The sequence below is a fragment of the Comamonas sp. C24C genome (assembly GCF_053345995.1).
The window spans coordinates 392,402-448,519 of the sequence record NZ_JBKFBC010000002.1; the positions used below are offsets into that span (position 1 = coordinate 392,402).

Annotated in this window: 48 protein-coding genes and 2 tRNA genes (1 of these 50 running past the window's edge); 33 read left to right on the forward strand and 17 right to left on the reverse strand. The window is 63.4% G+C overall.

Annotation, left to right across the window (positions count from 1 at the left end):
- Both ACLBXN_RS05480 and ACLBXN_RS05485 read right to left on the reverse strand, forming a co-directional pair.
- Window positions 1-1,941: peptidase U32 family protein (locus ACLBXN_RS05480; protein WP_447611418.1), on the reverse strand; the 1,941-nt coding region annotated here is incomplete at its 3' end.
- Window positions 1,942-2,000: 59 nt separating this feature from the next.
- Entirely contained in the window at window positions 2,001-2,735 is a 735-nt protein-coding gene (locus ACLBXN_RS05485) for an NUDIX hydrolase (protein ID WP_447611419.1), read from the reverse strand.
- Window positions 2,736-2,904: 169 nt separating this feature from the next.
- Here ACLBXN_RS05485 and ACLBXN_RS05490 point away from each other — a divergent pair, with 169 nt between their 5' ends.
- The 10 genes from ACLBXN_RS05490 (at window position 2,905) to ACLBXN_RS05535 (ending at window position 12,851) form a co-directional block, all read left to right on the forward strand.
- Entirely contained in the window at window positions 2,905-3,456 is a 552-nt protein-coding gene (locus tag ACLBXN_RS05490) for an RNA 2'-phosphotransferase (protein ID WP_447611420.1), read from the forward strand.
- Window positions 3,453-4,076 carry a 5' nucleotidase, NT5C type gene (locus ACLBXN_RS05495; protein ID WP_447611421.1) on the forward strand — a complete coding sequence of 208 codons (624 nt, stop codon included), beginning with the start codon at window positions 3,453-3,455 and terminating at the stop codon, window positions 4,074-4,076. The genes ACLBXN_RS05490 and ACLBXN_RS05495 overlap by 4 nt, the downstream gene beginning before the upstream one ends.
- A complete protein-coding gene (locus tag ACLBXN_RS05500; RefSeq protein ID WP_447611422.1) occupies window positions 4,073-4,642 on the forward strand; it encodes an NADAR family protein in 570 nt (189 codons plus the stop codon). The genes ACLBXN_RS05495 and ACLBXN_RS05500 overlap by 4 nt, the downstream gene beginning before the upstream one ends.
- Entirely contained in the window at window positions 4,639-5,550 is a 912-nt protein-coding gene (locus ACLBXN_RS05505; RefSeq protein ID WP_447611423.1) for an ADP-ribosylglycohydrolase family protein, read from the forward strand. The genes ACLBXN_RS05500 and ACLBXN_RS05505 overlap by 4 nt, the downstream gene beginning before the upstream one ends.
- 464 nt (window positions 5,551-6,014) lie before the next feature.
- On the forward strand, window positions 6,015-7,202 hold the full coding sequence (locus tag ACLBXN_RS05510; RefSeq protein WP_211455865.1) for a branched-chain amino acid ABC transporter substrate-binding protein: 1,188 nt from the start codon (window positions 6,015-6,017) through the stop codon (window positions 7,200-7,202).
- 60 nt (window positions 7,203-7,262) lie between these two features.
- On the forward strand, window positions 7,263-8,654 hold the full coding sequence (tadA, locus tag ACLBXN_RS05515) for a tRNA adenosine(34) deaminase TadA (RefSeq protein WP_447611424.1): 1,392 nt from the start codon (window positions 7,263-7,265) through the stop codon (window positions 8,652-8,654).
- A gap of 278 nt (window positions 8,655-8,932) precedes the next feature.
- Window positions 8,933-9,982, forward strand: a complete 1,050-nt coding sequence (locus ACLBXN_RS05520) for an LD-carboxypeptidase (RefSeq protein WP_447611613.1) — start codon at window positions 8,933-8,935, stop codon at window positions 9,980-9,982.
- A 156-nt stretch (window positions 9,983-10,138) separates the two neighbouring features.
- Complete coding sequence (locus tag ACLBXN_RS05525; protein ID WP_447611425.1) at window positions 10,139-10,594, forward strand: hypothetical protein; 456 nt, start codon at window positions 10,139-10,141, stop codon at window positions 10,592-10,594.
- Window positions 10,591-12,363: a hypothetical protein gene (locus ACLBXN_RS05530; protein ID WP_447611426.1), complete on the forward strand. Its 1,773-nt coding sequence runs from the start codon at window positions 10,591-10,593 to the stop codon at window positions 12,361-12,363. The genes ACLBXN_RS05525 and ACLBXN_RS05530 overlap by 4 nt, the downstream gene beginning before the upstream one ends.
- 122 nt (window positions 12,364-12,485) lie before the next feature.
- On the forward strand, window positions 12,486-12,851 hold the full coding sequence (locus ACLBXN_RS05535; protein ID WP_114862272.1) for a SpoIIAA family protein: 366 nt from the start codon (window positions 12,486-12,488) through the stop codon (window positions 12,849-12,851).
- Between the two features lie 64 nt (window positions 12,852-12,915).
- Here ACLBXN_RS05535 and fusA read toward each other — a convergent pair whose 3' ends face one another.
- A complete protein-coding gene (fusA, locus tag ACLBXN_RS05540; protein ID WP_447611427.1) occupies window positions 12,916-15,048 on the reverse strand; it encodes an elongation factor G in 2,133 nt (710 codons plus the stop codon).
- Between the two features lie 255 nt (window positions 15,049-15,303).
- On the opposite strand from fusA, the gene ACLBXN_RS05545 reads away from it, so the two are divergent.
- Complete coding sequence (locus tag ACLBXN_RS05545) at window positions 15,304-15,552, forward strand: hypothetical protein (protein WP_043004447.1); 249 nt, start codon at window positions 15,304-15,306, stop codon at window positions 15,550-15,552.
- A 35-nt stretch (window positions 15,553-15,587) separates the two neighbouring features.
- On the opposite strand, the gene ACLBXN_RS05550 is transcribed toward ACLBXN_RS05545, so the two are convergent.
- On the reverse strand, window positions 15,588-15,980 hold the full coding sequence (locus ACLBXN_RS05550) for a hypothetical protein (RefSeq protein WP_447611428.1): 393 nt from the start codon (window positions 15,978-15,980) through the stop codon (window positions 15,588-15,590).
- A gap of 184 nt (window positions 15,981-16,164) precedes the next feature.
- On the opposite strand from ACLBXN_RS05550, the gene ACLBXN_RS05555 reads away from it, so the two are divergent.
- On the forward strand, window positions 16,165-18,723 hold the full coding sequence (locus ACLBXN_RS05555; RefSeq protein WP_447611429.1) for a penicillin acylase family protein: 2,559 nt from the start codon (window positions 16,165-16,167) through the stop codon (window positions 18,721-18,723).
- A gap of 127 nt (window positions 18,724-18,850) precedes the next feature.
- Here the strand turns inward: ACLBXN_RS05555 and ACLBXN_RS05560 are convergent, their stop codons facing one another.
- The gene (locus tag ACLBXN_RS05560; RefSeq protein ID WP_447611430.1) at window positions 18,851-19,831 is read right to left on the reverse strand and encodes an alpha/beta fold hydrolase; all 981 of its coding nucleotides are present in this window, start codon (window positions 19,829-19,831) and stop codon (window positions 18,851-18,853) included.
- A 157-nt stretch (window positions 19,832-19,988) separates the two neighbouring features.
- On the opposite strand from ACLBXN_RS05560, the gene ACLBXN_RS05565 reads away from it, so the two are divergent.
- From ACLBXN_RS05565 to ACLBXN_RS05595, 7 genes are all read left to right on the forward strand, one after another.
- A complete protein-coding gene (locus ACLBXN_RS05565; RefSeq protein ID WP_447611431.1) occupies window positions 19,989-21,050 on the forward strand; it encodes an aldo/keto reductase in 1,062 nt (353 codons plus the stop codon).
- Window positions 21,051-21,119: 69 nt separating this feature from the next.
- Window positions 21,120-21,620, forward strand: coding sequence for a Cys-tRNA(Pro) deacylase (gene ybaK / locus ACLBXN_RS05570; RefSeq protein WP_407715847.1), 501 nt, complete (start codon window positions 21,120-21,122; stop codon window positions 21,618-21,620).
- Between the two features lie 197 nt (window positions 21,621-21,817).
- Window positions 21,818-22,504, forward strand: coding sequence for a glycerol-3-phosphate 1-O-acyltransferase PlsY (plsY, locus tag ACLBXN_RS05575; RefSeq protein WP_447611432.1), 687 nt, complete (start codon window positions 21,818-21,820; stop codon window positions 22,502-22,504).
- A gap of 85 nt (window positions 22,505-22,589) precedes the next feature.
- Entirely contained in the window at window positions 22,590-24,116 is a 1,527-nt protein-coding gene (locus ACLBXN_RS05580; protein ID WP_447611433.1) for a DUF4178 domain-containing protein, read from the forward strand.
- A 29-nt stretch (window positions 24,117-24,145) separates the two neighbouring features.
- Window positions 24,146-24,361, forward strand: a complete 216-nt coding sequence (locus ACLBXN_RS05585) for a DUF350 domain-containing protein (RefSeq protein WP_003056416.1) — start codon at window positions 24,146-24,148, stop codon at window positions 24,359-24,361.
- 146 nt (window positions 24,362-24,507) lie between these two features.
- Entirely contained in the window at window positions 24,508-26,058 is a 1,551-nt protein-coding gene (locus ACLBXN_RS05590) for a polyamine aminopropyltransferase (protein ID WP_447611434.1), read from the forward strand.
- Window positions 26,058-27,794, forward strand: a complete 1,737-nt coding sequence (locus tag ACLBXN_RS05595; RefSeq protein WP_447611435.1) for an NAD(P)-binding protein — start codon at window positions 26,058-26,060, stop codon at window positions 27,792-27,794. Before ACLBXN_RS05590 ends, ACLBXN_RS05595 begins: the two co-directional genes overlap by 1 nt.
- Before the next feature lie 11 nt (window positions 27,795-27,805).
- On the opposite strand, the gene ACLBXN_RS05600 is transcribed toward ACLBXN_RS05595, so the two are convergent.
- The 3 genes from ACLBXN_RS05600 to ACLBXN_RS05610 all read right to left on the reverse strand — a co-directional run bounded on the left by ACLBXN_RS05600 (window position 27,806) and on the right by ACLBXN_RS05610 (window position 30,034).
- Window positions 27,806-28,798, reverse strand: a complete 993-nt coding sequence (locus ACLBXN_RS05600) for an HD-GYP domain-containing protein (RefSeq protein ID WP_447611436.1) — start codon at window positions 28,796-28,798, stop codon at window positions 27,806-27,808.
- Between the two features lie 15 nt (window positions 28,799-28,813).
- On the reverse strand, window positions 28,814-29,452 hold the full coding sequence (locus tag ACLBXN_RS05605) for a retropepsin-like aspartic protease family protein (RefSeq protein ID WP_419095601.1): 639 nt from the start codon (window positions 29,450-29,452) through the stop codon (window positions 28,814-28,816).
- Window positions 29,453-29,548: 96 nt separating this feature from the next.
- A complete protein-coding gene (locus ACLBXN_RS05610) occupies window positions 29,549-30,034 on the reverse strand; it encodes a YajQ family cyclic di-GMP-binding protein (protein ID WP_003056407.1) in 486 nt (161 codons plus the stop codon).
- Between the two features lie 103 nt (window positions 30,035-30,137).
- On the opposite strand from ACLBXN_RS05610, the gene murB reads away from it, so the two are divergent.
- Window positions 30,138-31,235, forward strand: coding sequence for a UDP-N-acetylmuramate dehydrogenase (murB, locus tag ACLBXN_RS05615; protein ID WP_447611437.1), 1,098 nt, complete (start codon window positions 30,138-30,140; stop codon window positions 31,233-31,235).
- A 60-nt stretch (window positions 31,236-31,295) separates the two neighbouring features.
- On the opposite strand, the gene ACLBXN_RS05620 is transcribed toward murB, so the two are convergent.
- Window positions 31,296-31,787: a hypothetical protein gene (locus ACLBXN_RS05620; protein WP_019043344.1), complete on the reverse strand. Its 492-nt coding sequence runs from the start codon at window positions 31,785-31,787 to the stop codon at window positions 31,296-31,298.
- A 262-nt stretch (window positions 31,788-32,049) separates the two neighbouring features.
- Between ACLBXN_RS05620 and phaR the strand changes: the two genes are divergently transcribed.
- The 5 genes from phaR to ACLBXN_RS05645 all read left to right on the forward strand — a co-directional run bounded on the left by phaR (window position 32,050) and on the right by ACLBXN_RS05645 (window position 37,161).
- On the forward strand, window positions 32,050-32,595 hold the full coding sequence (gene phaR, locus ACLBXN_RS05625) for a polyhydroxyalkanoate synthesis repressor PhaR (RefSeq protein WP_447611438.1): 546 nt from the start codon (window positions 32,050-32,052) through the stop codon (window positions 32,593-32,595).
- 216 nt (window positions 32,596-32,811) lie between these two features.
- Window positions 32,812-34,194: a DUF1329 domain-containing protein gene (locus tag ACLBXN_RS05630; protein ID WP_447611439.1), complete on the forward strand. Its 1,383-nt coding sequence runs from the start codon at window positions 32,812-32,814 to the stop codon at window positions 34,192-34,194.
- Window positions 34,195-34,345: 151 nt separating this feature from the next.
- Window positions 34,346-35,110: an SDR family oxidoreductase gene (locus ACLBXN_RS05635; protein WP_447611440.1), complete on the forward strand. Its 765-nt coding sequence runs from the start codon at window positions 34,346-34,348 to the stop codon at window positions 35,108-35,110.
- 146 nt (window positions 35,111-35,256) lie between these two features.
- A complete protein-coding gene (locus ACLBXN_RS05640) occupies window positions 35,257-35,649 on the forward strand; it encodes a VOC family protein (protein ID WP_447611441.1) in 393 nt (130 codons plus the stop codon).
- A gap of 174 nt (window positions 35,650-35,823) precedes the next feature.
- Window positions 35,824-37,161, forward strand: a complete 1,338-nt coding sequence (locus ACLBXN_RS05645) for a tetratricopeptide repeat protein (protein WP_447611442.1) — start codon at window positions 35,824-35,826, stop codon at window positions 37,159-37,161.
- Window positions 37,162-37,212: 51 nt separating this feature from the next.
- Here the strand turns inward: ACLBXN_RS05645 and ACLBXN_RS05650 are convergent, their stop codons facing one another.
- Together ACLBXN_RS05650 and ACLBXN_RS05655 are read right to left on the reverse strand one after the other, a co-directional pair.
- Window positions 37,213-37,605, reverse strand: coding sequence for a VOC family protein (locus ACLBXN_RS05650; RefSeq protein ID WP_447611443.1), 393 nt, complete (start codon window positions 37,603-37,605; stop codon window positions 37,213-37,215).
- A 102-nt stretch (window positions 37,606-37,707) separates the two neighbouring features.
- Window positions 37,708-38,271, reverse strand: a complete 564-nt coding sequence (locus ACLBXN_RS05655) for a TetR/AcrR family transcriptional regulator (RefSeq protein WP_343677885.1) — start codon at window positions 38,269-38,271, stop codon at window positions 37,708-37,710.
- 193 nt (window positions 38,272-38,464) lie between these two features.
- On the opposite strand from ACLBXN_RS05655, the gene ACLBXN_RS05660 reads away from it, so the two are divergent.
- The 6 genes from ACLBXN_RS05660 to ACLBXN_RS05685 all read left to right on the forward strand — a co-directional run bounded on the left by ACLBXN_RS05660 (window position 38,465) and on the right by ACLBXN_RS05685 (window position 48,551).
- Entirely contained in the window at window positions 38,465-39,643 is a 1,179-nt protein-coding gene (locus ACLBXN_RS05660) for an efflux RND transporter periplasmic adaptor subunit (RefSeq protein WP_447611444.1), read from the forward strand.
- A 65-nt stretch (window positions 39,644-39,708) separates the two neighbouring features.
- Window positions 39,709-42,855 carry a multidrug efflux RND transporter permease subunit gene (locus tag ACLBXN_RS05665; RefSeq protein ID WP_447611445.1) on the forward strand — a complete coding sequence of 1,049 codons (3,147 nt, stop codon included), beginning with the start codon at window positions 39,709-39,711 and terminating at the stop codon, window positions 42,853-42,855.
- Window positions 42,852-44,267 (forward strand): efflux transporter outer membrane subunit, encoded by a 1,416-nt coding sequence (locus tag ACLBXN_RS05670; protein ID WP_447611446.1) that lies wholly within the window; start codon window positions 42,852-42,854, stop codon window positions 44,265-44,267. The genes ACLBXN_RS05665 and ACLBXN_RS05670 overlap by 4 nt, the downstream gene beginning before the upstream one ends.
- A gap of 202 nt (window positions 44,268-44,469) precedes the next feature.
- Entirely contained in the window at window positions 44,470-44,952 is a 483-nt protein-coding gene (locus ACLBXN_RS05675; RefSeq protein WP_034369408.1) for a sigma-70 family RNA polymerase sigma factor, read from the forward strand.
- Window positions 44,953-44,954: 2 nt separating this feature from the next.
- On the forward strand, window positions 44,955-45,953 hold the full coding sequence (locus ACLBXN_RS05680) for a FecR domain-containing protein (protein WP_447611447.1): 999 nt from the start codon (window positions 44,955-44,957) through the stop codon (window positions 45,951-45,953).
- Between the two features lie 105 nt (window positions 45,954-46,058).
- Window positions 46,059-48,551: a TonB-dependent siderophore receptor gene (locus ACLBXN_RS05685; RefSeq protein ID WP_447611448.1), complete on the forward strand. Its 2,493-nt coding sequence runs from the start codon at window positions 46,059-46,061 to the stop codon at window positions 48,549-48,551.
- 292 nt (window positions 48,552-48,843) lie between these two features.
- Here the strand turns inward: ACLBXN_RS05685 and ACLBXN_RS05690 are convergent.
- The 4 genes from ACLBXN_RS05690 to ACLBXN_RS05705 form a co-directional block, all read right to left on the reverse strand.
- Window positions 48,844-48,934, reverse strand: a tRNA-Ser gene (locus tag ACLBXN_RS05690).
- A 68-nt stretch (window positions 48,935-49,002) separates the two neighbouring features.
- Window positions 49,003-49,093, reverse strand: a tRNA-Ser gene (locus ACLBXN_RS05695).
- A 91-nt stretch (window positions 49,094-49,184) separates the two neighbouring features.
- Window positions 49,185-50,105 (reverse strand): SPFH domain-containing protein, encoded by a 921-nt coding sequence (locus ACLBXN_RS05700; protein WP_003080523.1) that lies wholly within the window; start codon window positions 50,103-50,105, stop codon window positions 49,185-49,187.
- A 90-nt stretch (window positions 50,106-50,195) separates the two neighbouring features.
- On the reverse strand, window positions 50,196-50,621 hold the full coding sequence (locus ACLBXN_RS05705) for an NfeD family protein (protein ID WP_167010338.1): 426 nt from the start codon (window positions 50,619-50,621) through the stop codon (window positions 50,196-50,198).
- Between the two features lie 139 nt (window positions 50,622-50,760).
- Here ACLBXN_RS05705 and ACLBXN_RS05710 point away from each other — a divergent pair, with 139 nt between their 5' ends.
- Together ACLBXN_RS05710 and ACLBXN_RS05715 are read left to right on the forward strand one after the other, a co-directional pair.
- Window positions 50,761-53,346, forward strand: coding sequence for an Orn/Lys/Arg family decarboxylase (locus ACLBXN_RS05710; protein WP_447611449.1), 2,586 nt, complete (start codon window positions 50,761-50,763; stop codon window positions 53,344-53,346).
- 95 nt (window positions 53,347-53,441) lie between these two features.
- Window positions 53,442-53,900, forward strand: a complete 459-nt coding sequence (locus tag ACLBXN_RS05715) for a VanZ family protein (RefSeq protein ID WP_447611450.1) — start codon at window positions 53,442-53,444, stop codon at window positions 53,898-53,900.
- A gap of 89 nt (window positions 53,901-53,989) precedes the next feature.
- On the opposite strand, the gene ACLBXN_RS05720 is transcribed toward ACLBXN_RS05715, so the two are convergent.
- Together ACLBXN_RS05720 and ACLBXN_RS05725 are read right to left on the reverse strand one after the other, a co-directional pair.
- Complete coding sequence (locus ACLBXN_RS05720; protein ID WP_447611614.1) at window positions 53,990-54,934, reverse strand: Bug family tripartite tricarboxylate transporter substrate binding protein; 945 nt, start codon at window positions 54,932-54,934, stop codon at window positions 53,990-53,992.
- A gap of 189 nt (window positions 54,935-55,123) precedes the next feature.
- Window positions 55,124-56,118, reverse strand: partial view of a CaiB/BaiF CoA transferase family protein gene (locus ACLBXN_RS05725; RefSeq protein ID WP_447611451.1) — the 3' portion only. 223 nt of this gene lie beyond the right edge of the window; only the last 995 of its 1,218 coding nucleotides appear in the window; the start codon falls outside the window, past its right edge; its stop codon occupies window positions 55,124-55,126.

Below are 56,118 nucleotides of genomic sequence, written 5' to 3' on the forward strand. Positions count from 1 at the left end.
GGCATGCTGGTTGAGCACCGATTTCTTCATCTTGCCCACCACATGCATTTCGCAGGGCTTGCAGTCAAAACGTAGCGTGAGCTTTTCCTTGCCGTTGATCAGCTGCAGCGGCTCGGCCTTGATGGTGCCCTTGACGCCGATCACGCCCTTGGCCTGCTTGGGGCACAGGCTCATCGAGAAGCGCACGCAGTGCTTGGTGATCATCAGCGAGACTTCGCCTTCCTCTTCCTTGCTCTCGTAGGCAGCGTCGATGATCTTCACGCCATGTTTGACATAGAAGTCATGGGCCTTCTGGTTGTAGACATTGGCCAGATAGGTCAGCGTGTCTTCAGGGAAAGGCACGGGTGGCTCCACGGGCTTGGCGCGGGGCAGGCGCACAAAGCCGTCGGCGCGGGCCTGCTCCAATGCGGCAACGGCATCGCGGCGCAGCTGGTTGAGCACCGATGCCGGGACAAACCAGGGCTGGCTCAGGCTCAGCGAAATATCGTTCACCTCGAAAACCGTGGCGCCAAAGCGTCCCAGCTGCTCGCGCAGCGAGGCCTGGGCCTTTGCGGCATCGGTAGCGCTCTGGTGTTCCTGGGCAATGACGGCCGTGCCGACAAAGCCGTCCTCATCGGTCAGCGTCAGCGCGAAGCCTGAAGCGGTCTCCTTGAACTCGGCCCACAGACCGATGCGGCGTTCGCTGGACTTCTTCTCCAGTGTGCGCACCCAGTCCATATCGCGGTTGCGGTTGATTTCCAGGCCCTTGCGCAGGTCCTTGAACTCGGCAATCTCGTTCTTGGGGAAGACACGCCAGATGCCTTTTTTGGCACTCACGCATTCGGCACGGTTGATGTGCACGCCCACCAGTTCCTTTTGCAGATCGTAGTAGCACAGGCCGTCGCCGTTGTGCAGCTCGGCGGCCTTGTCGCTGGTCTCGATCTCGAACCATTTGTCGCCGACCTGGGTCACCCAGCCGATGGCACGACCCGGCGTCTTGGGCGTGTCGAAGGCGCCGATGTCATCCTTGCGGCCGTTGACGAAGTAGTCGGTGAACTCGCGGTTGAAATTCTGGTCCGGATCGGGTTCGAACGAGAAAGTGGTGCGGCCTGACGACGAGCGCGCCAGCGGCTGATCGGAGAACTCGCGCTCTTCGATGATTTCGTCGAGCAGCTTGCGGTAATGGGCCGTGATGTTCTTCACATAGCCCATGTCCTTGTAGCGGCCCTCGATCTTGAAGCTGCGCACGCCGGCATCGATCAGCGCACGCAGGTTGTCGCTCTGGTTGTTGTCCTTCATGGACAGCACATGCTTTTCATGCGCGATGATGCGGCCGCTGGCGTCCGTCACCTCATAGGGCAGACGGCAGGCCTGGTTGCAGTCGCCGCGATTGGCGCTGCGTCCCGTATGGGCATGGCTGATGAAGCACTGGCCCGAGTAGGCCACGCACAGTGCGCCATGCACAAAGTATTCGATGGTGGTGCGACTGGGGTCTGTCGCGGCGCGCACGGCGGCAATCTGCTTGAGGTCCAGCTCGCGTGCCAGCACGATCTGCGACAGACCGGCGTCCTGCAGAAAGCGGCCCTTTTCGGGCGTGCGGATATCGGTCTGGGTGGACGCGTGCAGCTGAATGGGTGGCAGGTCCAGCTCCAGCAGACCCATGTCCTGGATGATCAGTGCATCGGCGCCGGCGTTGTAGATCTGCCAGGCCATATCGCGCGCGCCTTGCAGCTCATCGTCGCGCAAGATGGTGTTGAGCGTGATGAAGATGCGGCTGCCGAAGCGGTGGGCATGCTTGATGAGCCGCTCCAGGTCGCGGATGTCATTGCCTGCCGTCGCGCGCGCGCCAAAGGCCGGGCCGCCGATATAGACGGCGTCTGCGCCATGATTGACGGCTTCGATGCCGATATCGGCATCACGCGCCGGGGACAGGAGTTCGAGCTGGTGGGGCAGGAGAGACATAGGGGCAGGATTATCTCAGCAAGCCCCGGTTTCGGCACAGCGGTGGGTAATCGCCTGGTTCAGTGGCCGCGTGGGCTGAAGGTTCGGGGGAAAACCACGGGGCCGCTGCGGTCCGCCAGCCGGTAGCCCATGGCGGGACGGTTCGATGTGCCTTCCACATGTCCGGTCTCGAGCAGAAAGTTCGCTGCCAGCATGCGGGTGCGAAAGCCGCTCTTGTCCACGCTGCGTCCCAGCACGGTTTCATAGACTTGCTGCAACTGGGGCAGGGTAAAAGGCTCGCTCAGCAAAAAAGCGGGCAGCGAGGTGTATTCGACCTTGCTGCGCAGACGTTCAACCGCCGTCTGCAGGATGCAGCCATGGTCGAAGGCCAGTGCGGGTCGGTGCAGCAGCTCGTCCACTTCGAACCATGCCACATCGGCCGCATTGGCGCCTTTGGTCAGCTGCAGCTCGTGGGCGGGAATCAGCGCGAAGTACACATGGGTGGCCGACCAGCCACGGGGATCGCGCAGGGCGCTGCCCCAGCTGCCGAGCTGCTCCAGATAGGGGCTGTCCACACCCGTCTTCTCCTTGAGCTTGCGCGCGGCGCAGGCCTGCAGATCGGGATCCAGATCCACATTCACAAATCCGCCGGGCAAGGCCCAGAGGCCGGGAAATGGATCATCGTCGTGACCTGGGCGTTGCACCAGCAATACATTCAAGCAGCCTTGCGCAATCGTGAAGATCACCACATCCACCGTGGTGTAGGGACGAGGAAAGTCCGGCGCTGGCTTGGAGTGACGCGGTGTAACGCTCATGAATCAGGCTTGACGGGATGAAGGATGGGTTGTATTGTACAACTTGCTTAAGTTGTTCAATGCAACTTAGGCGGAGAGAACTAGGCAGGGCCTGGCTGCCCAGGTAGCGATAACACCTGTCGAGCGCCAGGCAGGCCGCCTGGAACAAAGAGAAAAAGAGAACAAGAAAATGAAAGACCAAAACACCACCGCGCGCAGCAAATTCCTCAGCCTGGTGCTCAGGCACAGTCCCGAGACCATAGGGCTCAAGCTCGACGAGGCGGGCTGGGCCCGGACGGATGAGCTGCTGGCCTGCCTGGCGCGCTCTGGGCGGCCGACCCGTCTGGAGGAACTGCAGCGCATCGTGGCGGACAACAACAAGCAGCGCTATTCCTTCAGCGCGGATGGCAAGCGCATACGCGCCAATCAGGGCCACTCCATCAAGGTCGAACTGGGCCTTGAACCCAGCAGCCCTCCAGCAGTGCTCTACCACGGCACGGCCACGCGTTTTCTGGATGCGATTTTTCATGAGGGCCTTAACCGGCAGTCACGTCACCATGTCCATCTGTCCGAAAGCGTGGAAGTGGCCTCTCAGGTCGGCAGTCGCCATGGCAAGCTGGCCCTGCTGCAGGTGGACGCCGCGCGCATGCAGGGCGAGGGCCATGTGTTCTATCGTTCCGATAACGGTGTCTGGCTGACCGATGTCGTCCCGGTCCGGTATCTGCTGAAGCTCACGCCATGAATGCCTCGGGAATCATTGCCGTTGACGCAGACGGCGTATTGCTGGACTACAACCTGGCATATGCATCAGCCTGGGAGCGGGCATTTGGCGAGCGGCCCGCGCTGAAGCGGCCTGACGCCTACTGGGCCATGGACCGCTGGGGTGTCGCCAGCCTGCAGGGCGAAGCCTTGAGCCGCTTTCGTGCCAGCCTTGATGCGCAGTTCTGGTCAAGCATTCCCGCGATTGCAGGTGCGCTCCAGGCTTGCGAGCAGCTGTGCGCTGCCGGTTATGAGCTGGTCTGCGTGTCGGCAATCCAGCCGCAGTTCGCCGAGGCAAGGCAAGTCAATCTGCGGCGGCTGGGTTTTCCGATCTCGCGTGTGATCGCCACCAGCGGCAGTGCCGCTCCAGGTCCCAGCCCCAAGGCACAAGCCCTGGCGCAGTTGCAGCCTCTGGCATTTGTCGATGACTTTCTGCCCTATTTCGACGGCGTGGATGCCCGGATTCACAAGGCGCTGGTGCTGCGCGAGCAAGGCGGCTCACCCAATACGGGGCCGGGTCTGCAGGCTATTGACTCCACTCACGCCACTTTGGCGGACTTTTCCCGTTGGTGGCTCAACCAATATCAAGAAGAACAGACATGAACCGAGATTACGAAATTCGATCCGTAGCCGATCTGGTGGCCCAGCTCGACCAGGGATACCGTCCCAAATACCTTTGTTTCTGGGGCCATCAGGCCGAAAGGAATGGCTCGGTGGGCAAAGGCTGCCTGAGCCAGTGGTTTTCTGCTCCATTCACCGTCGAGGGGGATCGCTTTGCCACGGCGGAGCATTTCATGATGGCAGGCAAGGCGCGGCTGTTTGGGGATGAAGAGGCGCGCGCGCAGGTGCTGGCTGCGCCGTCTCCGGCCAGTGCCAAGCAGATTGGGCGCAGCGTGCGCAATTTCGACGAGGCACGCTGGAAGGCGGAGTGCTTCGACATCGTGGTGAGCGCCAATGTCGCCAAATTCACCCAGAACCCGGCCATGGGGGAATTTCTGCTGAGAACCGGCGAGCGTGTGCTGGTCGAGGCCAGTCCGCGCGACCGCATCTGGGGCATCGGCCTGGGCGCTACCCATCCCGACGCCGAGCAGCCGCGCAAATGGCATGGGCAGAACCTGCTGGGTTTTGCGCTGATGGCCGCGCGCGCGCAGTTGAGAGCCGGGCAATGAGCACGCTGAACCGTTTTGAAGGTGCTCTGCTGGGGCTGGCTTGCGGCGATGCCGTGGGCACGACACTGGAGTTCCGGGCGCGCGGCAGCTTCGCACCGCTGACCGATATGGTGGGGGGCGGGCCGTTTTCGCTGAGGGCCGGACAATGGACGGATGACACGTCCATGGCTTTGTGCCTGGCCGAGAGCCTGGTGCTCAAAAGCGATTGCGATCCCAGGGACCAGATGACGCGCTATGCCAACTGGTACCAGTGGGGCTACTGGAGTTCCACCGGTCAATGCTTTGATATCGGCATCGCAACGCGCGAGGCGATACAGCAGTACCTGCGTACCGGCAATGCGCTCGCGGGCAGTGAGGATGCACGCAGCGCCGGCAATGGCTCGCTGATGCGGCTGGCGCCGGTAGCCATGGTGTATGCCCATGATGAACAAAGAGTGCAGGAGATGGCGGCGCTGAGTTCTCGCGCCACGCATGCCGCTGCGGAGTGCCTGGATGCCTGTCGTCTGTTTGCCGTGGCATTGAGCCGCGCCCTGCAGGGCGCCAGCAAGGCGCAGGTGCTGGATCTGGCCGCGCTGCCGTTTAGCAGCCCTCGCATCGCCGAGATTGCGCAAGGCAGCTGGCGCAGCAAAAGTCGCGAGCAGATCCAGAGCACGGGCTATGTGGTGCACAGTCTGGAGGCCGCTTTGTGGTGTTTCGACCGGCACGAGAGCTTTGAGGCCGCCGTGCTGGAGGCGGCCAATCTGGGCGATGACGCCGACACCACAGCGGCCATTGGCGGCCAGATTGCGGGAGCGTTCTGGGGCCGCAGCGGCATTCCTGCGCACTGGCTGGAAAGACTGCATCAGCAGACCGAGATTCGCGCGCTGGCGCAGTCTGTTCATGCGCTGAATCAGGTGCTGGCTGGCTGAAGGCCCCTGGTGGCAAGCGCTGCGGGGCCTGGTTGACGCATGCGGATCGCGAGATTTGGCAAACAGGCCCAGGCCGCCTCGGCGCAGATCGCGAAAGCGGTTTGCGGTCAGCGCGCTTTGGTGCTGCTGCAAGTCTTGGGAGGGGGATGAAAAGCTTGTTCTGCGGCCAGGAAAATCCGGTGCGGCAGGCGCCATCCCGTTCAACGGGGCACAATCACAGCGCTGACAGAGTGGCGGTGCGCGAGCGAAGCCGCCAGGTTCAGCAGCCCTATCGTCAGCAACCGGAGTCTGTGCCCAGCGCCAGCAGACCCGAGCCAGATCCAGCTCTGCAGCCTTCCCTTCCACTCCAGGGACTGCCCTTCGGTTGCACATTGACGTGGTATGCAAGGTTTGCCGACACGCATGAGGTTCCGGTCTGGCGTAGGCTTGCATGCCACAGCCTTCCGCTTCATCAAGGAGAAAGCATGTCCATGACTGATCGCTCGGCCCAGAGCCGCCGTGTTCGCACCTCGTCTGCCCTGAGCCTGGCGCTGGCCGCCGTGTCCCTGTCGTCCGTTCATGCGGCGGAATTGGAAAAGCCTCTGGTGGTGCGCATCGCCCACGGCGGCCCGGTTTCGGGTCCCATCGCAGCCCTGGGCAAGGATGAGGAGAACGGCGTGCGCATGGCGATTGATGAGCTCAATGCCCGCAAGCTGCAGCTGGGTGGTCGCCCGGTGCAGTGGAAGCTGGAGGCCGGCGACGATGCGGGCGATCCCGGCCAGGCCACGGCGTTGGCACGCCGCTTCTGCGACAAGAAGGTGGCGGCCGTGGTGGGGCATCTTCAGTCGGGCACGACCTTGCCGGCGGCCAAGATCTACAACGACTGCGGTATTCCCAATATCACCCCTGCTGCCACCAATCCTGCGATTACCGAGGCCGGCTATGACGACACCTTCCGCGTCATCGCCAATGACCGTGCCATGGTCAATGCCTTGCTGGACTATGCCGTCAAGCATCAGGGCGTCAAACGCATCGCGATCGTGGACGATCGCACGGCCTATGGGCAAGGCATCGTCAAGCTGTTTGAAGCCGCAGCAGCCGAGCGCGATGTGCAGATCGTCGACAAGCAGTACACCAGCGACAAGGCCACTCAGTTCTCGTCCATCCTGACCGCCATCAAAGGCCGCAAACCCGATGCGATCTTCTTCGGCGGGCTCGATGCACAGGCCGGGCTCATGCTGCGCCAGATGTCACAGCTGGCCATGAATCAGGTGAAGTTCCTGGGCGGCGATGCGCAGTGTTCGGAGCGCCTGCCTGCCATGGCCGACAAGGTGCCGGCGCTCAAGAACGTGGTTTGCGTGATGAGCGGCAGCTCCCTGGGCAATATGCCTGGCGGTCTGCACTGGAAGCAGAAGTACGACCAGCATTTTCCCGGCCAGTATCAGGTCTACAGCCCTTACGCGTATGACGCGACCATGGTGCTGGCCAAGGCCATGCTGAGTGCCGATTCGGCCCAGGCCGAGGCGTATCTGCCGCGCCTGCGCCAGACCCGCCACGACGGGGTGACGGGCACGATTGCCTTTGATTCGCAGGGCGAGCTGCAGAATCCGCGCGTCACGCTCTACGGCTATGACTCCGGCGAACGCAAGGAACTGGTGATCAGCGGCCATTGAGCGGCGCTGATCTTTTCGAGCAACTGTCATTCGGGCCTTGTCTGTCAGGCGCATAGAGCTATGAATCTTGATGCTTCCGTGCACGAACACTTCATGCGCCAGGCGCTGGAGCAGGCGCGCTGCGCCGCCGCCTGCGGCGAGGTGCCGGTGGGGGCCGTAGTCGTCAAGGACGGGCAGGTCATAGGCCGCGGCCATAACAGCCCGCTTTCGGCCCAGGACCCTACGGCCCATGCCGAGGTGCTGGCCCTGCGCGAGGCGGCACGGGCCCTCGGCAATTACCGGCTCGAGGGCTGCACGCTGTATGTGACGCTGGAGCCTTGCACCATGTGCAGCGGCGCCATGCTGCATGCGCGTGTGGACGCCGTGGTCTATGGTGCGGCCGAGCCCAGGACCGGTGCGGCGGGATCGGTGCTCGATGTCTTCGGTTACTCCGCCATCAATCATCAGACGCGGGTGCTGCGCGGCGTGTTGGCTGCGGAATGCTCGGCACTGATGGCGGAGTTCTTCCAGCTGCGACGCCAGGAAAAAAAGGCTCAGCAGCCGCATCCGCTCAGGGACTGGGCGCTGCGCAACGCCGATGAGGCGTTTGCCGACCTGCCGGAGTGGCCCTGGCAGCCGCAGTGGCGCAGCGACCTGCCGGCGCTGCAGGGACTGCGTCTGGCCGTGGTCGATGAAGGGCCCGAGGACGCCGCGCTGACCTGGCTGTGTCTGCATGGCAGCCCGGGCTGGGGCTATGGCTTCCGGCATCTGCTGCCTGATCTGCTGGCCGCCGGTCATCGTGTGGTAGTGCCCGATCTGCCGGGTTTCGGCCGCAGCGATCAGCCCAAGAAAGACAAGCAGCACAGCGCGCCATGGCATTTGCAGATCATCACCGAGCTGATTGAGGCGCTCGACCTGCGGCGGCTGGTGCTGGTCGGGCAGGGCGATGGCGGCCGCCTGGGTCTGGCCGCCGCGCAAGCCCTGCCTGAGCGCTTTGCCGGCGCGTGGCTGATCGATACCTGGCCGCTGAACACGCAGCCGCAGCAGCGCCAGCAATGGTTTGAACAGGCAGCGCGCAAGCCGGCCTGGGATGTGGCCAAGGCCATGGCAGGACTGGAAGGGCTGCATACAGCTGTGGATGCCCAAGGGCCTGAAGAGGCCCGCGCCTGGAATGCCCCGTTTGCGCAGCCCGGCCATCGGGCTGCACTCAAGGCCTGGCCGCGCCTGCAGACCGAGCTGACGGCGCCGCCCGCCGATCTGCTGCGGCAATGGGCGCAGGCCGGCAAGTTGTGGTTGCAGCCCGCCGCCACCCCGCAGCCCGTGTCTGCCGCGCAATGGCAGGCAGCCTGGCTGCAGGCCGTGCCGCAACTGGCGGCACAGTCCGGGGTGTGGCGGCAAACCCGGCCTGGCGCTCCGGTTCCTGCAGCGTGGCAGGGCGGCGGTGCAGCGGCTGTGGAATACTTTGCGCCGTAGCCCGATCGGCCAGACCGGCGGAGCAAGCATCTGAACCAGGACTTATGCAAACAAGAATGCAACAAGGGCTCGCCTTCCGAGGCGGTCGCCCGGCCTGAACCTGTTTTGCGTAAGTCGTATGAACTTCTGAATCTGCGGATTCACCCACTTTTCACGGAGCATGCGGCCGGTGGCCGCATGAAAAGGCTTTGGCAACCTCGCGCAAATCCCCTGCATCCACTACAACGGCCCAGCACCACGCCCATTCGCACGGGCAGGAGCCTGCCCAACAGGCACATGTGCATGACGAGCACTGCAGCCATGAGCACGGCCACCACGATCATCACGACCATGTGCACAGCGCCGATGGCAGCTGCTGCGGTCATGATCACAGCCATGGTGGCAAGCATGTCTATATCTACTCGCCTTCGGGGGCGGTGCGCGACAAGGCGGCCTTCAAGCGTGGCATCAAGCAGCTGGAGGCCCTGGGCCATGAGGTGGAGGTCGACACCGATGCGCTGGCCAGCAGCCAGCGCTTTGCGGGTGACGACGCCACCCGTCTGGCCGCCATCCATCGCGCAGCCGCCAGCGGGGCCGATGTGGCGCTGATTTCGCGCGGCGGCTACGGTCTCACGCGCATCCTGCCGGGCATCAGGTACAAGACCGTGGCCAAGGCGATTGCGGGCGGCACCAAGTTTGTCGGTCTCAGCGATTTCACGGCTTTTCAGCTGGCCATGCTGGCGCAGACCGGCTCGATCACCTGGGCCGGTCCCGCGCTCAACGCCGACTTTGGAGTGGACAGCAAAAAGACGGGCGAGCCCGTGGACGACATCATGCTGGACTGCTTCGAGGACCTGCTCAGCGGCCAGGGCGAAGGCGCGGGCTGGCAGATGCCCAGGATTGGCGAGCTGCCCAATGGCAAGCCCCAGCTCAAGGACTTCTATGTTCCCGGCGGAGCCACCTTGTGGGGCGGCAATCTGGCGGTGCTGGTGTCCCTGCTGGGCACGCCTTACTTCCCCCAGGTCGATGGCGGCATTCTGTTCATCGAAGACGTGGGCGAGCACCCCTACCGGATCGAGCGCATGTTGACGCAGCTGCTGCTGGCGGGCGTGCTGCAAAAGCAAAAAGCCATCGTCTTTGGCCAGTTCACCGAATTCAAGCTCACCACGCATGACAAGGGCTTCAAGCTGCAGACCGTGATCGACTGGCTGCGCATGCAGCTCAAGCGCCCCGTGCTGCAAGGTCTGCCCTTCGGCCATGTGCCCACCAAGGTGCTGCTGCCCGTGGGGGCGCAGGTGTCGCTGTCTGTGGAAGGACGGGATGCGCTGATCTATTGGGGACATGTCTGAGGCCAGACTGCCGCTGAGGCTGCCCGGGCGTAGCGAACATGGCCTGCGCCTTCTGCTGTGCCTAAGCGATCTCTGTTTTGATAGCTTTGAACGCAGGCTGTATATAGGATAAGTGGCGATCTGGCTTGTATTTTTGAAATCGGGAAGGACGCACGCATGGGCAAGGCTGCACTGCAGTGGACCGAGGAAATGCTGGCCCGCCTGGGCCAGGAAAAAGACTCGGTGCTGGCCGAGCGCTGGGGCACATCGGCCAAGACGGTCAACCTCAAGCGCAATGCGCTGGGCATTCCGGCTTACGGGCATTTCCAGTGGACCCCGCAAGCGCTTGCTCTGCTGGGCCAGGAGGCTGATGCCGAGGTGGCAAGGCAGCTGGGCATCAGCAAGGCCAGCGTGGTGGCCAGGCGTACCGAGCTGGGTATTGCCTCGGTGACGGGCGCTGTTGCCAGCAGTGCTTTTGACTGGTGCGACGAGGCTGTGGCTTTGCTAGGCACCGCATCCGATGCCAGGATTGCCGAGCAACTGGGCCTGAGCCGCCTGACGGTCTACAACGCTCGCATCGCCAGAGGGATTGCCGCAGCGGGGCGGGGAGCGGGCAAGAGCCGCGAGCCATGAACAGCGTTGGTGCGCCAGTGAACGCGCCGGGGTTGCCCCGGCCGCAGACCCTGCTGCGCGCGGTATTGCTGGGCTGGCTGTGGCTGGCGGCCCTGGCCGGCTTTTCCCATCTGCTGACGCGCTTGCCGCCCTGGGGCTGGCTGCTCGCCGTCCTGCTGCTGGTGCTGTTGCCAGCCTGGGGGCATTGGCTGCTCCTGATGATGCGCAAAAAGCTGCTGCGCCTGCAGTTCGCGCCGCAGGGGCATATCGGCCGCTGGCTCGGCGGCGGCTGGTGGCCGGCCTGCAAGGCATTGGCACTGGCCTTGCTGCTGTGCACCAGCTCGCTCTGGCAGGCATGGTTTCTTGCTCCCTGGGAATGGGCTCTGCTGGCGCTGGCTCCCTTGCTCCATGTCTTGCTTGCTTGTGGCATGCAGCTGGGATTGAAGCGAGAGTTTTCATCCACGGCCTTTGCCTGGGCCTTCACCCAGCGCGCTGCTAGCTGGCTGCTGCTGGTGCTTCTGGGCGGCGGCTGGCTCTATGGCATGGCCATTCAACAGGATATGGGGCGGGCGCTGGCGACCGGCATGGAGCCTGACGCGCTGAATCTCGCTCTGGCCCAGATTCACGCAGCGCCCTCGGGGCTGGTGCGCTGGGGGCTGGATGCCCTGCTGGCCGTGCAGCTGGCGAGCGGGGCCATGGCCGACTTGCCTCAGTTGCCCTTGCTGCGCCTGTTGCTGCTGGCACTGTTTGGCCCGGTAGGCGTGCTGCTGTGCCTGGGGCGCGCCATGCAAGGGGCATCGACTTCCTCGGCCCTTCTGCTGCAGGCCAGGCCTTTGGCGGCCGCGCCTTTGCTGGCCCTGATTGCGGTGCTGGTGCTGGGCATTCTCGTGCAGTCCACGGCCGCCCTTGACGGCCTGGCCCGTGCCCAGGAGAGCCCGCTGGCGCTCAAGCGCCTGCCCGAGTGCGAGCGCATCGGGCAGCAACTCTACAGTCTCGGCACGCTGGACGCCACCCGCCAGCAGGTTCTGCAGCTGCTGGGCCGGGCCCAGGCCGGACAGGCCCTGTGCCAGAGCATCCCGGAGATGGGCCGGCAGCTGGATGCCGCCGTCGAGCGCTATCTGGACTGGTATTTCAGCCTGGGTGCGGAGTGGGGCCGCATCCTCAGTCTGCTTACGGGCGACGTGAGCCAGTTTCTGCAGAACAAGCTCAGCGAAACCCTGGGAGCCACGCCGGGGCTGGAGGGCTGGGTGCAGACTCTGCAAAAGCAGGCATTGAGCAGCGGCGCTGCTCTGGCCGAGGGCCAGCAGCGCATCGAGGAAACCCTGGCGCGCCATCATCTGGCCCTGAGTCCCGAGCAATGTCTGGTGCGTGCCGAGGTGGCCCGCCTGCCTGCGCTGGAGCTGCTGGGCGATGCACGCCAGCGGCTGACGGCCAGCGCCCTGGTGGGCACGGGGGGCGGTGCTTTTGCCGCAGCCGTTGCAGGCAAAGCCATGGCCAAGGCATCGATGAAGGCCGCCGGCAAGGTGCTGGCCAAGGCCGCTGCCAAGCAGGGTCTGGGCAAGGCCGGGGCAGCGGTAGCCGGTGCGGCGGTGGGTTCCGTCGTTCCTGGTGTCGGCACGGCCGTGGGGGCGGTGGCGGGAGCGGTTGCCGGTGTGGTGCTGGGCGTGGGTATCGACTGGGCGGCACTGTATGCCGAAGAGCTGCTCACGCGCGAAGCCATGCGCACCGATCTGCGTGCCGCGCTGGGCGAGCAGCTGCAGGGCCTGAGCCGGGCCATGGGCTGTCCCTAGTCGACTTCGCAGGCGGCCCGATGCGGGGTCAGGAGCCGCGAAAACCTGTGCTGCGGGTGCTGTCTAGGGCTGCATTCCCGTGAGCTCAGGCGTACAGTGAAGTTTCGCTGCAGGAGTTGCATATGCTCAATTACTCCCTCATGAAACCCGAAGGCATCTTGCTGCTGGAGCCCCATGGGCCTCTGACCGAGCAGGATTTCGACGGCGTCAGTCAGGACGTGGACGATTTCCTGGCCGAGCATCCCAAACTACATGGGGTGATGATCCAGTCCAAGGACTTTCCCGGCTGGGAAAACTGGGCCGGCTTCAGCGCCCATATGGGCTTTGTCAGAGACCATCGCCATCAGGTGGAGCAGATCGCCCTGGTGACCGACAGTCATCTGGCGGGCATGGCCGAATTCGTCGGCAGGCATCTCACGCATGCCGAGGTCAGGCATTTCCCGTTTACCGAAGATGCCATGGCCATGCAGTGGCTGCATGCAGCCTGAGCTGCCTGTCTGAACCAGTCCGGCAACTCTGCCGCCGAGCTGCGGCCGAGTTGCCTGGATCAGCCTAGCCCTGTTTTCGGTGGCCGGTTGTCGCGCTCGAAGCAGTCGCACCGGCGGCTACCTGCTGCGGGGCCTGTGCGTAACGCTTGAACTCCATGGTGTAGGTGGCGCGGCCCTGAGTCATGGAGCGAAGGTGCGTGGCATAGCCAAACATTTCCGATAGCGGCACCTCGGCCCTGATGGTCTTGCCGTCGCCCGCCATATCGTCCATGCCCTGCACGGCGCCGCGGCGCGAGGACAGATTGCCCATCACGGCGCCTGCGTATTCCTCGGGAGTTTCCACCTCGACGGCCATGATGGGCTCCAGAATCACCGGATCGGCTTTTCTGCAGGCCTCCTTGAAGCCCAGGATGGCGGCCATGCGGAAGGCCTGCTCCGAAGAGTCCACCTCGTGGTAGGAACCGAAGGTCAGCCGCACCCGCACATCGACCACCGGGTAGCCGGCCAGAACGCCCGAGTTCATGGCTTCGCGCAAGCCTTTTTCCACGGCGGGGATGAATTCGCGTGGGATCACGCCGCCCTTGATTTCGTCGACGAACTCAAAGCCCTTGCCCGATTCCAGCGGCTCAACGGTCAGCACCACATGGCCGTACTGGCCCTTGCCGCCGGACTGGCGCACGAACTTGCCGTCCACATCGCTGACTGTCTTGCGAATGGTCTCGCGGTAGGCAACCTGTGGCTTGCCCACATTGGCGGCCACATTGAATTCGCGCCTCATGCGGTCGACGATGATTTCCAGGTGCAGCTCGCCCATGCCGGCAATGATGGTCTGGCCCGACTCCTCGTCGCTGCTGACCCTGAAGGAAGGGTCCTCGGCGGCAAGGCGTGCCAGCGCCAGTCCCATTTTTTCCTGGTCGGCCTTGCTCCTGGGCTCCACGGCCTGGGCGATCACGGGTTCGGGAAAGGAGATCTTTTCCAGCACGATGGGCGCTTGCGGATCGCACAGCGTCTCGCCCGTGCTCACGTCCTTGAGACCCACGCAGGCCGCGATGTCGCCGGCGCGGATTTCGTCGATCTCCTGGCGCGCGTTGGCATGCATCTGCACGATGCGTCCGATACGCTCCTTTTTACCGCGGGTCGGGTTGTAGACCAGATCGCCCTTGGCCAGCACGCCAGAGTACACGCGTACAAAGGTCAGCTGGCCCACGAAGGGGTCGGTCATGAGCTTGAAGGCCAGGGCGGCGAATTTCTCGTCATCACTGGCATGGCGTATCAGCGTGGTGCTGGCGCTGTCGTCTTCGCTATGACCTTCGACGGCAGGGACATCAAGCGGCGAAGGCATGAGCTCGATGATCGCGTCGAGCAGACGCTGAACGCCGCGGTTCTTGAAGGCCGAGCCGCAGAGCATGGGCTGAATTTCGGTGGCAATGGTGCGCAGGCGCAGGCCGGTGATGATGTCATCGGCATCAAGATCGCCGCTGTCCAGGTATTTCTCGGTCAGTGCTTCATTGGCCTCGGCTGCAGCCTCCACCATCTTCTGGCGCCATTCCTGGGCGCTGGCCAGAAGTGCAGCGGGGATCTCCTGGTACTCGAACTTCACGCCCTGCGACTCGTCATCCCAGAAGATGGCTTTCATCCTGATGAGGTCGACGAGGCCGTGAAAATCGGCCTCGGTGCCGATGGGAATGACGATGGGCACGGGGTGGGCCTTGAGGCGGTCCACCATCATCTGGCGTACACGAAAGAAGTCGGCCCCCACGCGATCCATCTTGTTGACGAAGGCCAGGCGCGGCACCTTGTACTTGTTGGCCTGGCGCCAGACGGTCTCCGACTGCGGCTGCACGCCGCCCACGGAGTCATAGACCATGACCGCACCATCGAGCACGCGCATGGAACGCTCGACCTCGATGGTGAAGTCCACGTGTCCGGGGGTGTCGATGATGTTGATGCGGTGGGCCGGGAAGTTGTGCTCCATGCCCGACCAGAAGGCCGTGGTGGCCGCCGAGGTGATGGTGATGCCGCGTTCCTGCTCCTGCTCCATCCAGTCCATAGTGGCAGCGCCGTCATGGACTTCGCCCAGCTTGTGGTTGACCCCGGTATAGAACAGTATGCGCTCGGTCGTGGTGGTCTTGCCGGCATCGATATGCGCGGAGATGCCGATGTTGCGATAGCGTTCTATGGGCGTGTGGCGAGCCATGATGACCTCCCTGAAACACAGTTCTGAAACTGAAGTGCCGGCACCACGGCTGCGGTGCCGGCAGGCAGAGGAAACGCATCGGAAATACTAGAGAGATGGCTACAAACTCACTGCCAGAGTGGGTATGACTGGCGGCTTACAAACAGCGGTGGCAAGACCAGGCCCCGGGCAAAGCGCAAGGCTTTCGGACCGGCCGTGTCTGGCTTTTTCTCGCATCTCGCATTCAAAGGCCTTGCGGCCAAAGGACTCCTGGACATGACAGAGCAGAGCATTCAGACAGCCGCCCACAAGATGGTCTACATCCTGGTGGTGGAGCAAAGCTTGCGTGCCGGCGAAGGCATGAGCGAGCAAGTGCTTGCCGCCGACCTGCAAAAGCATGGCATCGGTGAAGGCGAGCGCCAGTCTGCGTTGGACTGGGCCGTCGGCAAGGGCTGGCTGGAAAAAGCCGAAGGCGGCGAGGTACGCCTGACCGAAGCCGGCTTCGACATGAATTTCACGCAGTAGCGGCAGGCGTCGGGCAGCGGCCGCCGCCCCGGCGTCTATTCCAGATAGACGCCTTTTTCCTTTTTGCGTGCCCGCATGCCGGTGCGCAGGAACAGCTCGCTGCCGCCTTGCACGGCCAGGGGCTGGCCGGGCTTGCCGCCGTCCTGGGCCAGGTGGGCATCGGCGCGCGCATTCCAGTGCTCCAGCAGGTCCTGCAGGGCAAGGCGCTCCGCTTCGTTCAGCTGCGGATGCCGCTCCAGGAACTCCTGCAGATACTGGCGCGCATCCTGCTCCAGCTGCTCGCGCGTGGTCGCCAGCGAGATATAGCTGATGTCATCGTCGCGCCCGCTGGTATGCGTGCCCAGCAGATAGCAGCCGATATAGTCGCCCCGGGGCTGACCCACGGCCGGGTCCTGGCTGAGTTTCTTGAACAGACTGAAGGGCCACATGCGTTGAATTCCTTGGGACTGACGCAAACAGGGAAGCACGACAGGCATGGAGCGCCATGCCTGATCCGAATCCGCGTAAGTCGTTTTCCTAACACCGGGCCGTGGCCCAAACAGGTATTGTCGCCCATGGCTGGACGCGATCAGCATGTGGATGTTGCGCACCGGACGCATTACAAGAGGCGATATGGGAGACATCACTTCGGCGGCAGAACCTTCCGCCCACCCCTGGCTCAGGCGCACATGGCATCTGGCGGCTGCGGCCTGCGGACTGGTTTTGCTGGCAGGGGCCGCGCTGGCGGTCTATGGCGTGCGGGCCCAGCCGCGCCTGGACGGCAAGCTGGTTCTCTCCGGGCTTGAGCGCAGCGTGTGGGTCAGGCGCGACGACTCCGATGTCACGCATATCAGCGCCGACTCGCCGCAGGATGCCTGGCGGGCCCTGGGCTTTGTCCATGCGCAGGAGCGTGGCTGGCAGCTGGAGTTCAACCGCCGTCTGATGCAGGGGCGGCTGTCGGAGACTCTGGGCCCGGCCACGCTGGAGCTGGACAAGCTGATGCGTGCTCTCGACATTCATGGCGCGGCGCGTCGCCAGTATGCGGCGCTGCCGCCTGCCGTGCAGGAAGCCTTGCAGGCCTATAGCCAGGGTATCGCCGCCTTTTACGCCAGGCCCTCGCAGGCTGCAGCGCCGGAGTTCCTGCTGCTGGGCACCCGGGCCGGCAACTGGGAGCCGGAAGATACCGTGGGCTGGGCGCTGATGATGGCGCTGGACCTGGGCGGCAACTGGGGCAACGAGTTTGCGCGGCTGAATCTGCTGCAGGTCCTGAGCACCGAGCAGCTGTGGCAGCTGATGCCGGCCTATCCGGGCGAGCCGCCCGCGACGGCGGTGGATCTCGCCAGCCTGTACCGCCAGCTTGGTGTCTACCGGGAGGCGGATGCTCAGCCCAGGGTGTCGGCGCCGGCCGGGCAGATTCAATCGGCCTTGCAGCAATGGGCGGCCTCCATGGCCAGGGATATGGGCACGAATGACGGGCTGGGCAGCAATAACTGGGTGGTGGCCGGAAGCAAGACCCGAAGCGGCAAGCCCTTGCTGGCCAACGATCCGCATCTGGGGCTGAGCGCTCCGGCCATCTGGTATTTCGCGCGTCTTCAGTCGCCCCAGGGCCGGGCCGGCGACGGCAGCGTCCTGAGCGCGCTGGATGTAACGGGTGCCACCTTGCCCGGCATGCCCTTCGTGGTGCTGGGCCGCACGGCGCAGGTGGCCTGGGGCTTCACCAACACCAACCCCGATGTGCAGGATCTGTACCTGGAGCAGATCAACCCGGCCGATCCCGGCCAATACCGCACGCCCACGGGCTGGGAAAATTTTGCCGTGCGCGAGGAGGTCTTCAAAGTCAAGGGCCAGAGCGATGTGAGGGTGACGCTGCGCAGCACGCGCCACGGCCCCGTGATCAGCGATGCGCAGCGGCAATACGGCAAGGTCATCAACACCGACCGCTATGCGCTGGCCCTGCGCTGGGCGGCGCTGGACACCGACAACCGCACGGTGGAGGCCGGCCTCAGAGCCAACGGCGCGCAGACCGTGGCCGAACTGTTCGAGGCGTTTTCCATCTACCACTCGCCCATGCAAAGCATTGTGGCGGCCGATGTGCAGGGCCATATCGGCTTCAAGGCCGCGGGCAGGGTGCCGGTGCGTGCGCCTGACAATGACTTGCGCGGCGTGGCGCCGGCGCCCGGCTGGGATGCGCGCTATGACTGGCAGGGCTGGCTGAGCTACGAGCAGACGCCGCAGGACGATGGCGCTGCGCGTGGCTTTGTGGCCACGGCCAACCAGCGCGTGACGGAAGCCGGCTATGCGCATTTCCTGACCCAGGACTGGAGCCTGCCCTACCGCCATCAGCGCATAGAGCAGTTGCTGGCGGCCGGCAGCCAGCATGATGCGGCCAGCATGGCGGCGATCCAGAACGATGTGCAGTCCCTGGCCACCCGGGCCTTGCTGCCCGTGCTGCGCAAGGCCCGATCGAGCCACGCCCTGGCAGCGCAGGCACAGCAACTGCTGGCGGACTTCGACGGGCAGATGGAGCGGGACAGGCCCGAGCCGCTGATCTTCTCGGTCTGGGCCGACGAGCTGACGCGCGCCCTGGTGATTGCGCGCATTGGCGAGCAGCGCTTTGCCATGAGCTACGGCAAGCGGGACTTCCGCGCCGGGCTGGAAGGAATCCTCGCGCGCAATGACGCCTGGTGGTGCGCGCCGCTGAGCTGCGAGCAACAGGCCGGGCAGGCGCTGACCCGCACGCTGGACAAGTTGCAGGCGGCCTACGGCAGTGATCCGCGCCAATGGCGCTGGGGCGCTGCACATGCGGCGCTCAGCGCGCACAAGCCTCTGGGCTCGGTGGCGGCACTGGCGGGGGTCTTCAATGTGAGCGTGGCCTCGGGCGGCGACACCTATAGCGTCAATGTCGGGCAGTACAACGCCAACCCGCCGCCCTCCGATGCCAAGGGACCGCTGGCTGGACGTTTTGTCAGCCGCCATGCGCCCTCGCTGCGCGCCATCTACGACCTGGGCGATCCGGAGTCCTCGCAGTTCATCTACCAGACCGGGCAGAGCGGGCTGGCGCTGTCGGCCCGCTATGCTGACATGAGTGCGGAGTGGGCCGACGGCCGCTACCGAAAGCTGCAAATGCAGCCGAGGCGCTGGCGCCATGTGCTGGAACTGCAGACCGGACAGGGCGTGGATGGCTATAAATAAGTGAGCTTATAGTGCATGTTGCACATTGATTTCAGATATAAATAATGCTGAAAATCAATGATTACATGCGATACAAGCTCCTGTAGAGATAGCAAGCAGCAGTCGCAGTCTCAGCAGTCGCAGTCCTTCAGCGCAGAAAGTCCTCGATCAGCCTGGCCACGGCCTCTGGCTGGTCGTGGTGCAGCATATGGCCAGCGTCCTGCACATGGGCGATCTCGCATTGCGGGATGTGGCGAATGCGCTCGTGGTATTGCTCCAGCGTGTAGCGGCCCTGGTGCCACTGGCCCAGGCTGTCGTCCGACGCCTCGACCGACAGCGTAGGCGCGCTGATGGCGGCCAGGCAGGCCAGCGCTTCGTCCACGCGGTAGAGATAGGGGTTGGCGATCTTGTGCGCGGCGTCGCCCAGAATATGCCAGCGGCCCTGGGCATCGGGGGCCGACCAATGGTGAGCCAGCCATAGCGCCTTGTCGCGGGGCAGGCGGCGATTGGTTTTCTGCAGGCGGTTGGCAACGGCCTCCACGCTGTCGTAGGACGCGAGGCCCAGGCCGCCGGCACGCTGTTCGCGCAACTGGTCCATCCACTGAGCCAGACGCCCGGGGGCCTGGTCGGCCGTGGTCGGCGCCATGCCGAAGCCCTCGAGATTGACAAAGCGGCGAATGCGCTGCGGCCGCGCGCCCGCATACATGCAGGAGATATTGCCCCCCATGCTGTGGCCGACCAGGTCGATGGGCTGATCGGGCGAGATCTGCTCCAGCAGCATGTCCAGATCGGCCAGGTAGTCGGTGAAGTAGTAGCTGTCGCAGGGTTCGGCGCCGCGGCTCAGGCCGAAGCCGCGCCAGTCGTGGGCCACGATGCGGCGACCCTGTACAAAGGCGTCGCTGAAGGCGTCGACCACAAACTGGTAGGAGGCGGCCACATCCATCCAGCCATGGGCCAGCACGAGAACCGGCAGATCCGGATCGAGCCGGGAGCTGGCCTCGGGCTCCCAGCTGCGCAGGTGGCACTGCATATTGCGCACGGGCAGCATCTGCGACTGCCATTGGCGGCGCGGCTGATAGGGCGGGATATCGGTGATCGGGCTGGTCTGCGTGGGGTGATGCGTTGTCATAGGGTCTCCGTTGATTTGATTATTGCTGCGCTTGCAGCATGGCCCGTCGTGCGCGGGACAGCCGGGTGCGCAAAAACAGGGAGCCCGCCGTAGTCTTGGGCTCTCAGGCCCTAAACTCGGGAGCATGACTTTTGCTGCATCCAACTCACGTCTTTCCATGAATCCCGTCGCTCTGGGGCAGAGCGATTTGCGCGTCAGCCCCATCTGTCTGGGCACCATGACGTTTGGTGAGCAGGTCGACGAAGCCGAAGCCTGGCGCATCATGGACCGCGCCGTGGAACGCGGCGTGGATTTCTTCGATACGGCCGAAATGTATGCCGTGCCGGCCCGTGAGGCCACCTGTGGCGCGACGGAGTCCATCATCGGCCGCTGGCTCAAGGCCCGCCCCGGCATGCGCGAGCGGATCACGCTGGCCAGCAAGGTGGCCGGCCCCTCGCGCGGCATGCCCTGGATCCGCGAAGGCTCGGGCCTGTCGGCGCAGGACATCGTGCGCTCCTGCGACGCCAGTCTCGAGCGCCTGCAGACCGAGGTGATCGACCTCTACCAGATCCACTGGCCCGAGCGCCATGTGCCGGCCTTCGGCGGCATGTACTACGACCCCGCCAAGGAAAGCTCGCTCACGCCCATCCACGAGCAGCTGCAGGCGCTCGCCGGTCTGGTCAGGCAGGGCAAGATCCGCCACATCGGCCTGTCCAACGAGACGCCTTATGGCGTGCACGAGTTCGTGCGCCTGGCCGAGCAGCACGGACTGCCGCGCGTGGCCTCGATTCAGAACCCCTATTGCCTGGTCAACCGCAGCTATGAAAACGGGCTGGACGAAACCTGCCACCGCCTCGAGGTGTCGCTGCTGGCCTATTCGCCGCTGGCGTTCGGCCTGCTGACGGGCAAGTTCGACCAGTTTGCGCCGACCGAGGAGGGCGCGCCCAAGCAGGCGCGCATCGCCAGGTATGAATCGGTGCAGAGACAGCGCTGGGGCCGCCCCGATGCGCTGGCTGCCGCACGCCGCTACAACGCGCTGGCTCAGCAGCATGGCCTGACGCCGGTGCAACTGGCGCTGGCCTTCTGCTACACCAAGTGGCAGGTGGCCAGCACCATCATCGGTGTGACTTCGGTGGCCCAGCTCGACGAGGATCTGAATGCCTGGGGCACGCAGCTGCCAGCCGAGCTGCTGGCCGCAATCGATGCCATCCGCTGGCAGATGCGCGACCCCGCTGTCTGAGGGTTTTATTGAGGGAAAATGGCCGCTGGCCCATGTGGAGCATGTGCCAGCAGCTATCAAGATTGAATCATGGCAAAAAAAGACAAGAACGCCCATGTGAGCGAAACGCCGGCCACGCAGATGCTCAAGGCCCACAAGGTGGAGTTCACCGAGCACCCTTATGACTATGTGGAGCATGGCGGCACCGAAGAGTCGGCGCGTCAGCTGGGGCTTAACGAGCATGCGGTCGTCAAGACCCTGGTGATGCAGGATCAGGATGCCAGGCCGCTGATCGTGCTCATGCATGGCGACTGCAAGGTATCGACCAAGAACCTGGCGCGCCAGATCGGGGCCAAGAGCGTGGAGCCCTGCAAGCCCGAGGTGGCCAACCGCCACAGCGGCTATCTGGTGGGCGGCACCTCGCCGTTTGGCACCAGGCGCGAAATGCCGGTCTATATCGAGGAAACCATACTCGCGCTGCCACGCATTGCCATCAATGGCGGGCGGCGCGGCTATCTGGTGCAACTGGCCCCTGAGGTTTGTACCCGTCTGCTCGATGCCCGGCCGGTGCACTGCGCGCTGGCAGAATAGGGGGCTAGCCAGCCGGGGGCAGACGCCGGCTGGCAAAAAACGCAAACAACAAGGACTTACGCCAATCAGGATGCACAACGGGCATGACGGTCTACAAACCGCCGTCCCTGATCCGGGTTGCGCAAGTCGTGACAACAATCGGTGCCGTCGACCTTGGTTGGCGAGCCTTAGGGCCAGTCTCTGGCCGAGGAATTCCTTTGAACGCCCTCTATCCCGTTATCGCCGTCATCGCGGCCTATCTGATTGGTTCGCTGTCCTTTGCCGTCATCGTCAGCCGCGTCATGGGCTTGAACGACCCGCGCACCTATGGCAGCGGCAACCCCGGGGCCACCAATGTGCTGCGCTCGGGCAGCAAGGCGGCTGCGGCCGTCACGCTGCTGCTGGATGCACTCAAGGGTCTGGTGCCCGTGGTCCTGGTCAAGGCCTTCGGCGAGCCGTTCGGTCTGGGCGACAACACGGTGGCACTGGCCGGCCTGGCGGCTTTCCTGGGCCATCTGTATCCGGTGTTCTTCGGCTTCAAGGGTGGTAAGGGCGTGGCCACGGCGCTGGGCGTGCTGCTGGGCATCAGCGGCTGGCTGGGTCTGGCGACGGCGCTGACCTGGGTCATCGTGGCCGTGTTCTTCCGTTACTCCTCCCTGGCCGCGCTGGTGGCCTCGGTGTTCGCGCCCGTGTACTACGTGCTGTGCAGCGGCATCGTCTGGGATGCGGAAACGCCCATCACTGCCGCGATTGTGGTGATGGCGATCCTGCTGGTCTGGCGTCATCGCGAAAACATCCAGCGCCTGATCGCCGGCAAGGAGTCCAGGCTGGGCCAGAAAAAGACCGAGGGCGCCAAGCCTGCAGAGGGCGCGGCCCGCAAGAGCGGCAAGAGCAAGCATCGCTAGGGCGCGGCTGCTACATTTCGCCGAGGCCGCCTTCAGGCCTCTTCCATTCAAGCGCAAGAAGCTCCTGATTAAATAGCAAAAAGATATGGCTTCCAGCCCGTCGCAGCGCGACTACAGCGCCCCCTGTCCTGGTTGTGGCGCGCCGGTCCACTTCGCGAGTGCGCAATCGAGTTTTGCCGTCTGCGAGTTCTGCCGCAGCACCGTGCTGCGCGATTGCGAGACGCTCAAGCGCATTGGCTCCATGGCCGAAGTGTTCGAGGACTACAGCCCGCTGCAGCTGGGGGCCTCGGGCATGGTCAAGCGCAACGGCAAGCCCGAGCCCTTCAGCATCGTGGGCCGCGCGCAATACAAAAGTGCGGCCGGCAGCTGGTCGGAATGGGTGGCTGCGCTCAGCAACGGCGAGCTGGCCTGGCTGAGCGAGGACAACGGCAGCTTTGTCTTTGCCGTGAACTGGCAGCCGCCGGGCTGGAAGGTGACCGAGTTCCAGCAGCGCGAATGGCGCATGGGCCGTGAGCTCAAGGCCGGCACGGAATCCTTCACCGTCACCAGCATTCAGGATGCACAGCTGATGGCGGCTCAGGGCGAGCTGCCCCAGTTGCCCCAGCTGGGCAAGAGCTTCAAGCTGGTGGAGCTGCGCAGCGAGAAGAACCAGATTCTTTCCATCGACTTCAGTGACAAGACACCGGCCTTCAGCCTGGGGGCCGCCGTGGCGCTGGAGGCATTGCAGATGCAGGGCCTGCGCAGCAGCGCCCAGCAAAAAAGCCAGGGGCGTCACTTCAACTGTCCCAAGTGCGGTGCCGTGGTGCCCGTGCGCTTCGACACCACCAAGGCCCTGAGCTGCCCCAGCTGCGGCAGCCTGATCGACATGTCCAAGGGCATGGGGGCGGAGCTGAGCTATGCTGAGCAGCGCAGAAAGGTCAAGCCTCTGATTCCGCTGGGCAGCGAAGGCACGCTCGACGGCCTGAAATGGCAGGTCGTGGGTTTTCAAAGGCGCAGCGGGCGCGGCCTGGGCGAGGATGAGGACGACAGTTTCACCTGGGACGAGTACCTGCTCTACAACAAGAAGGCGGGCTTTTCGTTCATCGTCGATTCGGAGGACGGCTGGAGCACGGCACGCGTCATCACGGGTGCTCCCAAGCTCAGCAAGAACGGCGCCACGGCGACCTATCTGCAGCGCAAATACCAGCGCGACTATGCCTATCTGGCCGAGACGGAATATGCAGAGGGCGAGTTCTACTGGCCCGTCTTCAAGGGCGCCAAGTCCAGCAATGTGGACTTTGCCAATGGCGGCAAGCAGTCCACGCTGGCGCTGGAGACCGCCAATCAGGAAACCACCTGGACCCACGGGCAGCGTGCGTCGGCAGAGACCATTGCCCAGGCCTTCGGCACCGGCAAGCTCAAGGACCGCTCCCAGGTCAGCCCGCTGTCGGGCAGCGGCTTCAGCTGGGGCACGATCCTGTTCTGGCTGTTCCTGCTGCTGTTCATACTGCCGTTTCTGCGCGCCTGCATGTCCAGCCCCAACTGCGATCCGCGCACCGACCCCAACTGCAGCTACAGCCGCTCCAGCAGCGGCTCCTATGGTGGCTATACCTCCGGCGGAAGCCACAAATAGCACCCCCATCTCATTCGAGGAGAGAGATCATGTTTGACTGGTTCAACCCCCAGAACTTCTTCGGCTCCATCATCTACGCCTTGGTGGGCGTGGTGGTGTTCTGGCTGTGCTTCATCATCATCGACAAGATCACGCCCGTGGACATGTGGGCCGAGATCGTGGAGAAGCACAACAAGGCGCTGGCCATGGTGGTGGCGGCCATGTGCCTGGGCATCAGCATCATCGTCGCTGCGGCGATTCACTAAACACCCCCTGAGGCGCCCGCGCCTTCCCCCTCTCTCGCTACGCGGGAGGGGGACGACTGCATCGCTGCGCGGCGGCGCTTGCTGGCAGTCTCTCGTTTGCAGCGCGCCGGGTCTGAGCTTCAGAGTCCAATTAGAAAGTACCTTTGATGACTTCGATGGTGGCCGAGGAGCATAGCGCTGGCCAGGGGCCTCGGCCCATTGATGTGGCGCTGCTGGCCAGCGTATTCGTGATTGCGGCCTGCGGTCTGCTCTATGAGCTGGCAGCAGGGGCACTGGCGTCCTATCTGCTCGGCGATTCGGTGCTGCAGTTCTCCACCATCATCGGCACCTATCTGTTTGCCATGGGCATCGGCTCATGGCTGTCGCGCTATTTCGAAGACCAGCTGCCCGCGCATTTCCTGCGTGTGGAGCTGATGGTGGCGCTGGTTGGCGGTGCCTTGCCGGCCGTGCTGTTTCTGGCCAATGCCTATGCGCCGGGTGCGTTCCGCTTTCTGCTCTACGGCATGGTGATGGTGGTAGGCACGCTGGTGGGGCTGGAGATTCCGCTGGTGATGCGCATCTTGAAGCGCAATGCATCGCTCAAGGATCTGGTCTCCAAGGTGCTGACCTTCGACTATCTCGGAGCCCTGGCCGTGTCGCTGGCCTTTCCCATCGTGCTGGTGCCCAAGCTGGGGCTGGTGCGCACAGGTCTGCTGTTCGGCTTCATGAACGCAGCCATTGCGGTCTGGGCCCTGGTGCTGTTCAAGCATGAGCTGCGCAATCTGCGTGCCCATGCCTGGGCCTGCGCGCTGGTGCTGCTGGCTCTGGGCGGCGGCATCGCGGGCGCGGATCAGCTGACCCGGCTGGCCGACGACCATTTCTACCAGGATCGCATCGTGCTGAGCAGCAGCTCGCCCTATCAGCGCATTGTGGTGACACAGGGACGTCAGGGCGCGCGCCTGTATCTGAACGGCAATCTGCAGTTTGCCCAGAGCGACGAGTACCGCTATCACGAAGCGCTGGTCCACCCCGCCATGGCCGCACATGGTGCACCGAAGAAGGTGGTCGTGCTGGGCGGCGGCGACGGCATGGCCGTGCGCGAGGTGCTCAAGTATCCGGGTGTGGAATCTGTCGTGCTGGTGGAGCTGGACCCGGCCATGACCGATCTGTTCAAAAGCAATGCCATGATGACGGCGCTCAATGGCAATGCGCTCAACGATGCCCGCGTGAGCATCGTCAATACCGATGCGTTCCACTGGCTGCAGCAAAGCGCCGAGACCTTCGATGTGATCGTGGTGGACTTTCCCGATCCCACCAACTTCGCCATAGGCAAGCTGTTCACCAATAGTTTTTATTCGCTGCTGGACAAGCGTTTGGCGGCCAGCGGCTATGCCGTGATCCAGACCACATCACCGCTGATTGCGCGCCAGAGCTTCTGGACCGTGGTGCAGACCGTGGAGTCCGTGGGTCTGACGGCCAGGCCCTATCACGTGCATGTGCCCAGTTTTGGGGAATGGGGCTTTGTGCTGGCCAGCCACCGTCCCTGGCGCGAGCCCGAGACCTTGCCTGCCGGCATGCGTTTTCTGACCCTGCCCACGCTGCGCCTGATGTTTGACTTCCCTCTCGATATGGCGCGCGTGCCGACCGAGGTGAATCGCCTGTCCAATCAGGTGCTGGTCAACACCTATGAGCGCGAGTGGGGCAAGGTGGAGCATTGATGCGGGCCGATCTGAAGCGGCGCGACTGGCTCGGGCTGGCGGCTGCCGGCGCTTTGGGCGCAGCGGGCCTGGCCGGCTGCAAGCAGCCAGCGACCAGGCTGGAGGATTTGCCGGGCGGCTTCAGTGGCGTGGCGCTGGAGCGCGGTCATGGCCTGCGCCCCTTCTGGCAGCGCCTGGCGCAAGGGCTGGAGCTGCCCGCACCTGCCGTAGTGCACCGGGCACCGGTCGTGATAGCGGGCGGCGGCATGGCCGGGCTGGCGGCGGCGCGCGCGCTGGAGCTGGCGGGCGTTCAGGGCGCAGCCTTGCTCGATACCCAGACCGCCATGGGCGGCAACAGCCAGGGCGGGCAGGTCAAGGGCATCGCCTGCCCCCTGGGCGCCCACTATCTGCCCGTGCCCGGCGACGATGCCCATGAAGTGCAGGACTGGCTGGAGGAACTGGGCGTGCGCCAGCGTGCAGCCGGCCGCTGGCGCTATGACGAGCGCTACCTCTGCCATAGCCCGCAGGAGCGCTTGTACTGGCAGGGCGGCTGGCATGAGGGACTGCTGCCGGTGCAGGGCGTGAGCCAGCGCACGCTGGAGCAATATGCGCTGTTTGAAAAACTGGTCGAGGCAGCGTCTCGGGCCGCAGCCTTTGCCATGCCTTCCATCCGTGTCTGGCAGCGCGCAGCGGGTCTGCCTGCCGTCCACGCCGAGCTGGATGCGCAGCGCTTTGACCAGTGGCTGACGGCACAGGGACTTGATGACGAACGTCTGCTCTGGTATCTGGACTACAGCTGCCGCGATGATTTCGGCGCCGGTTTGAGCCGCGTCTCTGCCTGGGCGGGGATTCATTATTTCGCCAGCCGTCATGGTTTCCACGCGCCGCGTCCTCAGTCAGAGCACGATAGCGAAGCGGACGGCGAGCAGGTGCTGACCTGGCCCCAGGGCAATGGCTGGCTGGCCCAGCAACTGGTGGCGGGACTGAAGGCCACGCAGCTGCAGGCCGATTGCAGTGTGCTCGCCATCACCGAGGATGCGGGCGGCGTGCAGATCGAGGTCTATCACCATGGCCGTCAGCAGCATGAACGCTGGCTGGCGCACCATTGCGTGGTGGCCTTGCCCAGTTTTGTGGCCGCACGCGTGCTGCGCGATGCGCCCGATTTTCTGCGCACCGTGTCGGCCCGCCTGGACTGGGCGCCCTGGCTGGTGGCGAACATCCATATCGACCGGCCGCTGGCCGACTATCCGGGGGCCGAACCTGCCTGGGACAATGTGCTGTACCGCGACGGCAATGCGGGCGGGCTGGGCTATGTGGATGCGGGCAATCAGCGGCTGGACCGCGTCAGCCGCCAGCCCACGGTGCTGAGCTACTACCAGGCGCTGGGGGACTGGGCCGATGGGCGCAGGCAATTGATGCAGCAACCGTTTGCCTTCTGGCGCGACCGCATCGTGAACACGCTGAGCGAGCCGCACCCCGATCTGCTGCAGCATGCCACACGCATGGAAATCACCCGCTATGGCCACGCCATGGCGATTCCGCGCCCTGGTGATCAGCGGATATTGAGCGAAATCGCCCTAAAGTTCAACGCCAGCAAGCGAAAGCTGCTATTGAACGGGGAGCGCGTGGAGGGTCTGCCCACACCTGCAACGGCACGGCTGAGCTTTGCGCATGCGGACTGGGCCGGCTATTCGGTGCTGGAAGAAGCGTTCACGCGCGGCCACCATGCAGGGTTGATGGCGGCACAGGGCATCTAGAGCGCAAAGCCTCAGCGTCTGCTGCCCGGCAGCTTGACCATACGGTACAGCTCGGCATTGCCGCGCGCGCTGTGAATGCCCAGCTGTGCCATGGAGCGCAGATCCAGATCCAGCGTCAGCGAGGAACGCGCCAGTGCCGAGGTGATCGCCGGCCTGCGCCCGTCCAGATGCCAGATAGGCGGGTACATGCTGTGGCCATCACTGTCGATCACGCTGGCTATCTGGGGCTCCTCCAGGCTTTTGCCACGGCGCAGCACGACGGCCACTTCGCCATTGATCAACTGCACATAGGTGCCGGGGGGGTACAGACCCACGACATCGATCAGGGCCTGCTTGACTTCGTCGGCGTATTGTCCGCCTTGCTGCAGCACCTGCAGCGACTCGGTGGCAGAGCGTCCGCTGCGGGTCTTGCGCGGGCTGATCAGGGCCGCATAGCGATCCACCGTGCCCAGAATGCGCACCAGGCGCTCCAGCGGCTGCAGCTGTGCCAGCGGCGCGGGCTGCAGCACCACATGGTGGTATTGCACGGTATCCAGCCAGAGCTGGTCGCGCACCATCAGCCGCTCCAGCGTCAGGCGGCCCTCGGTGGGGTGTTGCTTGACGGCTTCGGCCTGCTGGCTGTTCAGCGGCGTGCGTTGCTCGGCCAGCTGGTTTTGCAGCACGGTCATGCCGATATTCATGGTCAGCGCGGCGCGAATCAGTGTGTCGCGCTCGGGCTGGGGCAGGCCCAGCTCCTTGGCCAGGATGTGGCACAGCCCTGCGCAGACCACCGCATGAGAGGGGCTGTAGCCCACGGTGGTCGAGCTGGCACGCTGAAACATCAGATACAGCGCGGCGTCGCTGTCCTGGGTGATGAGGTCCTGCAACCATAGATCGAGCTGGTGCAGCTTGATGGCAAAGCCGGGAATGCGCAGCGGCTCGGTCAGCAACAGCGCCAGTGCCGCCTCCAGGTCCGACCACAGGCCCAGCAGGTCTTCGTAGGGGTCGTCGTAGCGTGCTTGCATGGGCGTGAGGCGGGTTCAGTTCTTTTCCAGAACCATCTCATTGCCCCTGCGGGTCATCTGAAACTGGGTCAGCAGATTGTTGCCCAGCAGCACATAGGGCATGGATTGGGGGGCGACGACGGCGTCCATGCCGTAGACCTCCATTTCGCCCAGCTTGACGCTGTCGAGCTTGATGCGCCAGCCCTGAGCAGTGCCGTTGGCGGTGCGCATCAGTACGGGGACGCCCTGTTCGTAGGGCAGGCCCATGCGATCGGCATCGGCACGGCCTATGGCAATGGTGCTGGCACCGGTGTCCACCATGTACTGCATGGTTTTGCCATTGATATAGCCACGATCGATGAAATGCCCGCGCGAGTCGGCGATCAGGACCAGCCTGCCAGAGCGCGCGGCGCCGCCAGTGCCGCCCCGGCTGCCCACGCTGACCGGAGCATCGCCCAGACGCACGGTCTGGCGCCGGCCCTTGATATCCACCACGGCGGTGTCGCCGCTGATCTGCAGCAGGCGCACTTCCCTGTGGCTTTCGTTGACGGCCAGCGCTTTGGGGGCGCTGCCATCAATGACCAGCAAGGCCTTGCTGCCCAGCACGCCGGTCAGTGCCACGGACTGGCCCCAGACGGAGCCGGCGGCTAGGCCTATCGACAGCAGAAGACCCATGCGGCGCAGGCCGGAGGCCCCCGGCCAGGGCATTGGCGGGTCGCTCCGCACGGCGGCAGAGGAGCAGGCAGCGAAGCTGCGCAGCAGGGGTTTCATTCAATCGCGGAAGTTGTTGAACGACAGGGGATGGTCGGCCAGGTCCTTGCGGATCAGGGCCATGGCCGCCTGCAGATCGTCGCGCTTGGCGCCGGTGATGCGGACCTTCTCTTCCTGAATGGCGGCCTGCACCTTGAGCTTGCTTTCCTTCATCAGCTTCTGGATCTGCTTGGCCAGCTCGGACTCGATGCCGTTCTTGACCTTGATGAGCTGCTTGACCTTGTCGCCGCCAATCTTCTGGGCCTTCTGGATGTCCAGGAAGCGCACGTCCACGTTGCGCTTGGTCAGCTTGTTGCGCAGCAGGTCCTCGACTTGCTGCAACTGAAACTCGGCATCACCGTACATGGTGATTTCCTTGTCCTTGAGCTCGACGGCGGCCGAAGTGCCCTTGAAGTCGAAACGGGTGCCAATTTCCTTGGTGGCGTTGTCAACGGCGTTCTTCACTTCGACGAAATCGGCTTCGCAAACAGTGTCAAAAGAAGGCATGTGTAATTCCTATCAGTATTAGAGCGGTAAACAGCCACAGTGCGCCGGGCCGTGATCTGCTGCTTGCCAGCAGCGGAGCAGGCGCAGTGCGACAATTGGGTGGATGTTAGTCGAGAAAAATGTTCCCCTGCAGCATTGCAACACCTTTGGCATTGCCGCGCGCGCCGAAACACTGGTGCGCATTCGTAGCCAGGACGATATCCGCCAGTTCCTCGCCGACCCGCTATGGGGCCGGCAGCCTGTGTTTGTCCTTGGCGGTGGCAGCAATGTGGTGCTGACGGGCGATGTGGCCCCGGTGGTGCTCAAGATGGAAATCATGGGCATGCGGCTGCTGCACGAAACCGACAGGGACTGGATTGTCGAGATCGGCGCCGGTGAGCGCTGGCACGATATGGTGGCATGGACACTGGCCCAGGGCTATACAGGTCTTGAGAACATGGCGCTGATTCCCGGCACGGTCGGCGCGGCCCCGGTGCAGAACATCGGGGCCTATGGGATTGAGTTGCAGGATCGCTTCGATTCCCTGGATGCCATCGATCTGGTGACCGGCGAGCAATTCAGCCTCAATGCCGCGCAATGCGCCTTCGGCTACCGTGACTCGGTGTTCAAGCATGCACCGGCCCAGCCCAAGTACTGGCCCGTGACCGGCTCGGCGGCCGTCCCGCGCGGTCTGGGTCTCAAGGGGCGGGCGGTGATCACCCGCGTGCGCCTGGCGCTGCCCAAGAGCTGGAAGCCGGATCTGGGCTATCTCGATCTGCAGCGCAAGCAGGCCGAAAAAGGCATAGAGCAGCCGACTGCGCAACAGGTCTTTGAATGGGTCTGCGAGATCCGCCGCGCCAAGCTGCCGGACCCCGAAGTCATCGGCAATGCAGGCAGCTTCTTCAAGAACCCCACGGTGACGACCGAGCAGTGCGCGGACATCATCGCGCGCGAGCCCAAGATTGTTCACTACCCGATGGATGACGGCTCCATCAAGCTGGCGGCCGGCTGGCTGATCGATGCTTGCGGCTGGAAGGGTAAGACCATGGGGCGCGCAGGCGTCTATGACAAGCAGGCGCTGGTGCTGGTCAACCGCGGAGACCGCAACAGCATAGACGCCAGCGTGACCGGCGGCGAGGTGATGACGCTTGCCGGGGCCATCCAGACCAGTGTCTACGAGCGCTTCGGGATTCGCCTGGAACCCGAGCCGGTGGTGATCTGAACCTGAGAGAGCCCATAAAAAATGGAGCCCAAGGGCTCCATTTTTGAGAGCGGCAACGGCTTACTTCCAGAATGCCGGGCGCAGCAAGATACCGGAGATGCGGTAGGGGGCCTTGGGCTCGACCGCCAGCTCCATGGGCACGAAGCCCTTGGTGCAGCTCAGCAGCACGCTGGTGGCCAGAGGCGTGGAGCTTTCCATGCGGCCGACCGTCTGGCAACTGCCTACGCCGGTGCGCACCGAATCCAGGGCTTTCTGCACGGTGTCGATGGGAGAGTTCTTGAGGAACTCCTCGTTGAAATTGCTGGCGGCCAGCTTGGACTTGCCGTCCATGGCCGCCACTACGGCTTGCAGGCGTTTGCGCAAGGCGGCGTCAGCGGCAGCTGCATCCACATTGGCAGGGGCTGCCTGGGCTGCAGGTGCAGCCTGTGGTGCGGCGGCCTTGGCGGCATCGGCTGCTGCGGCATCGGGCTGGGCCTGCGCTGCAGTCATGAAGCCGGCGGCAGCCAGCAGGGCGGTCAGACAAACAGCATTGCGTGTTTTGGTGGAGATCATTCCGTTGAGCCTTTCGTCAAACAACGAGAGGCACTGTAAACCTTCTGCAAGCTTTATTTCGCCAGACAGCAGGCTGTTTTTGTGAATGAATGGCAAAGACCTGGTGCAGGCTGTGACGGTGGTGCGACTTTGTTGCAGCGCAGACAAGCTTGTTTGTCAGGGTTACTGCTTGCCGGGACGGCTTGCGCACTGCCTAAAATCTGTTGCACTGCAATAGCTCAATTGACGACGGGGCAGACCCCCAGAACATAAAGGACTTGCAATGCAAGAAAGCAAAGAGGGCAAAGACGGTGATGTCCAGGCGGGGAAGCAGCGAATCATCAAGAAGTACCCCAACCGTCGTCTGTACGACACCAATACCTCTTCATACATCACGCTGGCCGAAGTCAAGCAACTGGTCATGGACAGCGAGCCGGTGGTCATCAGGGATGCCAAGTCCAATGAAGACCTGACGCGTTCCATTCTGTTGCAGATCATTCTGGAGGAGGAGGCCGGCGGGGCACCCATGTTCTCCGAAGCGATGCTGGCCAACATCATCCGCTTCTATGGCCATGCTATGCAGGGCTTCATGGGAAGCTATATCGAAAAGAACGTGCAGATGTTCACGGACTTCCAGAGCAAGCTGGCGGGCCAGTCCCAGGGCGCGAATCCCGAAGCCTGGAAGCAGTTCATGAGCATGCAGCCTCAGGCCATGCAGGGTTTGATGGGCAGCTATATGGAGCAGTCCCAGAACATGTTCACCCAGATGCAGGAGCAGATGCAAAAGCAGACAGAGCAGATGCTGGGAGTGTTCGGCATTAAGCGCTGAACGTTCAAATACTGTTCCAGAGCGGGCCGGCGGCCCGCTTTTTTTATGGCCGCTGCGCTGGCCTGCCTGCGCTAGTCCCAATTGACGATGTTCTTGAGTGTCTCCGGCCGAACAATGATTTCGTTGCTTCGCAATTGCGAGTCGGCAAGGAAGAAGAACGACAAGAGAAGTTCAATGACAGGTAAATGCATGGCAATGCATCCAAGGAGACTAGGCATGAAGTTAGGAGTGGGGCCCCGTTCGCTGGTGGTCTTGGCTGCAGGCACGTTGTTGGTGGGGGCGGTCTGGGCCAAGGCAACGCCTGATGAACTGGCCAGGTTGGGCAAGTCGTTGACATGCACGGGCGGAGAAAAGGCGGGCACGGCCAGCGGCGTGCCGGAGTTCACCGGGAAATGGCTGGGCACGCCACCCGGCATTCAATACAACCCGCATGCGGGCCAGCATCCGGTGGACCCTTATGCCAGTGAAAAGCCTTTGTTCACCATCACGGCAGAGAATCTGGCCCAGCATGCCGAACGCCTTACAGAAGGCCAGAAGGCCATGTTTGCCAAATACCCCAGGACCTATCGCATCCCGGTCTATCAAGGGCATCGCGACTTCCGCTTCTCGGATGCCGTCTGCGCGGCTGCCAGGAAGAACGCCCAGGAGGCCGTGATGAATGCCGACGGCCAGGGCACCACGGGGGCGGTCAAGGGCGCGCTGCCCTTTCCGTTTCCCCGCAGCGGTCTGGAGCTGGCCTTCAACAATCTGCTGCCATCACGTGCCTTTACCGAACATACGCTGCGTGACAACGCCAATGTGCTGGCCGATGGCAGCATCGTCTGGGGCCGGGCCGACAACCGCGCTTTCAGCCAGGTCAACGATCCGGCCAATGCCGGGCAGCCACTGAGCAGCCCCATGTCCCAGGGCATGAATGCGGTCAGACTGCCCGAGCGCGAGAAAGGCGGCGTCAGCGTGGTTTCCGAGCCGGTTGAATTTGGCAAGGAAAAGCGCCTGGGCTGGAGTTACGACCCCGGCACGCGCCGGGTTCGCCAGATTCCCGAATACGGTTTCGATCAGCCTCTGTCGGGCACCGGTGGCAAGCTGACCATTGACTCCGACCGCCTGTTCAACGGCTCGCCCGAGCGCTACCACTGGAAGTCGCTGGGCAAGAAGGAAGTCTATGTGCCGGCCAATGCCTACAAGATTCACGGCAGCAGCGTGAAGTATGCCGATCTGCTCAAACCTGGCCATGAGAACCCCGACTACATGCGCTACGAACTGCGCCGTGTCTGGGTGCTGGAGGCTTCGCTCAAGGACGGCTATCGCCACATGTTCGGCAAGCGCTTACTGTTCCTTGATGAGGATACCGGTCAGGCGCTGATGAGCGATTACTACGATGCGCGTGGTCAGCTGTGGCTGCAGGCGGTGGTCAACCATTACTACGCCTTCGACGCCAGAATCTGGCATGCGGGCACCAGCTTCTATCACGACCTGAACTCCGGCGGCTATGTGGCCTACAACCTGTTCCAGGAGCGCTCCCAGGGCCCTGTGCTGAACAAGGGCAATATGACCGCAGCCATGTTCACGCCCGAGGCGGCGCGTAACGCCGGCAACTGATGAACATGAATCCGGCAAACAGCCTGGGGTGCACATTGGTGTGGCTGCGGGCTGTCTGCCGGCCAGGCTAGGAGGCGCTTGCGCCTCCTTTTTTGTGTGGCAGTGGCAATGCCCTGTTCAGGGCCGAGAAAAAATCACGAGGAGACAGAGGATGACAAATCGTTTGCAGGGCAAGGTGGCCCTGGTCACTGGTGGCGCCAGCGGCGTGGGGCTGGAGGTGGTGAAGCTGCTTCTTGCCGAAGGTGCCAAGGTCGCATTCAGCGATATCAATGAAGCGGCAGGTCTGCAACTGGCGGCGGAGCTGGGCGAGCACGCCATGTTCGTCCGCCATGACGTGAGCAGCGAGACGGACTGGAAGCTTGTGATGGCGGCGGTGCAGCAGTGTCTGGGCAGGCTCGATGTGCTGGTCAACAACGCCGGCATCCTGCTGCCGGGCGACATGGAAACCGGGCGTCTGGAGGATTTCAGCCGCCTGCTCAGGATCAACACCGAGTCGGTCTTCATCGGCTGCCAGCAGGGCATTGCGGCGATGAAGCAGGCCGGCGGCTCCATCATCAACATGGCTTCGGTATCGAGCTGGCTGCCCGTGGAGCAATATGCGGGCTACAGCGCCAGCAAGGCGGCTGTGTCCGCGCTGACGCGCGCTGCTGCGCTGAACTGCCGCAAGCAAGGCTATGCGATTCGCGTCAATTCCATTCACCCCGATGGCATCTATACGCCCATGATGCAGGCTTCGCTGCCCAAGGGTGTGAGTCAGGAAATGGTCTTGCATGATCCCGAGCGCAATCGCGGCGGACGTGCCTATATGCCTGAGCGCATCGCACAGCTGGTGCTGTTTCTGGCCAGCGACGAGTCCAGCGTCATGAGCGGCAGCGAGCTGCATGCCGATAACTCTATTCTGGGCATGGGGCTGTAGATGAGGGCTTGAATCCGGCAGACAGTCACGAAGGCCTTGAGTCATTTCAAGGCCTTCGTCGTTTTGCTGAGTAGGATGACGGCGCTGAACGGCAAACAGGTGCGCGTTCAACGTTCCAATTCGCTCGAGCTTTGAGAAGGTGTTTCATGAAACTGGGCTACACAATCGTCTATGTCCCCGATGTCCCGGCATCTCTGGACTTCTTTACCCGCGCATTCGGCGTGCAGCGGCGTTTTCTGCATGAATCCGGAACCTACGGCGAGCTCGAGACCGGGCAGACGACGCTGGCATTTGCCGCCCATGAGCTGGGTGGGCTGAATTTTCCGGGAGGCCATGTCGAAGCGCACAGCTCCGCCAAGCCATTGGGCTTCGAAATCGCGCTGGTTACGGAAGATGTCGAGCAGGCCCATCGAAACGCGCTGAGCGCCGGCGCTGCCGAGATGGCCGCACCGACAGCCAAGCCCTGGGGCCAGGTGGTGTCCTATCTGCGTTGCCCCGATGGCTGTGTAGTGGAGCTCTGTACGCCCATGACTGCCTGAGCCAAAGAGGCGCTTGGTCGTCGCCTGGCAGCCCGGTGACTTCAGTCAAGCGCGAGCTGCATCGGAAGCCGTCTCCGGCTTGAGGTGGTTCGATATGTTTTTGATAGCTGGCAGCGCTTGGTGGATAAGGCATTGCTTCGATATACTCGCCTCTTTTTGCGAACAGGAGAAGCAATGCTTGCGAGATGGTCTGGTGCTTTGGTGCTCTCGGCTTGGCTCTCGGTCTGGGGTTGTGCCCAGGCCCAGCCCAGCGACACGGTCAACTCCGCAAAGACCGGCGATGTCGCGGCACAGTACGAGTTGGGCAAAGCCTATCTTTACGGCAAGGGTGTGGAAAAGAATGCCGACGATGCCTTGCGCTGGCTGAGGCTGGCCGCCGATCAGCAGCATGCGCCGTCCCAGTATCTGTTGGGCCTGGTCTATGTGCTGGGTGCCGAAGGCGTGAAGAAAGATCCTGAGGCAGGCCTGGCACGCATTCATCAGGCTGCAAACGCTGGCAATCTCGATGCTCAGAACCTGCTGGGTACGATATATCTGAAAGGCGAAGCGGTTGAGAAGGATGCCGCAACAGGTGTCGCATGGCTGGAGCGCGCCGCGCAACAGGGCTCTGCAACAGCACAAAATAGCCTGGGCTTTGTCTACCGCAAAGGCGAGTTGGTTGCCCAGGATCTGCAGGCTTCGTTTCGCTGGTATCTGATGGCGGCGCAGCAAGCCGATGTGCTCGCGCAGTTCACGGTTGCCGAGATGTACTACCTTGGCGAAGGCGTAGAGAAGAACCATGCCGAAGCCGCGAAATGGCTGACCCCGCTGGCAGACAAAGGCGTGCAAAAAGCCCAATTGCTGCTGGGTAAGATTTGCTTCGAAGGCCAGGGCGTGGCCCCCGACTACAAGCGAGCCGTGCTGCTCCTGCATGCTGTAGCCATACGCGGCTCGGGCGAGGCCTACTATGAACTGGGCCGCCTGTTCGAGCAGGGCGAGGGCGAGTATCGCAACGATAAGGAAGCGATCGCCTATTACACACAGGCGCTGAAATACCAGCATGCGGCCGCCGCCGAGCGCCTGCAGCAGCTTTCCGCGGCATCTGCCGAAGCCGGTTCGTTTGTGCAGTCCATGGAATACATGGAAAACCTGAACTCGGCGCTCAAAGGCAATGTCCTGGCCCAGTACAACGTTGGCGTCTTCCAGTACCTGGGCAAGGGTTTCGACAAGCCCAACTATGCCGAGGCTGCCAAATGGTTCGCCATGGCAGCCGAGCAAGGCTATGCAAAGGCCCAATACAACCTGGGCACTCTGTACGAGAGCGGCGATGGTGTGGGCAAGAGCATGGCGCAGGCGCTCAAGTGGTACCGTCTGGCCGCCGAGCAGCAGGATGCCCCGGCCCAATATGCCTTGGGCACCTTGTACCGGGATGGTCAGGGTGTGAAAAAGAACACCAGGCTCGCGCGTGAATGGTTGCAGCGTGCTGCCGCCCAAGGCCATGCACCGGCCAAAAAGGCCTTGGCACAGCTCTAAACCGACAAGCGGGGCCGTTTCGCGGGCCCCGGCTTGCCAGCGCGAGCACGGCTAGGCCGGCTCCGAGATCTCGATGAGGTTCAGGTCGGGGTCACGCACATAGATGGAACGGATCTTCGATGTGGCACCGGTGCGCATCACAGGGCCTTCGGCGATGGGAACCGACAACTGCTGCAGATGCGCGATGACCTCGTTCAGAGGCACCGAGGCCAGAAAGCATAGATCCAGGGCACCGGGCACAGGAGTGTGGGCCTTGGGTTCGAACTCGCGCCCCTTCACATGCAGATTGATCTTCTGCAGGCCGAAGACAAAGGCCTTGCGCTCCACGGGCGGGGTGCCGCCGATGAAGGACTCCAGCCGCATGCCCAGGACTTCGGTGTAGAAGTGTATGCATTGGGCTTCGTTGGCCGTGGTGAGTACCAGGTGGTCAAGGTGGCTGATCATGGCAAGACTGCTCTGGATTGTGAAAACGAATGGGCTGCACGTTGCACTGGCCGAGTATGACCGCGCTGCAGCGGCAGGCATGGCGGCCCGCAAGTTCTGCGTTCAGAGGGGCGTTGGCGCGTCCTGGCGCATGACGCCCTGCAAAAACGCCTGCTCTGCAAGCTGCGCCAGCGGCGCGCGGGGGATGCGGCCGCGGCGCTCGCCGTCGATCAGCGCGATCACGGTTCCTAGCCAAAGCTCGGTCAATGTTGCTGCGCTGAAATCGATGCGGAATACGCCTTCCTGCTGGCCGCGCAGGAAGAAAGCGTCGACCTTGGGCTCCCAGATCGCATTTTCCTCCATGGGCTTTTCGACCTCGTTCCAGTAATAGGTCAGAAACAGCGTGAATTCGCGGTGTTCGAGATGCTTGGCATTGAGGCGCTTGAGGGCTTCGAGCACCGGTCCTTCCTCGATGCGGGCTTCGTCCAGTGCGTTGTCCAGCGTGCGCAGGCTTTGCTCCAGCAGGCGCTTGATCAGCAGATCGCGCGTGGGGCAGAAACGGTAGAGCGTGGCCTTGCTGATGCCAATGGCCTTGGCCAGCTCCTGCAAGGTGGCGCGTGGGTGGTTGACCAAGGCCAGGGCCAATGGGGGGAGGATTGCTGTGTTGTCGTGGGGGGCTGTTGTCATTCGTAGCTCCGGTTGGGGCGGATACGGATGAACCTATTTTGATTTAACCAGCGAGTCTAAAAGCAAGAGCTGGCAACTTTACACGCCAGCAAAATATAAAGAATCAATATAAGTCTTAATGAATCAAATTTGATTCAAAAAACTTTTTCGTGCATCATGCGCGTCTTTCAAGATTTGACAAGACTCAAAAGCCATGAAGACGAAAAGCCAGAATGTGCGTGCCTGGCCGGCCCTGGCCGCATTGGCGGCCGCAATGATGTTGAGCGGTTGCATCCAGTCGGAAGCGGGTGGCCAGCCCCAGGAGCTGCCGCAGGTGGATGTGGTGACCGTCAAGCCCAGGGCGCTGAGCCTCAGCGCTGAACTGCCCGGGCGGATCGAGCCTGTGCGCGTGGCCGAAGTGCGTGCGCGTGTACCGGGTATCGTGCTGAGCCGCCATTTCAAGGAGGGCGCCGATGTGAAGGCCGGCGAGGTGCTGTTCAGCATCGACCCGGCGCCGCTGCGCGCTGCGCTGTCGCGGGTTCGGGGCGAGCTGGCGCGAGCCGAGGCTGCGCTGTCGGAAGCGCAGTCCGTGGTGCACCGTTACGAACCGCTGGTGGCGCAGGAAGCCGTGAGCCGCCAGGATTTCGACAGCGCCAAGGCTACGCTGCACAGTGCCATGGCCACGCGTCAATCGGCCCAGGCCGAAGTGGAGGCGGCACGCCTGAACCTGGAGTATGCGACGGTGAAAGCTCCGATCGCCGGCCGCATCGGCCGTGCCCTGGTGACCGAAGGTGCCCTGGTTGGCCAGGGGGAAGCGACAGCGATGGCGGTGATCCAGCAGCTGGACCCCGTCTACGCCGATTTTCGCCAGTCTGCCGCGTTGGCCACGCGCTGGCGTGCCCGGCAGCTGCAGGGCCAGTCTCCACGCAACACTCCGGTGACGCTGGTGGCTGATGGTCTGGATCAGAAACGCCAGGGACGGATGCTGTTCTCGGATGTGACGGTGGATCGCGGTACCGGCCAGCTGGCGCTGCGCGGTGAATTCCCCAACCAGGATGGCTTGCTGCTGCCCGGCATGTATGTGCGCGTGACCCTGGGCCTGGGCGAGGATCCTGCGGCCATTCTCGTGCCTCAGCGCGCGGTGCAGCGCGGCGCCGACGGATTGGCCCATGTGCTGGTGCTCGACGAGCAGAACATGGTGCAGTCCCAGAAGGTGAGCACCGGTGCCATGTACGGCTCCGACTGGCATATCACCGAGGGCCTCGAGGAAAACGCCAGGGTGGTGGTCGGAGGCCTTGCGGCAGCCGTGCCCGGCACCAAGGTGCAGATCCGGGCGGCCGCTGCAGCTGAAACTGGCGTCGTCAAAGACTCTGAAGCCACTTCAAAAAAATGAGCAATATGCGCTGATTCTGAAAGCGCTGAATGCCAAAAAAGACAAGCCTTATTCAAGGATAGATGATGTCCCGGTTTTTTATTGATCGCCCCAAGCTGGCCTGGGTGGTTGCGATCTTCATCCTGCTGGCCGGCCTGCTGGCGATCCCGGCCTTGCCTGTGGCGCAGTTTCCCAATGTGGCGCCGCCGCAGATCTCCATCTCGGCAACCTATCCGGGGGCGTCAGCCACCACGGTGATGGAATCGGTGACCAGCGTCATCGAAGAGGAGCTCAACGGCACCAAGGGGCTGCTGTACTTCGACTCGTCCAGCGGCGCCACGGGCCTGGCCGAAATCACCGCTACCTTCGCGCCGGGCACCGATCCCGCACTGGCCCAGGTCGAGGTGCAGAACCGCATCAAGAAGGCCGAGGCCAGGCTGCCCGCCTCGGTGATGCAGATGGGCCTGCAGGTCGAGCAGGCCAGCGCCAACTTCCTGCTGATCTATTCGCTGACCTACAAGGGCGACGACAGCGGCAAGAACGAGGTCCGTCTCTCCGACTATGCGGTGCGCAACATCAATAACGAGATCCGCCGCGTGCCCGGTGTGGGCAAGGTGCAGTACTTTGGCGCCGATGTCGCCATGCGGGTCTGGGTCGATCCGCAGAAGCTGCTGGGCTACGGCCTGTCGGTCGCGGACGTGAATGCGGCCATTGCCGCGCAGAACGCCCAGGTGCCGGCAGGCAGCTTCGGCAGCCAGCCCGGATCGTCCGAACAGGAGCTCAGCGCCACGATTGCCGTCAAGGGCACGCTGAGTTCGCCCGAGGAGTTCGGCCAGATCGTGTTGCAGGCCAGGGCCGATGGCTCGGCCGTGCACCTGGCCGATGTGGCGCGTCTCGAAGTCGGCCAGCTAGATTACAGCTTCGCCTCGCGCGAGGACGGCCACAAAGGAGTGGCGGCCGCCGTGCAACTGGCACCTGGTGCCAATGCTATGCAGACCGCCAAGGCGGTCAAGGCGAGGCTAGCCGAGCTGTCGCAGAACTTCCCGGACGATATTCAGTACGCCGTGCCCTATGACACCTCGCGCTTTGTCGAAGTCGCCATCGGCAAGGTGATCCAGACCCTGGTCGAGGCCGTGGTGCTGGTGTTCCTGGTGATGTGGCTGTTTCTGCAGAACCTGCGCTATACGCTGATTCCCACCATCGTGGTCCCGGTGTGTCTGGCCGGCACCCTGGCGGTGATGTATGCGCTGGGCTTCTCGGTCAATATGATGACCATGTTCGGCATGGTGCTGGCCATCGGCATTCTGGTCGACGATGCCATCGTGGTGGTGGAGAACGTGGAGCGTCTCATGGCCGAGGAGGGCCTCTCGCCGCTGGCTGCCACGGTGAAGGCCATGCAGCAGGTCTCGGGGGCCATCGTCGGCATCACGCTGGTGCTGGTGGCCGTGTTCCTGCCTCTGGCCTTCATGAGCGGCTCGGTGGGCGTGATCTACCGTCAGTTCTCGCTGTCGCTGGCGGTTTCCATCCTGTTCTCGGGCCTGCTGGCGCTGACATTCACGCCGGCACTGTGCGCCACGCTGCTCAAGCCTGTTGCCGAGGATCACCACGAGGAGAAAAAAGGTCTCTTCGGCTGGTTCAACCGCCACTTTGCCAAGCTGACCGAGCGCTTTTCGCTGCTCAACCAGCGTCTGGTCAAGCGCACGGGCCGCTATATGCTGATCTATGCAGCCATCGTGGGCGGACTGGGCTTTGCCTACACGCGCATGCCCGAGTCCTTTGTGCCTTATGAAGACATGGGCTACTACATCGTCAGCGTGCAACTGCCCCCTGGTGCGACCGAAGCACGCACGGAGGCCGTGGTGCGCGACATGGAAGCCTATGTGCAAAGCCGCCCCGCCACGGCTCAGGCCGAGTTCCTGATGGGCTACAGCTTTTCGGGCATGGGGCAGAACGCGGCCATGGCCTTCGTCACGCTCAAGGACTGGTCCTTGCGTGGCAAGGGTCAGGCGTCGTGGGACGAGGTCCAGGCCTTCAATCAGCGCTTCGGCAGTCTGTCCGATGGTGCGGCCATGGCGGTGGACCCGCCACCCATCGACGGCCTTGGCAATTCCGGCGGCTTTGCGCTGCGTCTTCAGGATCGCGCCAGTCTGGGCCGCGAGGCCCTGGTTGCCGCGCGCGACGAACTGCTGAAGAAGGCCAATGCCTCGCCGGTGATCGCCTACGCGATGATGGAAAACCTCGAAGATGCGCCGCAGCTGCGCCTGGACATAGACCGGCGCAAGGCCCAGGCCCAGGGCGTGAGCTTCGCGAGCATCAGTGCCGTGCTGTCCACGGCCTATGGCTCGGCCGTGATCAACGAGTTTCCGAACGCCGGACGCCTGCAGCGTGTGGTGGTGCAGGCCGACACGGCCGCGCGCATGACGCCCGAAGCCCTGCTGCGCCTGTATGTGCCCAATGCCCAGGGCGAGCAGGTGCCGCTGGCCTCGTTTGCCAGCGTGGAGTGGGAGCAGGGGCCGGTGCAGATCTCGCGCTACAACGGCTATCCGGCCTTCCGAATCGCGGGCGACGCCAAGCCCGGCCACACCACGGGTGAGGCCATGGCCGAGCTCGAACGCATTCTGGGCGAGATGCCGCGCGGCATAGGTTACGAGTGGACGGCACTGTCCTATCAGGAAAAGGCCGCTGGCGCTCAGGCCCCCAAGCTGTTCGCACTGGCCATCGTGGTGGTGTTCCTGCTGCTCGTGGCCCTGTACGAAAGCTGGAGCATTCCCGCAGCCGTGATGCTGATCGTTCCCATAGGCGCGCTGGGCTCGGTGCTGGCCACTTCGGCGCTGGGTCTCTCGAACGACGTGTACTTCAAGGTCGGTCTGATCACCATCATCGGCCTGGCGGCCAAGAACGCCATCCTGATCGTGGAGTTTGCCAAGGACCTGCACGAGCGTGGCCATTCGCTGACGGAGGCCGCATTGCAGGCAGCCCGTTTGCGCTTTCGCCCCATCGTGATGACTTCGCTGGCCTTCATCCTGGGGGTGGTGCCGCTGGCGCTGGCCACCGGCGCGGGGGCCTCCAGCCAGGCCGCCATCGGTGTCGGCGTGATCGGCGGCATGCTCAGCGCGACCTTGCTGGGCGTGTTGTTCGTGCCCATCTTCTTTGTCTTCGTGCTATCGCTGCGGCGCAAGCGTCGCGCGGTGCCTCAGGAGAAAAATACAGACTCCGAAGGAGAATCCGCATGAACCGGCATGAAACCATGCGCAGGGCGGCGCTGACGCTGATCACCGCGGCACTGGCAGGCTGCTCTTTTGCACCGACCTACGACAGGCCTGCTGCGCCCATCCCTGGCAGCTGGAGTGCGGCCCCGGGAGCCACACTTGCATCGGCGCAGAGTTTGCACTGGAAGGATTTCGTGATCGATGAGCGCCTGCGCTCGCGTATCGAAACAGCGCTGGCCAACAACCGCGATCTGCGCCAGACGCTACTCAATGTGCAGACAGCACGCGCGGCCTATCGCGTGCAGCGTGCTGATCAGCTGCCCGGTCTGGAAGCGCAGGCCAGTGGCAACCGCCAGCGCCTGCCTGCCGACCTGAGCGGCACAGGAGCGGCCAGGGTGCAGAGCAACTATCAGGCTGGCGTCGGGTTGATGGCTTTCGAGCTTGATCTCTTCGGCCGCGTGAGCTCGCTATCCGAGGCTGCGCTGATGGAATACCTGGCTACCGAAGAGGCCGCGCGCAGCGTGCAGATCAGTCTGGTCGCCGAAGTGATCCAGGCCTCGCTGGCGCAGGACAGCGCGCGGCAGCGCCAGGCCCTGGCGCTGCGCACCTTGCAGGCGCGCGAGAAGGAGTGGCAGTTGATGAGCGAGCGCAGAAAGACCGGCACGGCCAGCCGCCTGGACGAGCAGGAGGCTCAAGGCCAGCTCGAACTGGCGCGCGCCGAAGTCGAGCGCTTGTCACGCGAGCTGCGCCAGGCGGCAAACGCGCTGGATTGGCTGGTGGGCGACGGCTCGGTCCAGGCGGCAGCGGATCTGAGCGCTGCTCCCCTGGTGCAGGAGATTGGTGCCGGTATGCCGTCCGATCTGCTGGAACAGCGCCCGGACATCCGTGCAGCCGAATACCAGCTGCGTTCGCGCAATGCGAGCATCGGCGCTGCGCGGGCTGCATTCTTTCCGCGCATTTCGCTCACGGGCTCCTACGGCTCGACCAGTGCCGAGCTCTCAGATCTGTTTGCCGGTGGCCAGCGCTCCTGGTCCTTCATGCCGCAGCTCAGCCTGCCGATTTTTGATGGCGGCCGCAATCGCGCCAATCTGGAGATCGCGCAGCTGCGCAAGGACATGGCGATAGCCGGTTACGAGCGCAGCATCCAGACAGCGTTTCGTGAAGTCAGCGACGCGCTGGCCTCCGTCGAGACCCTGAGGCGCGAGGAGCTGGCCCGCCAGCGGCTGGTGCAGACCAGCGCGAATACGCTCAAGCTCGCCGAGCTGCGCTATCGCGCCGGGCTGGACAGCCATCTGCGTTATCTGGATGCACAGCGCACGGACTTTGCGCAGCAGATGGCTCTGATCGAGGTCAGTACGCAGCGGCAAATGGCCCTGGCCACGCTGTTCAGGGCACTGGGCGGAGGCTGGCAGTCGCAGCAGGGGGCTCAGAGCTGAGTGCACCCAGGGGCGGTGCATCGGGTACCGCCCCCGAACCTCGGTGGGCAGGGTCCACCCCGTGAGCCGGAGATGGCTGCCAGGCAGGGCATCCCGGAAAAACCACAGCTATTTCAGCTTGCTTGTAGATCGATAATAATTCTCATTATCAAAATAAGTAAGCTGTTGTATCTTGTCATACCCATCCCACTCCTTGACCGACATGGCCGCGATCTATGGAGAGCATCACCCCTGGCTTCTTGGATGGCTGAGGCGCAAGCTAGGCGGGGCGGATCATGCCGCGGATCTGGCACAAGATACTTTTGTGAGAGTGCTGGCGGCCCAGGCCGAGCAGCGCGCGCTGGTATTGCGCGAGCCGCGAGCCTATCTGACCACGGTTGCGCGCAATCTGCTTATCAATCATGTGCAGCGGCTGTCGCTGGAACAGGCATGGCTGGACGCGATGGCCCAGCTACCGGAGCCCCTGGCGCCTTCGCCCGAGCAGCAGTTGCTGGTGCTGGAGGCATTGCATCAGATCGATGCCATGCTCAACGGCCTGCCACCCAAGGTGCGTGAGGCATTCTTGCTGTCTCAACTCGATGGCCTGACTTACGCGCAAGTGGCGCAGCGCCTGGATGTCACGGTCCGCACCGTCAAGCGCTATATGGCGCAGGCCTTCGAGCAGTGCATCTTGCTGGTGGTCTGAGCATGTCCGCTTCACCGTCCCCGACCCTGGCTATCGACCCGAGCGCAGCGCGGCAGGCAGCGCAGTGGCTGGTGCGGCTGCACGCCGATGAAGGCGATGCGACGCTGCAGGCAGAACTCATGCAATGGCGCAACTCTGACCCGCGCCATGAAATCGCCTGGCAGCGCGCCGAACGGGTGCTCGGCCAGTTGAATGCAAGCCGGGCCGGCAAGACGCTGGGTGTGCTGAGCGCGACGGCCCTGCGCGATGCGAGCCGGTCGCAGCGGCGTGCCGTCACGCGGCTACTGGCGACTGTGATCGTGGCAGGGCCTGTCAGCTATGGCGCCTGGCGTCTTGCGCCCTGGCATGAATGGTCGGCGGATATGCGTACCCACACGGGCGAGCGCCGTGAGTCGACGCTGGCCGACGGCAGCAGAATGCAGCTGGACACCGGCAGTGCCGTCGACATGGTGTTCACATCGTCGGAGCGACGCCTGATCCTGCGTGCGGGCGCCATCTGGGTACAGACTGCTGCCGATGCCGCGCAGCGGCCGTTTCTGGTCCAGACGGCGCAAGGAACGGCACGCGCGCTGGGAACGCGCTTTACCGTGCGTATCGCTCCGCCTTCTGCGCCGACGGACCGCAGCTCCCTGGTTGCGGTTCAACAGGGGGCGGTGGAACTGATCCCCGCCAACGGCGGCGCGGCGGTGCGCATCGATGCGGGGCAGCAGGCGCATATGAGTGCAGAGCATGTGGACGCGCCCGAAGCCGCCGGCCTTGACGCCGATGGCTGGACGGCAGGGGTGCTCTATGCAGAAAAGACGGCGTTGGGTGTCTTTGCTGCCGAGCTCTCGCGCTACCGTCCGGGCATTGTGCGCTGCGATCCGGCGGTGGCAGCCCTGCCGGTGAGCGGAGCCTTTCAGCTGCGTGATACGGACCAGGCACTGGCGGCGCTGGCGGCCTCCTTGCCCGTCAGGGTTCTGCAGCGCTCGCGCTACTGGGTGACCATCGTGCCACGCTGAGGCGCTCGATTTATTCCGCTTCCATGTCCCCTTTTGGCGGGACGCCGGTCATACAAGAAAGGCAACACATTTATCGGCGTTTTTAAGAAGGGTTACTCCATGGCCATGGCACAGCATTTTTGCGGGCAGACTTCGCTACTTTCCTCGTCCATCCTGTCCGTCGGCGGCCAGGGATTCAAACGGAGTGCCGTGCAAGCCGGGCTGATACTGCTGCTGGGCATGGCCGCTGCCGGCGGTGTTCAGGCTCAGTCTGGCCAGAGCTTTCCGAGTGAGTCGGAGCGGCGAGAGTACAGCCTGCCTCGGGGGCCATTGAGCCAGGCCCTGGCGCGTTTTGCGGGCGAGTCGGGGGTGACGCTGTCTGCGGACTCTGCACTTTCCGGGGAACTTCAGACTGCAGGTCTGCATGGCAGGTTCGCGGTCGCAGAGGGCTTTGCTCAGCTGTTGCGCGGCACGGGGCTAGAGGCTGTCCAGGCCCAGCCTGGCGTTTTCATCCTGCGCAAGAGCACTGCGGCTCCTGTAGCGGCCGGCACGGCCCCCAGCCTGGCGGAAGTGCTGGTGACTGCGCCGGCCGAGGTGTCGACCTTCTCGGAGGGCACGGGCTCCTATGCGGCACAGCTGGTCACCATCGGCAAGAGCGCGCAGAGTCTGCGCGAAATTCCGCAGTCGGTTTCCGTCGTGACACGTCAGATGCTGGAGGACCAGAATATCCAGAGTCTCGATGACGCCATGCGCACCGTGCCTGGCGTCACCGTGGAGCCCGGCAGCACCGGAGGCAATCATGGCAATTTCTATCTGCGCGGCTACGCGGTGGATACCGTGCAGGTGGACGGCATCAACAACCCGGCCAGCACAGGCAATGATCTTTCGAGCGGATTCGGCATGGCCATGTACGACCGTATCGAAGTCCTGCGCGGCCCTGCCGGACTGTTCCAGGGCGCCGGCGATCCTGGCGGCTCCATCAATCTGGTGCGCAAGCGCCCAAAGGCGCACAAGGAGTTCAGCACCCAGCTGTCGGCCGGTTCGTGGAGCCGCTATTACGCCGAGGCGGACATGACGGGGCCTCTGAGCAGTGATGGACGCATACGCGGGCGTCTTGTCACGGCCTACCAGGACCAGGGCTCCTTTGTGGATCATGTGTATTCCAGGAAGCCGCTGATCTATGGTGTGCTGGAGGCCGATCTCACGCCATCGAGCACGCTCACCGCCGGAGCCAGCCATCAGCAATACAAGGGGCGTCCCGCATTCGGGCTGCCGGCCTATCCGGATGGGCGCCTGCTGGACATTCCGCGCTCCAGCTATCTGGATCCCATCTGGAATCACATCACCGAACGCAATACCGAGTACTTCGCAGAACTGCAGCATCGCCTGGACAACGGCGGGCAGATCAAGCTCAACGCCAGCTACCGTGAGCAGGACGAGCCCTCGCGGCTGTTCGGCTGGTCGGACTGTGCAGCGGACCCCGCCAGCGGCGACAGCTGCCTCATCAGCTGGGCTTACCGTAGCCACTGGAAGACGCATGGTCTGGACGGTTTCATCAGCACGCCGTTCGCCGCTCTGGGTTCATCCAACAACGAGCTGACGCTGGGAGCAGACTATCGCAAGGTGCACAAGAGCTTCAAGTACGGCGGCGGCGATGGTGCTCCGATCAACATCTTCGATCCTGACAACAACGTTCCCAAGCCGACGAACTACAGTTTCTCCAATGGCAACGACAACCGCACGGAGCAGTACGGGCTGTATGGGCGGGTCAATCTGCGCCCGGTCGGCGGCGTGCTGCTCAGCATGGGTGGGCGCATGACCTGGTGGGATAACCATGCGGTCAATCGCAACGCCTATTTCAACCAGTTCTCCGAAACCAGCACGCGCATCAGCAGCAAGTTCACTCCTTATGCGGGTGTGGTGTTCGATCTGAGCGAGCAGCTGTCTGCCTATGCCAGCTACACCCGCATTTTTGCGCCGCAGACCGCCAGCGATGCCGACGGCATGACATTGCGTCCACGCGTGGGCCAGCAATACGAAGCAGGTGTGAAGGGCGAGTGGCTGAACAAGCAGCTCAATGCCCGTGCGGCGATTTTCCGCATGGAGGACACCAATCGAGCGATGACCGACCCGGCAAACCCGCTGTTTTCGGTTGCCGCAGGCAAGATGCGAAGCCAGGGGGTGGAAGCCGAAATCAATGGCCGCATCGCGGCGGGCTGGAATCTGGCTGTCGGGTATGCGTACACGCAGACCAAAACCCTGGAAGGAACGCCGGACGAGAAGGCCCAGCTCTATACCTTCATCGCTCCGCGCCACAGCTTCAATCTGTGGACGCGCTATCAGTTTGGTTCGGGTGCCCTGGAGGGCTTCAGCCTGGGGGGCGGTCTGCGCAGCACCAGCCGCATGTACCGCCTCAATGGCGATGTGAAGTTCTCGCAGGGGCCGGTGACCACGGCTGCGCTGCAGATCGGCTACCGCTTCAACAAGCATCTGGATGCAACGCTGACCGTCAACAATGTCTTTGACAAGGTGTATTACCAGCGTGTCTGGGCGGCCTATGGCTCCAACTACTATGGCGAGCCGCGCAATGTGATGCTGACGCTGCGCGGCAGGTTCTGAGCGCCTGGTTCAAGGCGAACCCTGGATCCGGCCTGCAGATGCCGTGGCCCGTGAAAGCCCGGGATGCAGCCCGGTTCTCGGGGCCTTGCTGGCAGGCAGATCGTGCGCTGCGTTTTTCAAGCCGGCCCGAAAATGGCCGGGCTCGACTTTTACGATTCGGGCCCCTGGCATTGGCCGGTGCCGGGCAGGATATGCAAGAGGCTATTACCGTACCGTGAATTCAAATCGCATTCACGGTCGAATACGCCAAAAAGAAAAAAGGCCTTGAATTGCTTCAAGGCCTTTTATCATTTGGCGGAGCAGGCGGGATTCGAACCCGCGGTGGGCTATTAACCCACACACGCTTTCCAGGCGTGCGACTTAAACCACTCATCCACCGCTCCACAGCGATCCCAAAAATACTTCATTGCTGAAGTAAAAAACCAAGTGTGGTCGACTTGATTTTTAAATCTGGCGGAGCAGGCGGGATTCGAACCCGCGGTGGGCTATTAACCCACACACGCTTTCCAGGCGTGCGACTTAAACCACTCATCCACCGCTCCGTGTGATGAAGCCGCTATTCTAACCAGAAATTTCGACCTCAAAATGAAAGTGCAGAAAGTTCTTTTCTGCACGGCGCATCAAGCGAGGCGGTCAGGCGTTCTTGCCCACCTGCACCATCTTCATGGCGGAGGCAATCAGGCCGGAGACTTCGGTCATGTTTGCAGGAATGACCAGGGTGGTGTTGGAGTCTGCGGCCACCTTGCTGTAGGCCTCCACGGCGCTTTCAGCCACCTTGAGCTGCACCGCCTGCTCGCCGCCGGGCTGGCGGATGGCCGTGGCCACGCGCTCCAGCGCCTGTCCGGTGGCTTCGGCCACGGTGGTGATGGCTGCGGCCTCGCCCTGTGCCTTGTTGATGGCAGCCTGCTTTTCGCCTTCGGAACGGGCGATGAAGGCCTCGCGCTCGCCGGTAGCGATATTGATCTGCTCCTGGCGGCGACCTTCGGACGCGGCGATCAGGGCACGCTTTTCACGCTCGGCCGTGATCTGGGCCTGCATGGCGCGCAGAATTTCAGCGGGCGGTGTCAGATCCTTGATCTCGTAGCGCAGCACCTTCACGCCCCAGTTCAGCGCGGCTTCGTCGATGGCATTGACGACCTGGGCGTTGATCATGTCGCGTTCCTCGAAGGTCTTGTCCAGCTCCAGCTTGCCGATCACGCTGCGCAGCGAGGTCTGGGCGAGCTGGGTGACGGCCATGATGTAGTTGGACGAGCCGTAGCTGGCGCGCATGGGGTCGGTGACCTGGAAGTAGAGAATGCCGTCCACGGTCAGCTGCGTGTTGTCGCGCGTGATGCAGACCTGGCTGGGCACGTCCAGCGGAATTTCCTTGAGGCTGTGCTTGTAGGCGATGCGGTCCACGAACGGGATCAGAAAGTTCAGGCCGGGCGTGAGCGTGCCTGCATATTTGCCCAGACGCTCCTTGACCCATGCATGTTGCTGGGGAACCACCTTGATCGAGCGGACGATGAAGATGACGGCAATGATGGCGATGGCGAGAGGGACTGCGTAATCCATATTGTCTCCAGCCCTTGTGGGGCGTTGATGTGAAGAAAGAGAGCGAGGCGTTCCAGCGCCCAGCATAACCATGCCGGGGCTGAGCGGTGATCAGATCTTGTCAACCAGCAGCCGGTTGCCGATGACTTCGGCCACGCGGTGGGGGCCGGGAATGGGCAGCGCGCCCTGGCGTCCCATGACGGTCCAGGTGGCGCCTCGATAGCGGACCTGGGCCGTGCCGTCGGTGTTCCACTGCTCCACGACCACGGTTTCACCCACATCCATGTTGACATCGCGATTGCTGGAGGCGGGCTGTCGGCGCGGGCTGCGCTTGCGCAGCAGATAGCAGACGAGGACGGCGCCCGAGCCCAGCAGCGCTGCAGTGACGATCTGGCTGTTGGTGCCCATGCCGAAATGGGCACAAAGCGCACCGGCAATGGCGCCAAGGGCCAGCATGAGGAGATAGAAAGTGCCGGTCAACAGCTCCGCAATGACCAGCAAACCTGCAAGCAACCACCACGCGGTGGAGTGATCCATACCTGAGCTCCTCTTAAGGCCTGTATTTAGTGCACCACATTCTGGGTTAAAAACAGCCTGTTTCAAAGCCGCAATAAGGATATTCCTTACACTTCGCGGCTGTTTCGTTTTTTAGGCCTGATTGGTACGGAGGCTGTTCATGAAGTTTCGCTTTCCCATCGTCATCATCGACGAGGACTATCGTTCCGAGAACACCTCGGGACTGGGCATTCGCGCCCTGGCTCAAGCCATTGAAGAAGAGGGCTTTGAAGTCCTGGGCGTGACCAGCTATGGCGACCTGTCGCAGTTCGCACAGCAGCAAAGCCGGGCCAGTGCCTTTATTTTGTCGATCGACGACGAGGAATTCCAGCTCGGCGGCGACAAGGACCCCATCATTCACAGCCTGCGCGACTTCATCGGTGAAGTGCGCCGCAAGAATGAGGAGGTGCCCATCTATATCTACGGCGAGACCAAGACCAGCCGTCACCTGCCCAACGACATTCTGCGTGAGCTGCATGGCTTCATTCACATGTTCGAGGACACGCCCGAGTTCGTGGCCAAGCACATCATCCGTGAAGCCAAGAGCTACCTGGAGAGCGTGCAGCCCCCGTTCTTCAAGGCACTGCTGGACTACGCCGAAGACGGCTCCTACAGCTGGCACTGCCCCGGTCACTCGGGTGGCGTGGCCTTTCTGAAGAGCCCCGTGGGCCAGATGTATCACCAGTTCTACGGTGAGAACATGCTGCGCGCCGACGTCTGCAATGCCGTGGAAGAGCTGGGCCAGCTGCTGGACCACAACGGCGCCATCGGCGAGTCCGAGCGCAATGCGGCACGCATCTTCAATGCCGATCACTGCTACTTTGTGACCAATGGCACATCGACCTCCAACAAGATCGTCTGGCACCACACCGTGGCACCCGGCGATGTGGTGGTGGTGGATCGCAACTGCCACAAGTCCATCCTGCACTCGATCATCATGACGGGTGCGATTCCGGTGTTCCTCAAGCCGACGCGCAATCACTTCGGCATCATCGGACCGATTCCGCAGAGCGAGTTCTCGGTCGAGTCCATCCAGGCCAAGATAGCCGCCAACCCCCTGCTCAAGGGCGTGGACGCCAAGGCCGTCAAGCCCCGCGTGCTGACGCTGACGCAGTCCACCTACGACGGCGTGCTCTACAACACAGAGACCATCAAGGGCATGCTGGACGGCTATGTGGCCAATCTGCACTTTGATGAGGCCTGGTTGCCCCACGCTGCCTTCCACCCCTTCTATGGCAGCTATCACGCCATGGGCAAGAAGCGCAAGCGTCCGGTGCACTCGGTGGTCTATGCCACCCAGTCCATCCACAAGCTGCTCGCCGGCATCAGCCAGGCCTCGCATGTGCTGGTGCAGGACAGCCAGACCGAGAAGCTGGACCACCCGCTGTTCAACGAGGCGTATCTGATGCACACCTCGACCAGCCCCCAGTACAGCATCATCGCCAGCTGCGACGTGGCTGCCGCCATGATGGAGCCGCCCGGCGGCACGGCCCTGGTGGAAGAGTCGATTGTCGAGGCACTGGACTTCCGCCGTGCCATGCGCAAGGTGGAAGACGAGTTCGGTGACGACGACTGGTGGTTCGAGGTCTGGGGCCCCGAAGCCCTGGCCGAGGAAGGCGTGGGCACGGCCCAGGACTGGATCATCCGCGGCACGGACGCATCGACCAAGACCCGCTCCAAGAAGAACGGCAAGGAGTTCGACAACTGGCACGGCTTTGGCGATCTGGCCGATGGCTTCAACATGCTGGACCCCATCAAGTCCACCATCGTCACGCCCGGCCTGGACCTGGACGGCGACTTTGCCGACACCGGCATTCCCGCGTCCATCGTCACCAAATACCTGGCCGAACACGGCGTGGTGGTCGAGAAGACGGGTCTCTACTCCTTCTTCATCATGTTCACCATCGGCATCACCAAGGGCCGCTGGAACACCATGCTGACGGCGCTGCAGCAGTTCAAGGACGACTACGACCGCAACCAGCCGCTGGCGCGCATCCTGCCCGAGTTCTGCCAGCAGCACCGCCGCTACGAGCGCATGGGCCTCAAGGACCTGTGCCAGCACGTGCACGAGCTGTACGCCAAGTACGATATCGCACGCCTTACGACCGAGATGTATCTGTCGGATCTCAAGCCCACGATGAAGCCCTCGGATGCCTATGCGCATATCGCGCAGCGCAAGACCGAGCGTGTGGAAATCGACCATCTGGTCGGCCGCACCACCGTGGGTCTGGTCACGCCTTACCCGCCCGGAATTCCGCTGCTGATCCCCGGTGAAGTCTTCAACAAGAAGATCGTGGACTACCTGGTGTTCGCGCGCGAGTTCGCCAAGGAGTGCCCGGGCTTCGAGACCGACATCCATGGTCTGGTGGAGCTGGAAGACGAAAACGGTGAGATCCGCTATTACGCCGACTGCGTCGCGGAGACCAAGTCCGTGCCCGCCAAGAAGGCCCCCGCGGCCAAGAAGCCTGCAGCCAAGTCCGGCGCGGTCAAGGCGGCAGCCAAGCCCGCGGCGAAGACGGCGGCCAAGGCCGTAGCCAAGCCTGCGGCAAAGCCCGCCGCCAAGACGGGCAAGGCTTCGCCCAAGGCTAAGGCTTCTGCGCCTGCCGACATGGATGTGCGCGTGGCCGGAACCGCCGCCAAGCCGGCCCGCAAGGGCAAGAAGCCGGTGCAGGTGGGCGATGCCGGACCGTTTGGTCGCACGCTGTGACGCACCGATGATTCGTTGACGCGAATCGCTGTGCCAAGACAAAGCCCGGGGTGCTCTGCATGCCGGGCTTTTTCATGCCGGATATGAAAGAGGTCATGCGTTCACCACTGTCGATGACTGCTGCAGACCAGCGCCTGTGGCGGGTTCCGGCCGCCTGCAGCCTGGCCTGGGCGCTGTTCATGCTGTGGGGTTGCCTTAATGAAACCGGCGCCAGCGGCGGCCTGATCCTGAGGCTGTTCCCGTTTCTGAATGGAATGGCGTATGCGGACAAGCTGGTGCATGCGAGTCTGCACGGCGTGCTGGCCACGCTATTGTGGTGGGCGGCAGTGCTGCGTGCGTGCAGTCTGGGTCGGGCCTGGACGCTGGCGCAGGCCGCATGCGTGGTGGGGCTGTGCGCGGCCTATGGCGGCCTGATAGAGGGTCTGCAGTCGTTTCTGACTGTCACGCGCGGCGCTGAATGGCTGGATGCGCTGGCCAACACCTTGGGCGCCGGCCTGGCCGCGCTGTTCTGGCAGAGGCTGGGGTCACGGTGGCTGTATCCACCAAAAATGTAGCAGCTACCGCTTTGTCTCACTTGTTTTCAAGGTCCATTCATATGGAAAACAAGATGAGGCAAGCGGAAGCTGCTTTTAATTGAATAGCGTCATTCCAGTGTGATCTTCGCGTCGCGGATCAGCGCGGCCCAGCTGGCCTGCTCCTTTTGCAGATAGGCCTGGGCGTCCTGCAGGCTGCCGCCCATGGGCGTGCTGCCTTCGGACTGCAACTGCTTGAGCACGGCGGGGTCCTGCAGCCCGGTGTTCACTGCGGCATTGATCTTCTGCGCCAGCGCGGCAGGCGTGTTCCTGGGGGCCACGATCAGCTTCCAGTCCACGGCTTCAAAACCGGGAAAGCCGGACTCGGCCACGGTGGGGACCTGGGGCAGGATGGCTAGACGCTTGGCCGAGGTCACGGCCAGTGCGCGCAGGCGCTGGCCCTTGATCATGGGGTAGACCGCCTGGGGCGTGCCGAACATATAGTGGGTCTGCTTGCCCAGCAGATCGGTCACGGCCGGCGCGGCGCCCTTGTAAGGCACGTTGAGCACATCGATCTTGGCCTTGTAGGAAAGCATTTCCCCCGCCAGATGACCCACGGTGCCCGTGGACGCCAGGCCTTGCTTGATGGCGCCGGGCTGGGCCTTGGCCGCGGCAATCAGGTCCTGCAGCGATTTCCAGGGCGAATCGGCGGGCACGACCAGCACCACAGGCTGCGAGGCCACCAGTGCCACGGGAAGCAGATCGGTCTTGGCATTGAACGGCATGCTGGGCAGCAGCGAGGGATTGATGGCCAGATTGGCGGTCTGTCCCATGCCGAAGGTATAACCGTCGGCCGGTGCCTTGGCGACGGCATCAAGTCCGATATTGCCGCCCGCACCGGGCTTGTTGTCCACCACGATGATCCAGCGATTCGCGGTCGCCATGCGCTCGCTGATCTGGCGTGTCACCGTGTCGGTGCCGCCGCCAGGCGTGAAGGGCACGACCATGCGGATCGACTTGGCGGGCCATTCCCCGGGCTGGGCGCTGGCGCTGCCGCTGGCAACCGCCACGGCCATCAGCGCGCAGGCTGCAATGGCCTGGCGGCGGTTTGCCGGTCGTGCTGCGCAATGGAGGAAAGAGCTGTGTTTCATGGTTTTGTCTCCTGGTGGCTGGAAATTGGGGGTAAGGAATCCCCGCAGGGCGTGCATGGGCGCCCTGTTCTGGGGTGTGCTGAAGAAAGCGGGGCCGTGGCCCCGCGGGGTCGCTCAGTCGGGCAGGCCCTGTGCCAGTGCCTGGGCCTGATCCTGGCTGTAGCCCAGGGCGGTCAGAATCTCCAGGCTGTGCTCGCCGAGCTTGGGTGGCGAGAGACGCACCTGCAGATGCTTGCCGTCCAGGGTCAGCGGCAGCAGCACGGTCTTGCTGTCGCGGCCGTCGGGCAAGGTGATGGGGGCCAGCGCACCGGTGGCGTTCAGGTGCGGGTCTTCGAGCAGGTCGTGCGGACGGGCGATGGGCGCAAACGGCAGGCCCTTGTCCTCGAAGACCTGGGCGATATGCGCTGCGCTGTATCCGGCCATGGTTTCGCGCAGCAGCGGCATCAGCCAGCTGCGGGCCTGCACGCGGTCGTTGTTGCTGCCAAGGCGTGGATCGTCACGCAGCTGGGCCAGGCCGAAGGCATCGCAGAACTCGCGCCATGCGCCGTCGCTGACCACGGCCAGAAAGATCTGCTCGCCGCCCTGGACTTCGAACACGTCGTAGATCGCCCAGGCCGAGATGCGCGCGGGCATGGGGGCTGCGGGCTTGCCGGTCACTGCATACTGCATCATGTGCTGGGCGATCAGGAACACATTGTTCTCGAACAGTGCGCTTTGCACTTCCTGGCCCTTGCCGGTCTTTTCGCGCTGGGCCAGGGCCGCCATGGCTCCCATGGCACCGAACATGCCGCCCATGATGTCGTTGACGCTGGTGCCCGCGCGCAGCGGGTCGCCGGGGCGGCCCGTCATATAGGCAAGGCCCCCCATCATCTGCACCACCTCGTCCAGGGCCGTGCGGTGCTCGTAGGGGCCGGGCAGAAAGCCCTTGTGGCTCACATAGATGAGGCGTGGAAACTGCTGCTTGAGGCTTTCATAGTCCAGGCCCAGCTTGGTCATGGTGCCGGGCTTGAAGTTCTCGGTCACCACATCGGCCGTGGCGATCAGCCGCAGCGCGGCTTCCTTGCCCTCGGGGGTCTGCAGATCCAGCGTCAGGCTTTTCTTGTTGCGGT

What these genes read in the sequence shown, in the direction of transcription:
- ACLBXN_RS05485 (WP_447611419.1), bottom strand. Translation starts at nt 2,735, where the DNA reads ATGAGCGTTACACCGCGTCACTCCAAGCCAGCGCCGGACTTTCCTCGT.
- ACLBXN_RS05490 (WP_447611420.1), top strand. Translation starts at nt 2,905, where the DNA reads ATGAAAGACCAAAACACCACCGCGCGCAGCAAATTCCTCAGCCTGGTG.
- ACLBXN_RS05495 (WP_447611421.1), top strand. Translation starts at nt 3,453, where the DNA reads ATGAATGCCTCGGGAATCATTGCCGTTGACGCAGACGGCGTATTGCTG.
- ACLBXN_RS05500 (WP_447611422.1), top strand. Translation starts at nt 4,073, where the DNA reads ATGAACCGAGATTACGAAATTCGATCCGTAGCCGATCTGGTGGCCCAG.
- ACLBXN_RS05505 (WP_447611423.1), top strand. Translation starts at nt 4,639, where the DNA reads ATGAGCACGCTGAACCGTTTTGAAGGTGCTCTGCTGGGGCTGGCTTGC.
- ACLBXN_RS05510 (WP_211455865.1), top strand. Translation starts at nt 6,015, where the DNA reads ATGTCCATGACTGATCGCTCGGCCCAGAGCCGCCGTGTTCGCACCTCG.
- tadA (WP_447611424.1), top strand. Translation starts at nt 7,263, where the DNA reads ATGAATCTTGATGCTTCCGTGCACGAACACTTCATGCGCCAGGCGCTG.
- ACLBXN_RS05525 (WP_447611425.1), top strand. Translation starts at nt 10,139, where the DNA reads ATGGGCAAGGCTGCACTGCAGTGGACCGAGGAAATGCTGGCCCGCCTG.
- ACLBXN_RS05530 (WP_447611426.1), top strand. Translation starts at nt 10,591, where the DNA reads ATGAACAGCGTTGGTGCGCCAGTGAACGCGCCGGGGTTGCCCCGGCCG.
- ACLBXN_RS05535 (WP_114862272.1), top strand. Translation starts at nt 12,486, where the DNA reads ATGCTCAATTACTCCCTCATGAAACCCGAAGGCATCTTGCTGCTGGAG.
- fusA (WP_447611427.1), bottom strand. Translation starts at nt 15,048, where the DNA reads ATGGCTCGCCACACGCCCATAGAACGCTATCGCAACATCGGCATCTCC.
- ACLBXN_RS05545 (WP_043004447.1), top strand. Translation starts at nt 15,304, where the DNA reads ATGACAGAGCAGAGCATTCAGACAGCCGCCCACAAGATGGTCTACATC.
- ACLBXN_RS05550 (WP_447611428.1), bottom strand. Translation starts at nt 15,980, where the DNA reads ATGTGGCCCTTCAGTCTGTTCAAGAAACTCAGCCAGGACCCGGCCGTG.
- ACLBXN_RS05555 (WP_447611429.1), top strand. Translation starts at nt 16,165, where the DNA reads ATGGGAGACATCACTTCGGCGGCAGAACCTTCCGCCCACCCCTGGCTC.
- ACLBXN_RS05560 (WP_447611430.1), bottom strand. Translation starts at nt 19,831, where the DNA reads ATGACAACGCATCACCCCACGCAGACCAGCCCGATCACCGATATCCCG.
- ACLBXN_RS05565 (WP_447611431.1), top strand. Translation starts at nt 19,989, where the DNA reads ATGAATCCCGTCGCTCTGGGGCAGAGCGATTTGCGCGTCAGCCCCATC.
- ybaK (WP_407715847.1), top strand. Translation starts at nt 21,120, where the DNA reads ATGGCAAAAAAAGACAAGAACGCCCATGTGAGCGAAACGCCGGCCACG.
- ACLBXN_RS05580 (WP_447611433.1), top strand. Translation starts at nt 22,590, where the DNA reads ATGGCTTCCAGCCCGTCGCAGCGCGACTACAGCGCCCCCTGTCCTGGT.
- ACLBXN_RS05585 (WP_003056416.1), top strand. Translation starts at nt 24,146, where the DNA reads ATGTTTGACTGGTTCAACCCCCAGAACTTCTTCGGCTCCATCATCTAC.
- ACLBXN_RS05590 (WP_447611434.1), top strand. Translation starts at nt 24,508, where the DNA reads ATGACTTCGATGGTGGCCGAGGAGCATAGCGCTGGCCAGGGGCCTCGG.
- ACLBXN_RS05595 (WP_447611435.1), top strand. Translation starts at nt 26,058, where the DNA reads ATGCGGGCCGATCTGAAGCGGCGCGACTGGCTCGGGCTGGCGGCTGCC.
- ACLBXN_RS05600 (WP_447611436.1), bottom strand. Translation starts at nt 28,798, where the DNA reads ATGCAAGCACGCTACGACGACCCCTACGAAGACCTGCTGGGCCTGTGG.
- ACLBXN_RS05605 (WP_419095601.1), bottom strand. Translation starts at nt 29,452, where the DNA reads ATGGGTCTTCTGCTGTCGATAGGCCTAGCCGCCGGCTCCGTCTGGGGC.
- ACLBXN_RS05610 (WP_003056407.1), bottom strand. Translation starts at nt 30,034, where the DNA reads ATGCCTTCTTTTGACACTGTTTGCGAAGCCGATTTCGTCGAAGTGAAG.
- murB (WP_447611437.1), top strand. Translation starts at nt 30,138, where the DNA reads ATGTTAGTCGAGAAAAATGTTCCCCTGCAGCATTGCAACACCTTTGGC.
- ACLBXN_RS05620 (WP_019043344.1), bottom strand. Translation starts at nt 31,787, where the DNA reads ATGATCTCCACCAAAACACGCAATGCTGTTTGTCTGACCGCCCTGCTG.
- phaR (WP_447611438.1), top strand. Translation starts at nt 32,050, where the DNA reads ATGCAAGAAAGCAAAGAGGGCAAAGACGGTGATGTCCAGGCGGGGAAG.
- ACLBXN_RS05630 (WP_447611439.1), top strand. Translation starts at nt 32,812, where the DNA reads ATGAAGTTAGGAGTGGGGCCCCGTTCGCTGGTGGTCTTGGCTGCAGGC.
- ACLBXN_RS05635 (WP_447611440.1), top strand. Translation starts at nt 34,346, where the DNA reads ATGACAAATCGTTTGCAGGGCAAGGTGGCCCTGGTCACTGGTGGCGCC.
- ACLBXN_RS05640 (WP_447611441.1), top strand. Translation starts at nt 35,257, where the DNA reads ATGAAACTGGGCTACACAATCGTCTATGTCCCCGATGTCCCGGCATCT.
- ACLBXN_RS05645 (WP_447611442.1), top strand. Translation starts at nt 35,824, where the DNA reads ATGCTTGCGAGATGGTCTGGTGCTTTGGTGCTCTCGGCTTGGCTCTCG.
- ACLBXN_RS05650 (WP_447611443.1), bottom strand. Translation starts at nt 37,605, where the DNA reads ATGATCAGCCACCTTGACCACCTGGTACTCACCACGGCCAACGAAGCC.
- ACLBXN_RS05655 (WP_343677885.1), bottom strand. Translation starts at nt 38,271, where the DNA reads ATGACAACAGCCCCCCACGACAACACAGCAATCCTCCCCCCATTGGCC.
- ACLBXN_RS05660 (WP_447611444.1), top strand. Translation starts at nt 38,465, where the DNA reads ATGAAGACGAAAAGCCAGAATGTGCGTGCCTGGCCGGCCCTGGCCGCA.
- ACLBXN_RS05665 (WP_447611445.1), top strand. Translation starts at nt 39,709, where the DNA reads ATGTCCCGGTTTTTTATTGATCGCCCCAAGCTGGCCTGGGTGGTTGCG.
- ACLBXN_RS05670 (WP_447611446.1), top strand. Translation starts at nt 42,852, where the DNA reads ATGAACCGGCATGAAACCATGCGCAGGGCGGCGCTGACGCTGATCACC.
- ACLBXN_RS05675 (WP_034369408.1), top strand. Translation starts at nt 44,470, where the DNA reads ATGGCCGCGATCTATGGAGAGCATCACCCCTGGCTTCTTGGATGGCTG.
- ACLBXN_RS05680 (WP_447611447.1), top strand. Translation starts at nt 44,955, where the DNA reads ATGTCCGCTTCACCGTCCCCGACCCTGGCTATCGACCCGAGCGCAGCG.
- ACLBXN_RS05685 (WP_447611448.1), top strand. Translation starts at nt 46,059, where the DNA reads ATGGCACAGCATTTTTGCGGGCAGACTTCGCTACTTTCCTCGTCCATC.
- ACLBXN_RS05700 (WP_003080523.1), bottom strand. Translation starts at nt 50,105, where the DNA reads ATGGATTACGCAGTCCCTCTCGCCATCGCCATCATTGCCGTCATCTTC.
- ACLBXN_RS05705 (WP_167010338.1), bottom strand. Translation starts at nt 50,621, where the DNA reads ATGGATCACTCCACCGCGTGGTGGTTGCTTGCAGGTTTGCTGGTCATT.
- ACLBXN_RS05710 (WP_447611449.1), top strand. Translation starts at nt 50,761, where the DNA reads ATGAAGTTTCGCTTTCCCATCGTCATCATCGACGAGGACTATCGTTCC.
- ACLBXN_RS05715 (WP_447611450.1), top strand. Translation starts at nt 53,442, where the DNA reads ATGCGTTCACCACTGTCGATGACTGCTGCAGACCAGCGCCTGTGGCGG.
- ACLBXN_RS05720 (WP_447611614.1), bottom strand. Translation starts at nt 54,934, where the DNA reads ATGGCCGTGGCGGTTGCCAGCGGCAGCGCCAGCGCCCAGCCCGGGGAA.